The sequence below is a fragment of the Brevibacillus sp. NPDC003359 genome (genome assembly GCF_042878995.1).
Lineage (GTDB): Bacteria > Bacillota > Bacilli > Brevibacillales > Brevibacillaceae > Brevibacillus.
On sequence record NZ_JBIAOR010000005.1, the window covers coordinates 57,672 to 115,342 of the forward strand.

50 protein-coding genes and 1 riboswitch (2 of these 51 cut by a window edge) are annotated in these 57,671 nt (G+C 44.3%); of the genes, 2 read left to right on the forward strand and 48 right to left on the reverse strand.

Annotated features, from left to right (window positions below):
- From fliD to ACFYU8_RS16050, 12 genes are all read right to left on the reverse strand, one after another.
- Positions 1 to 1,413, reverse strand: the 5' portion of a protein-coding gene (gene fliD / locus ACFYU8_RS15995; protein WP_390300653.1) for a flagellar filament capping protein FliD. 75 nt of this gene lie to the left of the window's left edge; 1,413 of the gene's 1,488 nt are visible here — the first part of the coding sequence; it begins with the start codon at positions 1,411 to 1,413; its stop codon lies beyond the left edge, outside the window.
- 12 nt (positions 1,414 to 1,425) lie between these two features.
- The gene (gene flaG, locus ACFYU8_RS16000) at positions 1,426 to 1,785 is read right to left on the reverse strand and encodes a flagellar protein FlaG (protein ID WP_016742353.1); all 360 of its coding nucleotides are present in this window, start codon (positions 1,783 to 1,785) and stop codon (positions 1,426 to 1,428) included.
- Between the two features lie 69 nt (positions 1,786 to 1,854).
- Positions 1,855 to 2,550 carry an acylneuraminate cytidylyltransferase family protein gene (locus ACFYU8_RS16005; protein WP_390300656.1) on the reverse strand — a complete coding sequence of 232 codons (696 nt, stop codon included), beginning with the start codon at positions 2,548 to 2,550 and terminating at the stop codon, positions 1,855 to 1,857.
- Entirely contained in the window at positions 2,547 to 3,593 is a 1,047-nt protein-coding gene (locus ACFYU8_RS16010) for a nucleotidyltransferase family protein (protein ID WP_390300658.1), read from the reverse strand. Before ACFYU8_RS16010 ends, ACFYU8_RS16005 begins: the two co-directional genes overlap by 4 nt.
- A gap of 30 nt (positions 3,594 to 3,623) precedes the next feature.
- Positions 3,624 to 4,244, reverse strand: a complete 621-nt coding sequence (locus ACFYU8_RS16015; protein ID WP_390300660.1) for an acetyltransferase — start codon at positions 4,242 to 4,244, stop codon at positions 3,624 to 3,626.
- Positions 4,241 to 5,317 carry an N-acetylneuraminate synthase gene (gene neuB, locus ACFYU8_RS16020; protein WP_390300662.1) on the reverse strand — a complete coding sequence of 359 codons (1,077 nt, stop codon included), beginning with the start codon at positions 5,315 to 5,317 and terminating at the stop codon, positions 4,241 to 4,243. Before neuB ends, ACFYU8_RS16015 begins: the two co-directional genes overlap by 4 nt.
- Positions 5,318 to 5,319: 2 nt before the next feature.
- A complete protein-coding gene (gene neuC, locus ACFYU8_RS16025; protein WP_390300664.1) occupies positions 5,320 to 6,492 on the reverse strand; it encodes a UDP-N-acetylglucosamine 2-epimerase in 1,173 nt (390 codons plus the stop codon).
- Positions 6,479 to 7,666, reverse strand: a complete 1,188-nt coding sequence (locus tag ACFYU8_RS16030; protein ID WP_390300666.1) for a LegC family aminotransferase — start codon at positions 7,664 to 7,666, stop codon at positions 6,479 to 6,481. Before ACFYU8_RS16030 ends, neuC begins: the two co-directional genes overlap by 14 nt.
- Complete coding sequence (locus ACFYU8_RS16035; RefSeq protein WP_390300668.1) at positions 7,663 to 8,673, reverse strand: NAD-dependent 4,6-dehydratase LegB; 1,011 nt, start codon at positions 8,671 to 8,673, stop codon at positions 7,663 to 7,665. The genes ACFYU8_RS16030 and ACFYU8_RS16035 overlap by 4 nt, the downstream gene beginning before the upstream one ends.
- 25 nt (positions 8,674 to 8,698) lie before the next feature.
- On the reverse strand, positions 8,699 to 10,561 hold the full coding sequence (locus ACFYU8_RS16040) for a motility associated factor glycosyltransferase family protein (RefSeq protein WP_390300670.1): 1,863 nt from the start codon (positions 10,559 to 10,561) through the stop codon (positions 8,699 to 8,701).
- Complete coding sequence (locus tag ACFYU8_RS16045) at positions 10,548 to 11,114, reverse strand: hypothetical protein (protein ID WP_390300672.1); 567 nt, start codon at positions 11,112 to 11,114, stop codon at positions 10,548 to 10,550. Before ACFYU8_RS16045 ends, ACFYU8_RS16040 begins: the two co-directional genes overlap by 14 nt.
- Positions 11,115 to 11,245: 131 nt before the next feature.
- Positions 11,246 to 12,064, reverse strand: a complete 819-nt coding sequence (locus tag ACFYU8_RS16050; RefSeq protein ID WP_390300674.1) for a flagellin N-terminal helical domain-containing protein — start codon at positions 12,062 to 12,064, stop codon at positions 11,246 to 11,248.
- 231 nt (positions 12,065 to 12,295) lie between these two features.
- Between ACFYU8_RS16050 and fliB the strand changes: the two genes are divergently transcribed.
- Positions 12,296 to 13,540: a flagellin lysine-N-methylase gene (gene fliB, locus ACFYU8_RS16055; protein WP_390300676.1), complete on the forward strand. Its 1,245-nt coding sequence runs from the start codon at positions 12,296 to 12,298 to the stop codon at positions 13,538 to 13,540.
- Between the two features lie 74 nt (positions 13,541 to 13,614).
- On the opposite strand, the gene csrA is transcribed toward fliB, so the two are convergent.
- The 25 genes from csrA to ACFYU8_RS16180 all read right to left on the reverse strand — a co-directional run bounded on the left by csrA (position 13,615) and on the right by ACFYU8_RS16180 (position 44,538).
- Positions 13,615 to 13,860 (reverse strand): carbon storage regulator CsrA, encoded by a 246-nt coding sequence (gene csrA / locus ACFYU8_RS16060; protein WP_390300678.1) that lies wholly within the window; start codon positions 13,858 to 13,860, stop codon positions 13,615 to 13,617.
- 11 nt (positions 13,861 to 13,871) lie between these two features.
- Positions 13,872 to 14,288 carry a flagellar assembly protein FliW gene (gene fliW, locus ACFYU8_RS16065; RefSeq protein ID WP_390300680.1) on the reverse strand — a complete coding sequence of 139 codons (417 nt, stop codon included), beginning with the start codon at positions 14,286 to 14,288 and terminating at the stop codon, positions 13,872 to 13,874.
- A 13-nt stretch (positions 14,289 to 14,301) separates the two neighbouring features.
- Positions 14,302 to 14,880: a DUF6470 family protein gene (locus ACFYU8_RS16070; protein WP_390300682.1), complete on the reverse strand. Its 579-nt coding sequence runs from the start codon at positions 14,878 to 14,880 to the stop codon at positions 14,302 to 14,304.
- Positions 14,881 to 14,903: 23 nt separating this feature from the next.
- Positions 14,904 to 15,806, reverse strand: a complete 903-nt coding sequence (flgL, locus tag ACFYU8_RS16075) for a flagellar hook-associated protein FlgL (RefSeq protein ID WP_390300684.1) — start codon at positions 15,804 to 15,806, stop codon at positions 14,904 to 14,906.
- A gap of 16 nt (positions 15,807 to 15,822) precedes the next feature.
- Positions 15,823 to 17,310, reverse strand: a complete 1,488-nt coding sequence (gene flgK, locus ACFYU8_RS16080; protein WP_390300686.1) for a flagellar hook-associated protein FlgK — start codon at positions 17,308 to 17,310, stop codon at positions 15,823 to 15,825.
- A gap of 12 nt (positions 17,311 to 17,322) precedes the next feature.
- Positions 17,323 to 17,814 (reverse strand): flagellar protein FlgN, encoded by a 492-nt coding sequence (locus ACFYU8_RS16085; protein WP_390300688.1) that lies wholly within the window; start codon positions 17,812 to 17,814, stop codon positions 17,323 to 17,325.
- Between the two features lie 72 nt (positions 17,815 to 17,886).
- Positions 17,887 to 18,162, reverse strand: coding sequence for a flagellar biosynthesis anti-sigma factor FlgM (gene flgM, locus ACFYU8_RS16090; RefSeq protein WP_106838057.1), 276 nt, complete (start codon positions 18,160 to 18,162; stop codon positions 17,887 to 17,889).
- A gap of 110 nt (positions 18,163 to 18,272) precedes the next feature.
- On the reverse strand, positions 18,273 to 18,701 hold the full coding sequence (locus ACFYU8_RS16095; RefSeq protein WP_390300690.1) for a TIGR03826 family flagellar region protein: 429 nt from the start codon (positions 18,699 to 18,701) through the stop codon (positions 18,273 to 18,275).
- Between the two features lie 88 nt (positions 18,702 to 18,789).
- Positions 18,790 to 19,569 (reverse strand): ComF family protein, encoded by a 780-nt coding sequence (locus tag ACFYU8_RS16100; RefSeq protein WP_390300692.1) that lies wholly within the window; start codon positions 19,567 to 19,569, stop codon positions 18,790 to 18,792.
- On the reverse strand, positions 19,566 to 21,554 hold the full coding sequence (locus ACFYU8_RS16105; RefSeq protein WP_390300694.1) for an ATP-dependent helicase ComFA: 1,989 nt from the start codon (positions 21,552 to 21,554) through the stop codon (positions 19,566 to 19,568). Before ACFYU8_RS16105 ends, ACFYU8_RS16100 begins: the two co-directional genes overlap by 4 nt.
- Before the next feature lie 149 nt (positions 21,555 to 21,703).
- Positions 21,704 to 22,069, reverse strand: a complete 366-nt coding sequence (locus ACFYU8_RS16110; RefSeq protein WP_390301034.1) for a glycosyltransferase family A protein — start codon at positions 22,067 to 22,069, stop codon at positions 21,704 to 21,706.
- Between the two features lie 70 nt (positions 22,070 to 22,139).
- The gene (locus tag ACFYU8_RS16115) at positions 22,140 to 22,847 is read right to left on the reverse strand and encodes a response regulator (RefSeq protein ID WP_390300696.1); all 708 of its coding nucleotides are present in this window, start codon (positions 22,845 to 22,847) and stop codon (positions 22,140 to 22,142) included.
- 33 nt (positions 22,848 to 22,880) lie between these two features.
- Entirely contained in the window at positions 22,881 to 24,023 is a 1,143-nt protein-coding gene (locus ACFYU8_RS16120; RefSeq protein ID WP_106654716.1) for a sensor histidine kinase, read from the reverse strand.
- Complete coding sequence (locus ACFYU8_RS16125; RefSeq protein WP_390300698.1) at positions 24,020 to 25,036, reverse strand: polysaccharide deacetylase family protein; 1,017 nt, start codon at positions 25,034 to 25,036, stop codon at positions 24,020 to 24,022. The genes ACFYU8_RS16120 and ACFYU8_RS16125 overlap by 4 nt, the downstream gene beginning before the upstream one ends.
- A gap of 151 nt (positions 25,037 to 25,187) precedes the next feature.
- Complete coding sequence (metK, locus tag ACFYU8_RS16130; protein ID WP_390300700.1) at positions 25,188 to 26,393, reverse strand: methionine adenosyltransferase; 1,206 nt, start codon at positions 26,391 to 26,393, stop codon at positions 25,188 to 25,190.
- A 134-nt stretch (positions 26,394 to 26,527) separates the two neighbouring features.
- A riboswitch (SAM riboswitch) is annotated at positions 26,528 to 26,629 on the reverse strand.
- Positions 26,630 to 26,690: 61 nt separating this feature from the next.
- Positions 26,691 to 29,267, reverse strand: a complete 2,577-nt coding sequence (locus tag ACFYU8_RS16135) for a S8 family peptidase (RefSeq protein WP_390300702.1) — start codon at positions 29,265 to 29,267, stop codon at positions 26,691 to 26,693.
- Between the two features lie 179 nt (positions 29,268 to 29,446).
- Positions 29,447 to 30,442 carry an SLAP domain-containing protein gene (locus tag ACFYU8_RS16140; protein WP_390300704.1) on the reverse strand — a complete coding sequence of 332 codons (996 nt, stop codon included), beginning with the start codon at positions 30,440 to 30,442 and terminating at the stop codon, positions 29,447 to 29,449.
- Positions 30,443 to 30,483: 41 nt separating this feature from the next.
- Positions 30,484 to 31,431 carry an SLAP domain-containing protein gene (locus ACFYU8_RS16145; protein WP_390300706.1) on the reverse strand — a complete coding sequence of 316 codons (948 nt, stop codon included), beginning with the start codon at positions 31,429 to 31,431 and terminating at the stop codon, positions 30,484 to 30,486.
- Positions 31,432 to 31,521: 90 nt separating this feature from the next.
- Positions 31,522 to 32,469, reverse strand: a complete 948-nt coding sequence (locus tag ACFYU8_RS16150) for an accessory Sec system S-layer assembly protein (RefSeq protein ID WP_390300708.1) — start codon at positions 32,467 to 32,469, stop codon at positions 31,522 to 31,524.
- Positions 32,470 to 33,007: 538 nt separating this feature from the next.
- Positions 33,008 to 33,475: a hypothetical protein gene (locus ACFYU8_RS16155; RefSeq protein WP_390300710.1), complete on the reverse strand. Its 468-nt coding sequence runs from the start codon at positions 33,473 to 33,475 to the stop codon at positions 33,008 to 33,010.
- 60 nt (positions 33,476 to 33,535) lie between these two features.
- On the reverse strand, positions 33,536 to 34,495 hold the full coding sequence (locus ACFYU8_RS16160; RefSeq protein ID WP_390300712.1) for a hypothetical protein: 960 nt from the start codon (positions 34,493 to 34,495) through the stop codon (positions 33,536 to 33,538).
- A gap of 9 nt (positions 34,496 to 34,504) precedes the next feature.
- Positions 34,505 to 35,056 carry a hypothetical protein gene (locus ACFYU8_RS16165; RefSeq protein WP_390300714.1) on the reverse strand — a complete coding sequence of 184 codons (552 nt, stop codon included), beginning with the start codon at positions 35,054 to 35,056 and terminating at the stop codon, positions 34,505 to 34,507.
- 2,130 nt (positions 35,057 to 37,186) lie between these two features.
- Positions 37,187 to 39,598: a hypothetical protein gene (locus ACFYU8_RS16170; protein WP_390300716.1), complete on the reverse strand. Its 2,412-nt coding sequence runs from the start codon at positions 39,596 to 39,598 to the stop codon at positions 37,187 to 37,189.
- 118 nt (positions 39,599 to 39,716) lie between these two features.
- Positions 39,717 to 42,878: an S-layer homology domain-containing protein gene (locus ACFYU8_RS16175; RefSeq protein WP_390301037.1), complete on the reverse strand. Its 3,162-nt coding sequence runs from the start codon at positions 42,876 to 42,878 to the stop codon at positions 39,717 to 39,719.
- Positions 42,879 to 43,329: 451 nt separating this feature from the next.
- On the reverse strand, positions 43,330 to 44,538 hold the full coding sequence (locus ACFYU8_RS16180) for a TolC family protein (RefSeq protein WP_390300718.1): 1,209 nt from the start codon (positions 44,536 to 44,538) through the stop codon (positions 43,330 to 43,332).
- Between the two features lie 272 nt (positions 44,539 to 44,810).
- Here ACFYU8_RS16180 and ACFYU8_RS16185 point away from each other — a divergent pair, with 272 nt between their 5' ends.
- Positions 44,811 to 45,470, forward strand: coding sequence for a YigZ family protein (locus tag ACFYU8_RS16185; RefSeq protein ID WP_390300720.1), 660 nt, complete (start codon positions 44,811 to 44,813; stop codon positions 45,468 to 45,470).
- A gap of 76 nt (positions 45,471 to 45,546) precedes the next feature.
- Here the strand turns inward: ACFYU8_RS16185 and ACFYU8_RS16190 are convergent, their stop codons facing one another.
- From ACFYU8_RS16190 to ACFYU8_RS16240, 11 genes are all read right to left on the reverse strand, one after another.
- Positions 45,547 to 50,064: an S-layer homology domain-containing protein gene (locus tag ACFYU8_RS16190; protein ID WP_390300722.1), complete on the reverse strand. Its 4,518-nt coding sequence runs from the start codon at positions 50,062 to 50,064 to the stop codon at positions 45,547 to 45,549.
- Between the two features lie 174 nt (positions 50,065 to 50,238).
- On the reverse strand, positions 50,239 to 51,339 hold the full coding sequence (locus ACFYU8_RS16195; protein ID WP_390300724.1) for a glycosyltransferase family 4 protein: 1,101 nt from the start codon (positions 51,337 to 51,339) through the stop codon (positions 50,239 to 50,241).
- Positions 51,340 to 51,366: 27 nt separating this feature from the next.
- Positions 51,367 to 52,104: a WecB/TagA/CpsF family glycosyltransferase gene (locus tag ACFYU8_RS16200; protein ID WP_390300726.1), complete on the reverse strand. Its 738-nt coding sequence runs from the start codon at positions 52,102 to 52,104 to the stop codon at positions 51,367 to 51,369.
- 267 nt (positions 52,105 to 52,371) lie between these two features.
- The gene (fabZ, locus tag ACFYU8_RS16205) at positions 52,372 to 52,830 is read right to left on the reverse strand and encodes a 3-hydroxyacyl-ACP dehydratase FabZ (protein ID WP_106839739.1); all 459 of its coding nucleotides are present in this window, start codon (positions 52,828 to 52,830) and stop codon (positions 52,372 to 52,374) included.
- 164 nt (positions 52,831 to 52,994) lie between these two features.
- Positions 52,995 to 53,516, reverse strand: a complete 522-nt coding sequence (locus ACFYU8_RS16210) for a CDP-alcohol phosphatidyltransferase family protein (RefSeq protein ID WP_039960720.1) — start codon at positions 53,514 to 53,516, stop codon at positions 52,995 to 52,997.
- A gap of 127 nt (positions 53,517 to 53,643) precedes the next feature.
- Positions 53,644 to 53,901, reverse strand: a complete 258-nt coding sequence (locus tag ACFYU8_RS16215) for a DNA-directed RNA polymerase subunit beta (protein WP_390300729.1) — start codon at positions 53,899 to 53,901, stop codon at positions 53,644 to 53,646.
- Between the two features lie 33 nt (positions 53,902 to 53,934).
- Complete coding sequence (locus tag ACFYU8_RS16220; RefSeq protein WP_390300731.1) at positions 53,935 to 54,768, reverse strand: flagellar hook-basal body protein; 834 nt, start codon at positions 54,766 to 54,768, stop codon at positions 53,935 to 53,937.
- A gap of 15 nt (positions 54,769 to 54,783) precedes the next feature.
- Entirely contained in the window at positions 54,784 to 55,773 is a 990-nt protein-coding gene (locus tag ACFYU8_RS16225; RefSeq protein WP_390300733.1) for a flagellar hook-basal body protein, read from the reverse strand.
- Between the two features lie 7 nt (positions 55,774 to 55,780).
- Complete coding sequence (gene mreB / locus ACFYU8_RS16230; protein ID WP_390300735.1) at positions 55,781 to 56,797, reverse strand: rod shape-determining protein; 1,017 nt, start codon at positions 56,795 to 56,797, stop codon at positions 55,781 to 55,783.
- Between the two features lie 81 nt (positions 56,798 to 56,878).
- Entirely contained in the window at positions 56,879 to 57,163 is a 285-nt protein-coding gene (spoIIID, locus tag ACFYU8_RS16235) for a sporulation transcriptional regulator SpoIIID (RefSeq protein WP_003388385.1), read from the reverse strand.
- Positions 57,164 to 57,343: 180 nt separating this feature from the next.
- A protein-coding gene (locus ACFYU8_RS16240) for a peptidoglycan DD-metalloendopeptidase family protein (protein ID WP_390300737.1) crosses the window boundary here: on the reverse strand, positions 57,344 to 57,671 show its final stretch. The gene runs 407 nt beyond the window's last position; the window shows 328 of its 735 coding nt (coding positions 408-735); its start codon lies beyond the right edge, outside the window; its stop codon occupies positions 57,344 to 57,346.

Consider the following 57,671-nt stretch of genomic DNA (forward strand, 5'->3'; position numbering starts at 1 on the left):
GAATTGCTTCCAGTAGCGATCTTCGATTAGCTTTAGGCGATCTTCCCAGCGATCTATTTCTTCAGATGTTTGTTTAAGTTTTTTACCCAGGCTACTGTCATCATAACCGCTGCTAACGGATCCTGCCTCTTTGGTTACCTTGTCCATCACCTTACTCAGTTCACTATATAGCCGCTCAGCTACACCACTTTCTTTGTATTTGTCAGAAGTGGTTCCTGCACTGCTAAAGTTTGTAAACAGTTTCAAGACATCTTCACCGTTATTTCGGATTGATTCACGCAGTTTTGTCTCATTAATATACAGTTTTCCATTTTCCTGATAAGCACTCTTCCCACTTGGTGGGCCCGTAATTCCCATCTGAGAGAGTGATAATGATTTGTCCGCAGCTATTTGTACAGGTGTGCTGAGAGCTCGTCTAAGTTCATTTAAACCGCTTGACAGAATTGGATCACGCAAAAGAATTCCACTGCGCGCCATTGTTTCCATTTTTTCAGCCGTTTTTTCTGGTAAGGCATCTTTTTCTTCGTCTAGTAACGGTTGATACCCCTTATATTTAGGCTCTGATATTTTCTTATTGATTGTCTCAATAATGGCATTATACTTGTCTACAAAATCTTTAACTGTGTTAAATATTGAATCTTCGTCTGTTTTGGAACTAACCGTAATGGCTGCATTCACATTTGTCTGTTTTAGTGTAAAATCAATACCGTCATATTTAAATGTGTTTGTTGCAGATGTATACTCCACACCATTAATTTTGAATTTTGCTGGGACACCTGCAGTTCCTGATGTATAGGTTTTGTTAGCATCTAAGTTCAAGCTGTTATTTGTACTGACTACATCAAAATCCTTCCCATCTTCAGCTGTTAAAACGAGCTTTTTATCGAAAAAACTCGCTTTCACTCCTGATTTTGAGCTATTTATTTTGTTCACAATACTTTCAATAGAGTCAGTAGCACCTGCAAAAGTAAGAGGCACCTCTTCCATTGTGCCATCTCCATTTGTATCTTTCTTAATTGTTAATGTAAAGTCAGGGCCCCCAACTGCTGCTTTAGGGTCAGTAACGGTTGTCAAAAACTCAGCTCTTGCAGGTGTGCTAGCTTTAGCCAATGATTCTACTTCAACCGTATAAGAAGGTAACGAAGGAGTCCCAACCACCTTTGCCGAAGCAATACTGTCATTATCTGATGCAACCGCTTTTTTGCTGAAAGTGCTTGACATCCTGAGATTCTTCATTGTATTTTGCAAATCAGCAAAAAGGGAATTCATATCACGATAAGCATCCCGTTTCCACTCAACAGAATACTTATTTCGCTGTAATCGATTAACTGGCTCACGCTGTGCTTTCATTAAATCCTTAATCATTTTCTCCGTATCCATTCCGGATGCCATACCACTTAAACGTATACCCATAACTTTTACCTCCTATCGTTTCTCATCAACTAGTAACCCGATCATTTCGTGCATTTTCGCAACCATATCCATCATTTTTTTTGAAGGAATTTCACGCACGACTGTATTATCGATGTCACTTACAACTTGAACATAGTACTCATTTAACTGCTCATGTAATGTGAATTTGAGATGGGTTGTGCTGGATTGCATAAACTTGTTCAAACTCTCTACTTGCCGTTCCATATCACCCTTAGAAAACTGCTTCTCTGTATCAGAAAGGGTCTTTGTTTCATTCTGTTGCACTCCAAGTTGGTTTCCAGTTCCCCCTGCAACCTTCTCTACATATGGCATTTTTCCGTTACCAGCCATGTTACTCCCTTGGATACTCACAACCTTACCTCCCCTAATGGTTCCCTTTACCATAAGTATCGGAAAAAAACCTAGGACAGTTTACTTAGTTTATCGCGTCATTATTTCGTTCATGATGATTTCAGCAAAAGTAAAATCAAATGGTGTGTCAATATCAAATGAACGTTCTTTTGGCATTTCAAATCCTATCGTCTCTGCTTGTAAATATGTACGAGTTTGCTGCAACCATGTTGACCTTGCAACATATACAGCACCGTTAAGTACATAAACATCAGGTGCATCTTGCCGTCTTAATACAGGCTGCTCCGATTGAAGAACGGGCTGGAGTCCATTTGTTTCTGAAAGATGGTACATCCAGTACGGGGATTTATCTGTAAGGGAAACAGATACGCAAGCGTTTGCTCCTTGTTTTACACAATGCTCAAGACACGCATCAATGTCCTCTGCTATTCGCAGTGGTGAAGTTGGTTGAAGCAACATCGCATAGTCATAACCGGGAAGCATTTCCATAGCATGGAGGACAGGGTCTATGCCTGGAGTATGGTCTTGTGCGAACTGCGATGGTCTTAAGAAGGGAACCTCGCATCCCCATTCCCTTGCAACTTCTGCAATTTCTTCATCATCTGTCGAGACAATCACTCGATCAATGTATAATGATTTTTTCGCCTCTTCTATCGTCCAAGCGATCAACGGTTTGCCCGATAACTCTCGAATGTTTTTCCTAGGAACACCTTTGGATCCACCACGTGCAGGTATAATGGCAAGCACTTTGCTATCGTTGATCATCCAAAGACCTCCGCAAACTCCATATTTGCTCTCTCAAAGTCAGCCATTCTCCCAATATCCAGCCAATACTCCCGGATTGGAAATGCAATCGTTTGCTGTTGATTCTTCACTAGATGATCAAACAAGCTCGGCATGTCGAAGTATTGGTTATGCGGTATATTCTCAACTGCGTCTGGGCTTAGTACGTAAATACCCGCGTTGACAAAGAAGCGCTGAGTCGGTTTTTCTTCAATAGAAGTAAGCCGATATTGGTCCAACCTGACTACACCATAAGGAATTTGATGGTCATATTCCCTGACACACATCGTCGCTCGAGCTTGATACGTTTTATGAAAATCAAGCAGCTGTTCAAAATTCACCTTGGTTAATAGATCCCCATTCATGACAAAAAACGGTTCACTTGGTTTTTCCGGTAACAAGCTGAGTGCCCCGGCTGTACCCAATGATTCTTTTTCCTGCAAATATTGGATAGAGATACCCCAATTTGAACCATCTCCAAAATGCTCTTGAATCATCTCTGCTTTATATTTCACTGATATGTAAAAGCGATGAAAGCCTTGATCGATAAAACTTTGCAGAATGGTTTCCAGCAATGGCTTATTCCCTACTGGGAGCAATGGCTTCGGACAGTCATGTGTGAGCGGATGGAGCCTTGTTCCTAACCCTCCTGCCATCAAAACTACCCAGTTGTCTTTCTTTGTTGGACGCAATAATTCATTTAAAACTTCTACATGAACAATTTTTCCATCTTCATCTACAATAGGAATTTGATGAATCTTTTTGATCTTCATAAGTGCCAAAATGTTCTCACGTGTTTCGTAAGGAGAAACCACTGTTGGAAATGAATTCATAATGAGAGAAATCGGGTCTTGCAGAGCTCTTCCTTTTAGCAAGCCCCTGCGTATATCACCATCAGTTACTGTCCCTAGCAACCTATCGTTTTCATCTGCCACCAGCGCTATCTGCCTAGCACTTTTGTCGATAATTTCCAAAGTATGAAGAATAGGCATTTGTGGTGATACTAGCAGCTCTCTCCAGTCCATTATTCATCACACCTTTCTTGGAACTTATGCCTACATTTCTCTTGCGGGAACTCCCGAGACTTTTGTATCAGCTTGTACATGTTTTACAACGACGGCACCTGCTCCTACCAAACTGTTTCTGCCAATCGTCATTCCTTGAATAACAGCAGCACTCGTGCCTATATGTACATCATCTTCCACCGTGACACTTCCTGATAATACCACTCCGGGAGCGATATGTACGTGCCTACCTATCCTTGTGTCGTGTTCAATGACAGCTCGCGTATTGATAATTGAATTGCTGTCAATATGTGTATCAGGCTGGATAACTGCTCCTGCCATGACCTGCACTCCCTCTTCCAGTACCGCATGAGGTGAAACAATTGCGGATGGATGAATAACCTTGGAAAAGGAAAAGCCTTTCTCTTTCCAGAAAAGAAAAGCCTCTCGTTTTCGCGTGTTGTCCCCAACAGATCCTAATCCATTTACCAACAGCACATTCGACGGAGAGTAATTTTCTACCATCCGATCGTTCCCAATCCAAGGGATACCAAGAATCATGGACTTAGGTTGAGGATCTGTAAAACCTATTACTTCCACATCCTGAAATTTTAAAATCTCTATAACAACCTTGGCATGACCGCCGCCGCCCAATACGATTATTGGCATCATAATTGTATCACGTCATCTTCTTCGTAATCTCGTTCGGCTACTTTCCCGATCCACTCCCAGTACAACATGGGTGAAATTCCTGTCCCTGGGCGTTTGGAGGTTACATTTTCTGTTGTAAACTGGTCACCTTTCTTAATTGTTTTTCCAGCGACCAAGCTTTTACGTGCAACAGATTTGTTTTTTTGTTCCACTGGAGTAGCAAGCTTAATAGGCTTCCCTAAAGCCATTTCAACTTGGCGAATAGAATCAATCATCTGCTTTAATTCATCCGGCTCCAAGGACGCCATGTGATCGGGACCAGGTAAAGATCTATCAAGAGTAAAATGCTTTTCGATAACCCTGGCTCCACGGGCTACAGCCGCAATTGGAACAGAGATGCCACGCGTATGATCCGAAAATCCTACACATAATCCAAATGCAGCTGCTAGTGTATCCATCGCTCTTAAATTTACGTCCTCAAAAGGCGCGGGGTACTCTGTTGTACAATGAAGAAGCGTAACTTTTTCCCGCAACACTTGTTGTCCTTCCTCACTTGAATAAACCTCCATAAACCTAGAAAGAGAAGGCGTTTGATTATCCGCAACATAACCATAGGAAAGGACAGCCAATGCTTGCTCAATTTCGCCTAAGTTTGACATCCCTGTCGACAGGAATACAGGGAGATTTGACTGAGCGATCTTTAATAGTAAGGGAGCGTTAGTAATTTCACCTGAAGGAATTTTTAACTGGTCAACCTGGATATCATGAGCAAGTAAATCTACACTACCTACATCAAACGGGGTGGACAGGAATTTAATATTATTATTTCGGCAGCAGCGGACCAGTTCTTCATGCATCTCTCGACTCAATTCCAGCTTTTTAACCATCTCGAGCTGAGTCTCTTCATTATCTGTTCTTTTCTTCTGATAATCAGCTTTTTGTGCATGCCTACTGATAATATGTTCAGCCTTAAATGTCTGGAACTTCACCGCATCGGCTCCTGCTTCTACGGCCCGATAAACTAATTCCTTCGCCATGTCCAATGACCCATTATGATTGACTCCTGCTTCTGCGATGATAAATGTTCTGAACATGACTACACCTCCAAAGAAAGATCATAAAATCCTTTATTTAGTAATGATGACAGATTTACTTCTTTAAGAAACCCCTTTATCTTGCCAGATACTTCTCCTTCTCCATAGGGGGAGTTCATAAATGTAATATCTCTTCTAAATTCTGGAGAGAGCGCCTGTTTTATCGCATCGCAAATCGATTCTTTTGTCTCCATACAATTAATAACGGAGGAAGCTTGTATTCTTCCCTTTTGCCGATCTCCCATATTGACGGTTGGTTTTTTAAAATACGGAACTTCAAGTATCCCGCTAGAGGAATTTCCAATTACTACATCAACATGTTGTATGGCACTTAAATACCGCAGTTGGCCAAGCGACACAAAGGCTTTGCATGTGGAAGGACGTCTCTCAACGTACTCATCGATCATTCTGGAAATAAGACGCCCCTCCATGTCTGCGTTTGGTTTTGTAAAAATACACGTCGCATTGGGAAACTCATCGAGCGCATGAAACAATTCATTCATCGCTTTCTGAGATTGGCCTTGGTTCAACGTTACGGGATGGTAGGTCAAAAGAAAACTTGGATCTCTTAATGAAAGCTGCATCGCTTCCTCGAAAGATTTGCGATCCCTCAAATTCGTCTTTCTAATATTATCCAGGCCAATTGCGCCGACGGTATATACGCGGTCAGGTTGCTCTCCCATTTGAATGACTCGACGTCTATATATTTCCGTTGAAACAAAGTGTAAATGAGACATCTTGGTCACGGAATGCCTGATTGCTTCGTCAATGACACCTTCTGTGGTTTCTCCACCATGTAAATGGGCAAGCGGAATACGAGCTACCATTGCTGCCTGAGCAGCAGCAAAAATTTCAAATCGATCTCCTAAAACAACAATGATATCCGGCTTGAGTCTCTCAAAAGCCCCTACAAAACCGATCACTCCCAATCCAACGGAGGTTGCAACCCCCACAGAAGTGTCACTTGAGAGAAGCATTTCTACTTTTTCATCTATAACAAAGCCATCTTGCTCAATCACCTTGTACGTAAGCCCAAATTCAGGAGACAAATGCATCCCCGTAGCAACTATTTGGAGATGTAGATCCGGGTCATCCTGAATCTCACGCATTAACCAATAGAGAAGGCCGTATTCCGCTCGTGTTCCAGTAACGACACATATTTTACGATTCGACATACGCTGCCCCCAAATTTGAGCTGCTTGGGATATTCACGATACTAGATTCCAAATTCAGAGCTACAGTCAGATCCATTCGAGGTGCCTGCTCATACATAGGAAGGCTGCTCAATAGACGCCATACTGGCCTCGTCATCAACCCATGCTCGTTAGTCAATCTCAAGATATCATCACGCAGATGGCTCCATTCCTGCTTCAAACGGATCGCATTGAGCCAATAGTTGCTGGTACCGAAGTTAGGCTCGGTTATAAAAGAAACTCCTTCCACATCGGAGAACCTATCTTGATAGACATGTGCCAAAGCTCTTTTTCGAGCTAGAAAAATAGGCAGTTGCTCTAGTTGAGCACACCCCAGAGCAGCATTGATATTTGGCATCCGATAATTATAACCAATCTGGTCGTGGACAAATTCCCATGCGTGTGGCTGTTTCGCAGTTGTTGTCAAGTGCTTGGCCAATTGCCCCAACGACTCATCATTTGTTATGATTGCTCCTCCGCCACCCGTTGTCATGATTTTATTCCCATTAAAACTTAGGGCAGAGACTCGCCCCCAATTACCGGTATGGCGTCCTTTATAATACGAGCCTAATGATTCAGCTGCATCCTCAACTAGTTCTAAATGATATCTCTGGCAAATGTCTACTAATTTATCCAAATCAACTGGATGCCCAAACGTATGCATAGGTACAACTGCTTTTATTCTTCGGCCAGTTTGCTGGTTATAGCATGCATGGTCACGAATGACTGCAATCTCCTGAAGGTACTCATCCAGCTTCACCGGGTCCAAGCCAAGTGTTTCTTCAGAGCTATCAACAAAGTGAGGAATGGCGCCACAGTAGGCAACAGCATTGGCCGTTGCAATAAAAGACAAGGCGGGAATTATTACCTCATCATCCTGCTCTACCCCTACGAGTTTTAGACATATGTGTAGGGCAGCCGTACCGTTAACAACAGCAACGGCACGCTTTGTACCCGTCAACTCCTTGAGCATCTCCTCGAATTTATCCACATATTTCCCAACTGACGAAACCCATCCTGTATCCAAACATTCTTTTACATAAGCCCATTCATTTCCTTGAAAATTCGGCTCATGCAAAGCAATAAAATCTTTGTCAGGAGAAATAACTTCGTTTAAGATTGATACGATTTTTTCAGCTGAGACTGTCGTCTTCATAGATTGTATATCCCCGCTTTGTACTGACTTAAATGAGACGGATTTAAAAACCATTCAATTGTTTCAGCCAGGCCTCTTTTAAATCCCTCTGTCCCACTATAAGCAGGTTCCCAGCCAAGTAATTCTTTTGCTTTCGAATTGTCCGCCCACAAACGCTCTACTTCACTTTTTTCTGGACGAAGGCGTTTGTCTTCTGTCACTATCTCAATGTCTTGTCCCATCAATTCAGCGATAAATTCAGCAGTTTGTCCAATCGACACCTCATAATTGCTGCCTATATTGATCACTTCACCAACAGAACGATCCGATTGCGCCATCGTTATGAAACCACTGACTGTATCTTTTACGTAATTAAAGTCCCGTGTTGGATGAAGGGAACCCAGTTTGATTGTCTTTTGCCCAGCTGCTATTTGGGTAATAATCGTAGGAATCACGGCACGAGCAGATTGTCTTGGACCATAGGTATTGAATGGACGAATGATCGAAACAGGAAGACCGAATGAACTATAGAACGACAAAGCCATCTGATCAGCACCTATTTTACTGGCTGAATATGGTGATTGTCCTTGAAGTGGATGCTCTTCCGTTATGGGAACGAACTTTGCTGTGCCGTATACTTCACTGGTAGAGGTATGAATAACTTTTTCAACCTCCAACTCTCTCGCAGCCTGCATGATATTTAAGGTACCTTTTATATTGGTATCTACATATGTATCAGGTGAATGGTAGGAGTATGGTATAGCGATCAGGGCAGCCAAATGCATAACGACATCGCAATTATCCATCGCTTTCTTAACACCGTGAGGATCGCGAATATCACCCGAGAAAATCTCTACTTGGGATACAATCTCCTGAGGAGAATGGTCCAACCATCCCCATGAGTTGAAAGAATTATAGTTGACAAACGCCCTCACATCGTGCCCTTCCTGAACAAGCCGCTCTGTTAAATGCGATCCGATAAATCCGTCAGAGCCTGTGACCAATATTTTCTTCCCTTTAAGGTTCATCACAACTACCACCATTCTTATAAAACTATTTTTTCTCAGCGAAGATGCGGTCACTTGTTTCTTTCAAAACTTCTTTCATAGCGGCAAGATCATCCAAGCAGCTTTCCATGTACTTCGCAAACTGATTCACAACTTTTTCTGCTTTATCAATAGGCTCCGTGTGATACCGTACTTCCTCGAACAACTTCATGACTATTGCGAATCCCAGACTGTTCATTCTTTGAATAACGAATATATTAAAGTGATTTTGCTGCAACCGATCAAATAGTTTATCAAATTTGTTAAATGCCTTTTCCAGCAATAGTACATTTTTCGTAGCAGTTAATGCTCTCATCTCATCCAATAGTTCTTCAAAACGTCTGAATATTTTCCCCAACTCTTGACATGACTCATTTAGATTGCGGTATTGCTGTTTAAGGTAGGTTTCATCAATATCAAGACTTTCCAGTTTATCTACCCATGCCTTATGAATGGCCCCATGTCCTCTCAATTTGTTGAAGATCAAGTCCTCGAGCGACATGAATGTAGTTCCATCAATGTGGGCTCCACCCTTTGTTGCGTTCCATATCGTAATTGGTTGAATAGAAGCAATAAACTCCTCCATCTCCAATCTCATTTCTGTATGGCCACGACTGCTCAATATCATGTTCCCGTAAACATCCTTAACTGAAGAAGCGGTCTCTTTTTGCTCTTCAGTCGTCTTCGAATCAATGTAGGAAATTCCGGAAGCATAATAATCTTCCCCTCGATATCCGAAATTTTGCCCCACCAGAATAATGGGTGAGCACCCAATCTGATGTAATACGCTCATCGCAATGCTCGAAATGGTCCTTAATCGTTCCGCTGTCAACAGTTGTTCTTCGCGTTTGGACTTTATTAACAAATCTACAATAGAGTCATGACGAACAAAAAAATGAATGAGTTTACCTGGATATTTTTCTACGGTCTCATAGCCAATCGTCGAACCAAAGATCAATGGGACGTCCGTAATGTTCGAATCAATGATTTTCTCAAAAACCTTGGCATTCATTACACTACCATCATAAGAAAAGGCTGCATCCGGATAAATTCCATTTGAAATTAGCGCGTTAATGGCAGAACCAACTGAAAATATGTAGGCTAAGCCCTCTTCCTTGATTTTTCTTAAATTTTCATATTCGTCATTTAAAGAAGGACCGGCTGCTACAATAATCGCAGGTTTATCTCTAAATAATTCATTATGTCCATGTAAAATGTTTGGCGCCTCTAACATGTAAGGGAGATTCTCGAGTCCATTGACCGCTTCCCTTTTTGAAAAAATCAAACGAGTGGAGATGATTTCTTTATTTTCATAAACGGACTCCCGAAATACTTCAACAAACTTTCGGGTCGATTCTGGATAAATTCGATCATAGCTATTCAGTATAACAATCTTAACTTCCTTATCCAAAAAATGAGTGAACTTGCGGAGATTTTCTTTCAAGTCATCACTAGTGGTTTCTGTCATCATATTTACTAATTGTTTGCCCGGTTGCCATTTGTTTAAATCGAAAACGGATAAAAACTTTGTGAGAATAGAATGATTTGGTTCATAAATCGAAAAGCTAAGGGAAGGGTGAAGCTTTACTAACTCTTGAATATGATAACCTAAGCCAACCCCATAAAACAAAACATGCTGACTGGGGTCAAGTTCCTGAATCGAACTGACAAATCTCTCCGCTTCCCCTAACGGATCATATTTACTGTGGATATAGTTCCACCCCGATTCAACATGGACTGCAACTGTACTTACCTGCTTCCTTGTCTCCTCAAGACGTACAAGTGAGTCATTGGCTTTTTTGTCGGTTATCTGCTGCCATACTTGGGGAAAGTACGTTTTCAGTAACTGTATATTTTCAGTTAATATCAAATGCCTTCCCTCCATCTATTGCCGATAATGTTTCGATTGCCTTTTCAAAACGAGGGATGATTTCAAATTGAATAATATCACCGATTTGACCAGCGTCTTGTTGAGATACGGCTAGCTCAAGATTACGAATCTCTTCCCGGCAGTCCAAAAATGCCTTGCTATCTGTATATTCGGCCACCTTACTAATCCATTCCATACTCTCAATCAATTTACCAAAATCCTTCCATGCACTTTCGGAAGGACCGTCATAAAAATCTTGATAAAGAGTCTCTACTAACGGCAAGGAGTTTTGCAAATACTCTTCTACAGAATGCAATGTCTCCCGTCTCCATTGTTCCTGTGTCAGGAGAAACGCTACAATTGTTTCGATAGTTTCTCCTCTATCTGCAACGAGTTGAGCTAAATCATCATAAAATTCTTCTCCATTGACCTCAAATCCGCAAAACACCAGCGAATGATCTCTAAGCGCTTGATCAACAATATTTAAAATCGTTTCAATCATTACAGAATTATTTTCTATGATATATTCTTGTCCAGCCGCAATCAGTTTCATGATTTGCACCTCCGTATTGTTCATTACTAGTATCGGCTAATCAATTTCCCCCGTTTATATGATAAACATGGAAATTAAAAAAAGCATGGGCATCCTTACGGATTTCCATGCTTTTTTTATTCAATCTTTGATTAACGGAGAAGTTGCAGAACGCCTTGTGGCAATTGGTTAGCTTGAGCCAGCATAGCTTGGGAAGCTTGAGTCAAGATATTGTTCTTCGTGAACGCCATTTGCTCTTTCGCCATATCTACATCGCGGATACGGGACTCAGCCGCAGTCAGGTTTTCAGAAGTAACGTTCAGGTTGTTGATAGTGTTTTCCAAACGGTTTTGGTTAGCACCCAAGTAAGAACGAGCAGCAGATACTTTGTTAATTACTGCGTCAATGCTACCCAGTACAGTAGAAGCTTTAGCTGCAGTGTCCAGTCCCCATGCCTTAATAGCAGTATCAACTGCACCAATAGAGAATTTATCTTTTGCCAAAGTCAATTTTTGACCTGCTTCTTGACCGATTTGGATATCAACAGATTTAGAACCATTCAACAAAGTAATTCCGTTGAACTTGGTGTTGTCTTTAATGTTAGTAACCTCTTTGGTCAGTTCTTTCAACTCTTCATCCAGACGAGCACGGTCAGCACCGTCATCGTAAGTTCCGTTAGCGGATTGTGTAGCCAGTTCTTTGATACGAACGAGCATGTTGTTCACAGTTTGCAGTGCACCCTCAGCTACTTGGATCAGGGAAATACCGTCTTGGGAGTTACGGGAAGCTTGCTCCATACCACGGATTTGTGCACGCATACGCTCAGAGATGGAGAGACCAGCAGCATCGTCAGCAGCACGGTTGATACGGTAGCCAGAAGACAATTTCTCAACGTTTTTAGACAGGTTGCCACCGTTTACACCCAGTTGACGGTGAGTATTCATAGCAGACATATTGTGTTGGATAATCATGTACAATTCCTCCTTGAGTTTGACAGTCACGTCCCTGTGACTGTTGGTTAATAGGTAGGGCTTACTGCAACCGCGCGCTTGCAGCTTGCCCTTACAATATTTATATCGGAAGTATCCTTGATTCGTTTTAGTACTTTTTACTCTCTTTTTTAGTTTTTTTCTCGAAATCTTATGAACATAACTAGAAATACCGATTTATATAAAAGCAGCGAATAAAAGGAGGACTCCAACATGCCTCAATCCAACTCAATTATCCTCATCCCTTCCTATATGGATCAGTTTCAATGCATTGGTTCTTCCTGCGAAGATACCTGTTGCGCTGGATGGAGCGTAACCATAGACAAAGCAACCTACAAAAAATATAAAAAAGTAAAAGATCCTGCTCTCGCAAAAAAGTTAGATAAAGTTGTAACAAGAAACAAGAAAGATTCAACAGATAACAACTATGCATTAATGACGATGACTGAGTGTGAAAGCTGTCCTATGCTCTCGGTTGAGAACCTTTGCGAGATCCAGTTAAGAATAGGCGAAGATTACCTCTCAACAACGTGCGCTTCATACCCTCGTGTAACAAATACAGTAAACCGCAACTATGAAATGTCAGCGAACTTATCCTGTCCTGAGGCAGCAAGACTGGCTTTACTTAACCCAAATCCAATGGAATTTTTCGAAGTAAAGCTGGAAAAAAAACATAAAAATCAGTTCTTTGCACAGCTAGAACCTAATAACTATACCAATAAACAAATAATATCTTACTTTTGGGACTTGCGTATTTTTTCTATTGGTCTCATACAAAACCGAAATTACGATATCACGGATAGGCTTTTAATTATGGGGTTGTTTTATCAAAATTTACAGGACCTCGTTTCAGCTGGAAATATAGCCGAAACCCCTCAGTTGATCGAAAACTACAGAAAGCTTATTGAAGCAGGCACATTACGGCAATCCCTAGCTCAAATTCCTATTGAGGTATCTGCACAAATTCGATTATTAAAAGAACTAATCGATGTTCGTATTAATGTAGGAGGAACTAACAGTCGCTATCTTAACAGCTTTGAAACATTCTTGGCAGGAATAAATTATACGGATACGGATGACATTGAAACAATTGCCTCACGATATCAACATGCTCACGATATGTACTATAAGCCTTTCATGGAAGATCATTTTTACATTCTAGAAAACTATCTAGTTAATCAAATGTATAAAAACCTCTTCCCCTTCTACGGAAACAGCTTAAGCCTCATGGATAATTATGTTATCCTAGCTCTTCATTACAGTTTGATCAAGATGCATTTGATCGGGATCGCTGGCTTCCACAAATCCGATTTAAATTTGAATCATATACTTACGTTGATTCAATCTTTAGCAAAAACAAACGAGCATAACCCAAGGTATCTTCAATTCGCCTTCGATTATCTAAAGAAAAAGGAATTCACGTCCATCGCCGGGATGGCGATATTCCTAAAAAACTAGAAAAAAAGAGTTGTCGAAAACACATTCGACAACTCTTTTTGCAAATAATCTTGTCACTCTAATCGTGTTATAACTTATTTATCACTTTCATGATGATTGTTTTGAAAAAACTGCTTCACCGCTACCCAATCTCTCTGATTCTGCGTCGCCAGTCGATTTTCTTCCTGAATCGCATCAAAAATTTCTTTCCGATACACTTCCAAATTACGCGGTGCATCGATGCCTATTTTAACCTGATCTCCATCAACTGATATAACCTTGATTTCGATGGTGTCTCCTATCATGATCGATTCGTTTTTCTTTCGAGAAAGGACCAGCATATAAACACCACCTACTTTTGATCGACAGCTTGTTGTTTAAACAACGGCTGACGAATGGAATATGTATCTTCCTGCAGAATCACTTGTCTGCCCATACGATTGCTCAGATTCACCACGATCGGGGCCTTTAGGTTCACTGTTGCCTCATTGTTTCCACGAAGCGTAACAATGGAGAACACCCCTAACTGGGATTCTTCGTCTACATGCAGGACATTTTTGGCTACATCTGAAAGCTCAAATTTGTACTCGGGGAAAAAGGAAAAAGGATCAATTACCCAAAAGCCTACTTCCTTCTCTTCCGTAGACTGAATGATAAAAAAAGGACTTTCCTCTTCCTGTAACAATTGAAAAAATTGCAAATGGGAGAACCCAGGAATGCCATCCTCGAAAAATAGCTTGCCCATTTCAACCTCTTGCTTTGCGTTCATGTTTTCCCCTCACTCACATCGTTTGATCCAGTTGACCGCCAACCACATCTATTTTCAGACTATTATATTGTATCATATACGGCTCTACCTTGCCCGGCGTATAGGACAACTCAGGTGATCGTAATACTGGATCCATAGTCATCCCGTTATGCTGTACATTTATAACAACCGGTTTGAATTCCGCGCTTATATTTACACCATCATCTGTCGAGGCCGCTGGGGGAGCATATCCTCCCTCCAGCACACGCAATCCTTTTTCTTGGCCAATTGCAGCAATTGCGTTTTCCTTCGTATAAATCCGCATGAGACGATCGCCCTCTTGACTTTTCTCTGCGATCGCCTGCATAGCCTTCTGTTTGCCATAAGCAGCACTACTATCACTAAACTGCATCGAAGTCATAATGCCAATATTAGCACGGGCCTGACTAGAATCGATCTGCAATTTCGTACGGGCTTGTTCTATGGAAAGAGTAGCAGGAGTCTGTCGCAAATTCATTTCTGCTTTTGGCTGCTTGATTTCTTGAACAGGCTTATTTATGTTTAATCCTAGTTGAGCAAACGTGCTTTCCATTCGGATTTTGGGAATTTGCATCGGCTATTCACCCTCATCTTTCCCTAGCGAAGGAAATCCAACAAAGTTGGCTGAATAATACGGGCACCAGAACCTAAAGCTGCATTGTGAACACTTTCCTGTGTTTTTAATTCTGTCATGACTTTCGCCATATCCGCATCTTCATTTTTTGACATCAGGCCGGTAATATTTACGTCCTGACTTTTTAAACGTTCCTCAATAAGCTCGACACGGTTTACACTTGCCCCAAGAGAAGCCCGCTCGGCCAATAATTTATCAAACTGCTGATCAATTCCCGTGATAAATTGCGAGGCACTTCTACCATTGCTTAACTCAGTAATAATATTATCTAACACCTTAAACATATTGTTCGCATTGTCAGGATGGTTAAATAAGTTTTGTGCGTTAATGTTTGAAGTTACAAAAACATTCTGGCTCACTTCCAAATTAATTGGAGAGCTGTTTGTACTGACGAAGTCACCTTTTCCCCCATTTGCAGTGGGATCATAAGGAGCTATGTTTGTATCTGTACCAGCAAAGATATACTTACCATTAATTTGCTGATTGGCTAGTGTACCTAAGTGAGTTTTCAATTCCTTAACTTCTGAAGCCATTGTGTTCAGGTCAGCGGGTGAAATGGCACCATCACCGGAATAAACAAGAAGCTCTTTGATCCGCTTCATAACGTTTCCGACTTCATCCATCGTACTATCTGTCATATCCATCCAGGATTGTGCTTCGTCAACGTTTCTTATATACTGATCATTCTCCATCAACGAGGAACGATAAAACATCCCCCGTGCTGCCACTACCGGATCATCAGATGGTTTGGCAATTTTGCTTCCAGATGAAAGCTGGTGCTGCAGATTATCCATAGTGCGCATGGAATTATGCAAATTCCGTAGCATATTACTATTTAACATGTTCTGCGTTACACGTACCGCCATGATTGAATCCCTCCTACTAGAGGCCCACTCGGCCCATACCGTTGATGACTTTATCTAAAATCTCGTCCATGCTTGTCATGACGCGTGCAGATGCACTGTACGCATGTTGGTATTTCACCATTTCCGCCATTTCATCGTCGATGGATACACCTGATACAGATTGTCGCTGGTTATCTACAGTACCGACAAGCATTTCGGAGTTAAGTCGGTTACGTTCAGCTTCTTGAGCATCCACGCCCAACTGACTGATCGTATAGCGATAGTAGTTATCCAAAGTTGAACTCTCCGCTAAATCATTTGGGCCAGCACCTGCTTGGAGCACTTTGAATTTAATAGAAGCAATAGCTAATGCATTCTCATTATTTCCTACTGGAGTACTTCCAGTTTCAGGTTTTGCCACAGCAATCGCATCCAAGCTCTTCATAATTTCCGGATTTATGACAATCCCAGATGCGCTTGTTGGATAATTTTTGGATGCTGGATTAGCAGCCAGTGAATTCGCATCTACAAAGAATGGAAGATCCTGTACAGTCCCATTGTTAATATCACTCAAGCTTCGTCCTGCCCGATGCAGATCGTTAATTTCCTTCGTCAGATTCACAGCCAAAACATCCAGGCGTTTCAGCATATTCGGCACGATCTGATCACGAGATTGGAGGGTTCCTGCCATGTAGCCGGTTGTCGGCACAAACGCCGCTCCGCCCAGCGTCATGTCACTCATGCCCGTAGCTGGGTTTTGTACAGTAGCTACTGGTTGAGAAGTAATCCCTGTAACAAAATCTCGACCTTCAATCGTAACATTGACCATTCCCGCTGTCGATTGCGACGCACGAATCTCAACCAGCTTAGAGAGCTTGTCCAAAAGCACGTCACGTTGGTCATACAAGTCGTTTGGCTCATACCCATGTGGTACAACGTTTGCAATCTGATTGTTCAAACTGGCAATCTGTTGGCCCAAGGAGTTGATCTCCATCGCTTTTACATTTACCACGTTGTTAAGATCAGTTCGTACTTCCTTTATATGATTGGTTAGCGTATTAAACGTATCCGCTACTGCCTTGCTTCGTTCCCGAACAACTGCGCGAGCCGATGTATCCGTCGGGTCTTTGGCCAAGTCTTGCCATGCTTGCCACATCTGGTCCATAACCTTTTGCAAGCCAGTATCGGAAGGTTCATTCATGATCCCTTCTAATTTCTCCAACGTTTCCAAACGACCATCCCAGTAGCCTTGGCGCTTGTATTCGTTCCGATACTGAATATCCAAAAACTCTTCCCGCAACCGCTGAATACTAGTCGCTTGCACACCCGTTCCAAGCAACCCCGGCTCAATACTCGCTTGCATCCCCACATAAGGCAAACCATTCGTAGCCTGCATATTCACGCGCTGGCGACTGTACCCTTCCGTATTCGCATTGGAGATATTATGTCCCGTTGTATTTAGCGCGGACTGTTGAGCGAACAGACCGCGTTTGCTGACTTCAATTCCATGAAAAGTAGAGCGCATTTCGACACCTCTTTACGCTTTTTTGTTGAAAAAAGTTCGATTAGCCTGACGATACGTATCCGAGGTCGGCTTTCCGTAGATGAAGTCGTCCTCGGGTGTATCCGTGATCAGATCGAGCGTCATGTTTACAAAAGAAAGGGATTGCTCCAGTAACTGCTGATTCAGGTCGTTAGCATCGCGCAGTTCGGTCACAATCCGGCTTAGCTCATTACGACAGGAAGTGAGTCGCATCTTCTCTTCCGCACTGGTCGTCAACTTGATCAATTCAGCCAGTGTGCCTTCTTGCAGCGCAAAGCCCTTCTGTGCTGTCAGTTCTTTTACTACTTGCTGGCGGGCTGCTTCAGCTTCTGTGACGCCCTTGATCAGTTTTTGCTCCTGGCGTGTAATGGCTACCAGTTCATCCACACTCCCTTTTACCAGCACTTCTTTCTTCTGCGAGGCTAAGGTGTACAAGGCTTTGTGCAACTGGATCAAGTTGTCGAGCAGATCGTAGAGTCTATTCATTCCTTGCTTCTCCTCATCTTCCATCGAAAACTATTCAAAGAGGCTGTTTAATAAGCCATCTTTCGATCTGTATTACAGCTTTTTCCAAAAGGACAGGAGCTTATCAGCGATCCGCTCACTTGAGACGTGATATTTTCCTTCTTCCACTTGTTTCTTCAACTGCTCCACTTTTTCCCGACGTTGTGGAGAGTTGACATCTTCTACTTGCCTTTGCATTTCCAACGCTTCTGTGGAAATGTTCACTTCATCCTTGCCCATCGGGATTTTGCCGCTTTTGCCTACTTGGTTATTGCCTGTCTTGTTGTAAGCATTGATCATCCCGACACGGTTAGGTTCATTAATCCGCATCTGATTACCATCCTCTCATACCACCGGGTTTTTCATAGAAAAAACCGATGACACCTCTTAGTAGTATCATCGGCAATTTCATGATGTACGATTAGTTTTTTTGCACAAAACTATTCGTCACTATTCTGCTTTCTTCGATAAGCTGCCTTAGCCAGATCGGCGCGTTGGAACTCCTCCAATCGCTGCTCTACCTCGGTTTGTTGCGTGATTTCATGCTTCAAGCCTTTTAGACAAGATTCGCAAATGTTGCCTGCTCGAATCAAAAAACCGCAGCGCTCACATGGATAACCAAGATTTGGACTTCCGGCAACCGAAATGCGCCCTTCCTTGATAAACTTCGTGATTTGCCTCACGCTTACACCAGTAGCTTCGCTCACTTGATGAATATTCGTTCCGCGATTTTCACGCTTGCGTAAAAACTGGGCGCATGCCTCATATTCTTGTTCCACTTCTTTAATGCATTTGGGGCAAATGTCACGGACTGCTTGTACAAATACAGCATCACACCGCGAGCAGTTTGCCAACTTGCCCATAGACATATCGGACAACCCCTTTTCCGTTCAGAAAGTTCATACGGTTCCCACATCCGTTATATGCCTACATCATAGCTTAATTTTTCCGAACTGGCTATCGGTATATTGTCAAGGAATATATTTCACAGCCTTGCCCCAGATGTTCTCTGATTATCCTCGCACAAGAGCGCAGCGTCGAACCAGTCGTATAAATATCATCAATGAGCAAGATTTTAGAGGCACACGGCATGGTCTTGCCATCCCATGCAAATGCTTCACGCATGCTTTCTTGACGGGATACACGCCCTTTCTGCTTGCTTAACTTCGGCGTGTCCTTCGTTCGAAGAAGCAACGGTCTCACCGAAATTTTGGTTGCTGCTCCTAAATGGCGAGCCAGTAAATCAACCTGATTGAAGCCGCGTTCACGCAGCCGTTGTGGATGTAAGGGTACAGTCGTGATGCAGGTAATCCCGATAGACCTGTAAAAACGTTGAACCGTAATCGCGAGAAGCGTTCCGTAGTAGGAAGCTAACCGCTCGTCACCACGGTACTTGAACAACCCTAGCAAATCCTTCTCTCCCTCTTCATAGCGAAGCAAACTCCGATTTGCCACCAAAATCTGTCCATCTTCTCTATGAACACAATCCCTGCATAGCCCTTCGTTGCCGATACAAGTCTGATACTCCATATCCCGCCCGCACCGCTGGCAAATATCATGCCCAATCAACGGCAAAGCATCAAGGCAGACTCCACACAACACAATCCCTTTTAACATCCGGTAGATGACCGGATAGCTAGTCTGATCTGATAGCTGTCGCGCTTTTTCACGAACTGCCGTTTCCTTTTGGAGAGCAGCGATACGCCCACCACAACGGACACACGTCCCACCGATCATGAAAGGCCTCTTTTTTCTGAGAGCCTTTGAGCTAAGTTGTTCATCTGTGAAATCTGTCTGACGGCCCGCTTCGGAGACGTAGCGCGTTCTGCTTGCAAAAATAGAACGCTACCTGTCGTATCATCAACAGACCTTCCTACTCGGCCTGCTATCTGTACTAATGACGCCTCGTCAAATACAGGTGCCTCCGCACCTACCACTACTACGTCACTCTTTGGTATGGTCACACCCCGCTCCAGAATCGTTGTCGTCACCATGACTGTATAACGTTTTTCTCGAAATGCGAGGACCTTCTCCTCCCGCATAGGGTCTGCCGCGTGGACACCAGCCATCTCCCCTGCGCGAGCAGGAAGCCACTTTTGGAGGTACGATAGCACCCTGTCAATTTCATCAACGCGCGGGACAAACACAAAAACTTGCCGGTCTTCATTCAGAGAGGTACTCACCGCTTCTATAAACGGTGCCACGACACGATTCTTCTGAACGCGCTTATGTAAGCCTTGTACGGTGAGAATCTTGGGAACAGGAAGCGCAGCACCATGATAGCGCCCAGGCAACAGAACATGCCTATCAGAGAATAGCGGTATCACGCCAGACGAGCCTACGGTTGGGCGTCCTTTTCTAACGAGCCGCTTTTGCAAATATCCCGGAGGTGTCGCGCTTAAATAGAGGAGCTTCCCATCCTTTTTCACCGCTCTGGATAAAGCGCGATACAAAATCGGATCATTATGATAAGGGAAAGCATCGGCCTCATCGAGAACCACCAGCAAAAATCGCCTATGGTAGCGCATGACCTGATGCGTGGTTGCAATCGTGATGTCACTCTCTTCCCACTTCTCCGAGCTCGAACCGTGGACGGCAATCACTTTAGCCCCAGGAAAGACTCGCTGAATACGCGGAGCCAGCTCCAACACGACATCTTTTCGAGGGGTCGCAATCAAAACGCGACCGCCAGCAGCGAGTGCCTCTGTAACAGAAGGGAATAACAACTCCGTTTTACCCGCTCCACAAACTGCCCAGATCAAAAACTCCGTGAGCCCTAGTCTCGGATTGGCTACAAAGCAACGCGCTCGTTCAGCTGCCCGCGATTGATCTGCCGAATACTGCCCCGCCCACTCCAATCTCGCCACGTTCTGCAAGTGGTCTGCGCTACAGATAAGGGATGCCCCTGCGTCCATTAAAAAATACGGCGTGCAACATTTACTCCTCCCCATCCCTAAACAAGCTGTACAATAAGCGCAGCCTTGCTCACACGTATGACAATAAGTAAACTCCACCTTCACTCCTGCACTTCCGCAGCGTTCACAGACCAACTCCAGCCGCTTGCGCCACCATCCTTTCGTAACCGCAAGACGAATGCCAGGTCGCCATTCCGCTTTGTTTGCAAGCACGAATGAATGCAAAATGGCAGACAAATCCTGCACGTCTACCCCTCGCTTTTTCAGCAAAGTCTCTATTTCGTCCCAAAGGAGCGCACGCCCGTCCAAAATCTCGCTTAAAGCAGCTTCTTGTGGTTTTTCGTGAGATGAGTTCCTTCGAAGAAGTTCGCGACCACCCAAAGAGCCCAATCCAGTTTCTCGAAATTCCCATACCTCTTTACTACCTCGATACGAAACTTCCACACTCTCCTCGACTGGCTCCCAAGAAAACCACCCCTGCTCCCGGCGGTCCTGTACGTTCACTGCTTCCCGTCCATATAAGCTGCTCACTTCGCACACACTACTTACCGCCAGTGCTCTCAACTCTTTTACATATCCATCAGTCAGCTTCCGTTCTTTACCGACTTGTTCCATCAAATACCCGTTCACCTTCGCACGCAAGGAAAAAGCCAGAGCAAGCGACGACGTTTTCCCGATGACATGTAGGACACATCCTTCTCGCTCCTGCCAAAAAGATCGATCTACAGAAAAGCTCGGCGTAACATAAGTCTGCACCTGTGGTATTGATCCGCCGCAAGCCTTGATATATAGCAAATACTCACGCATACGCTCACTCCTCTGCCTTCTTGCCCTTAGTGTGCAAAAAGACAGACAGGTCCGGCAAATAAATTTCGAAACCCGAATCAGGCCGCAGAAAAATAAAAAAGCCGCCGATCTATTGTCGACAGCTCGCAAGATTTACCCTGAACAAACTTTTAGGCTCCCTCTTTTTTCTCCCGCAGATCAATGACGATGGTTCCAGCCATCATTTCCTCCTGTACGTCACCCAAACAATGGCTGTACGGATAACGATTCAAGACGGCTGTCATCTGTTTTGTATCATCGTCAGATCCATCATCTATCAAGGTAATTCGGATAGGTCTGCCACTCCAATACGAACGAAACAGCAGACTCCTCACTACACGTTCCAGCACCTGTTCCGAATTGCGCACCAGTAACCGATAATGCTCATGCGGGAGCTCGCTCGCGCTATCCGTTCGATTAGTCCAGCGCTCCGCGATCATTACCAGCAAAGAGGAGCAGCCAAATGCTGCCAAAAGCCATACAATCAGCTCTTCCATCACGGTCATACCTCCTCCTATACCAAGGTATGCCGCACGGCTTGAACAGAGTGCAAATAGGAAGCGCTTCCTACAGTTTCACCCAGCCGTTTTTAATGGAGATGACAACAGCCTGTGTCCGGTCTTGGACATTGAGCTTTTGCAAAATGCTACTAACGTGATTTTTAACCGTCTTTTCACTAATAAACAAGAATTCCCCGATGGCACGATTGCTTTTCCCTTCCGCCATCAGTTGCAATACTTCCCGCTCGCGACGGGTAAGCGATTCGATCACTTTTGGATCGATGGCTTGCGATTCATCTACGGAGAAGCTACGTTCTGCCGTCCCTTCCTGCTCGCTCAGACGACGGAATTCTTCAATCAGCTTGCCCGTCACCTTTGGATGTATGTATGCACCGCCGCACGCCACTACACGTACAGCGTCAACGAGGTCTGACGTTCCCATTTCCTTCAGCAAGTAGCCAGATGCTCCAGCGCGGAGGGTACGATACACATACCCCTCATCATCATGAATCGAGAGCATAATCACACGAGTAGAAGGGCTTACAGAAATCACATTTTCTGCAGCAGAGACGCCATTTATGTTTGGCATGTTAATATCCATCAACAAGACGTCCGGCTTGTGCTCTTCCGCCAATACAGTGGCTTCTCCTCCGTCCGCACCTTCCCCGACCACCTTGAAATCTTCTTCCATTTCCAATATCCGTTTTACGCCTTCGCGAAACAATTGATGGTCATCCACAATCACGATGCGGAGTTCTTGCTGTCTCTTATCCATGGTTCATCCCCCAGTACTTATTTACGTATCATGTCACAATTTTATCGGTATTTGGAATATGACCTTGGTTCCCTCTCCCGGAGCGGATTGCAGCTCGACACTGCCTTCTAAGAGCTGTACACGCTCACGCATTCCCAAGAGTCCAAAAGAGTTGCCATTCGCCATGCGTTTTTCCAGATCGAATCCGACCCCATCGTCTTTAACGACAAGACTTAACGAATCTTGTACAAATTCCAGCTTCACTTGAACCGTCGAAGCGCCTGCGTGCTTCTCCACATTGTTCAGACATTCCTGAACCAAACGGAAGATCGCAGCCTTTACTGAACTGCGCAAAGGAGGCTCCACACCAAATACTACCAGATCAATGGAAGACTGAATACGCTCTTCGCACGTTTGAATATATTTTTGCAAGGTAGGTACTAGCCCTAAGTCATCTAATGCCATTGGACGCAAATCAAAAATAATGCGTCGAACATCTGCCAAGCTCAAGCGTACCATTTCCTTCAGCTCGTGCAGTTCCATTTGCGCTTCCAAAATGCGCTCGTTCTTCAACATACGCTCTACAATTTCCGAGCGCAGCACGACATTCGCCATCGATTGAGCTGGACCGTCGTGAATCTCGCGTGCCACACGCTTGCGCTCTTCTTCTTGAGCCTGGATTACCTTTAGGCCCATCAGCTGATGCTGCTTAGCCGATTCCAGCGCCTCGCCTATCTTACTTAAGTCACCTGTTAAGTAACCAAGCACGACGCCCATTTGAGAAACCAACTTCTCCGCACGGACAATGGTTTCTTCCAAGGTACGCAGTTGACGCTCCAAATCATTTCTTCTGCGCTTCAAATTATTTTCTCGCTCGCGGTAAATGGACAGTTCTACCTGGATACGGCTCGCCTCTTCATAAGCAACCCGGATATCTTCCTCCGTGTACATATGAAAATTACGACTGACCAATACGAGCTTGTTGCGCGATTTGCGATACGCGAGTTCGAGCGCATCGACTTTTTGAATCACTTTGGAAATTTCTTGCCGAAGCTCATGTAAATCAAACTTCAACGAGTTGCCATGCTGTCTGGCGTTTTCAGCTATATCAAATATTTGGGTTTTACTCGTTTCTACAGTTTCAATCGTTCGCTTGATCACCCCGTCCAGCACGCTGATGTCTATCGCTTTGTTCATGATTGCTCTCCTTCAAACTCATTTTTAGCTTTCGTGAACAACTGTTGGAGGTGCTCTTCTTCTACATCTCGCAGTCCCATGTCATTGCGTGGAATGGCAAACGGATCTGTTCCTTGTTTTACGAATCCACGATTGGATGTAAATACATAGCGGTAGCCAGCTTGACGAGCTGTCTCCAGTACGATTGGACTTGTGAAGCCAAACGGCAACGAGATAGCCTCGACCTCTTGTTTCATCCATTCGCTTAAACCGACGCGAGATATACTGAAATCCACATAGAGGCGGTCCTTGTACTCTTTCTCGTCCTCTAAACGCTGCAAGTCCTTCAAATAGACCGGAGCTGTCTCTGGGCCAAGATCGCCCCACTCATTTCGTTCTTCCTCTTCATGCAGACTATACGTGTGGGACCCGATCGTAACCAGTCCCGTATGAATCATTTCGTTAACCTGTTGACGCGTAAGTGGTGGCGTCATATTCTCCCGTTTTCGGTCAGCTACATCTCTTAAGCGCCCCGCAATCGCGAAGTTCACCGAAGGGTAGCCGTATGTACGTAAGATCGGAAATGCTTCTGTGTAGTAACTCTCATACCCATCGTCAAACGTAATCAAAACAGCATTCTCAGTCGGTAAGGTACCCGTCTCCATAAATCGAAGGAACTCCTCCAACGAAATCGGATTCAGGTCGTTATCATGCAAAAATTTCATATGTCGGGCAAATTGATCAGGAGCTATGACATACCGCTGATTCGATTGATCCGTGACATGATGGTATGTCAAAACCACAACCTGATTGTTATACCACTTTTTCGTTTGAACCGCTGCTTCTTCAGTTGGTGTGACGTTTGGCTCAGCATTTTTTGTCTCACTTATGCTTATAGACGTATCTACTTGGGGAAAAGGTTGCACTTCTTGTTTATTCTTTTTTTCCAGAAAAGATTCGCCTAACAACCCAATAGCCACTGCAAAAAACAAAAAAGTAAGAAACACGATCAGGAAGAGCCTTCTGTTCGGCAAAAAAACCCCTCCTCTACTTCCTCACTAGGAGATTCGACACAGTCCTACAAATTCCTGTGCAACAATTGACCCAATAATTGGATGACTTTGCTCCTAAAATGAAAAAGAGCCCAGTAGCAACACCAGGCTCTTTTTATGTCATTCATGAATATTACAGTTGAGCAGCCTCTTGCTTCAGAATTTCTGCCTTGTCTGTTTGCTCCCAAGGAACATTCAGGTCATTGCGTCCGAAGTGGCCATATGCAGCTGTTTGTTTGTAGATAGGACGACGCAGGTCAAGCTGCTTGATGATACCAGCTGGACGCAGGTCAAAGTGTTCGCGAACCAATTGCACCAGAGCTTCTTCGGAAATGGTACCAGTACCGAATGTATCTACTGCGATGGAAACTGGTTGTGCTACACCAATAGCGTAAGCAACTTGCACTTCGCATTTGTCTGCGAGGCCAGCAGCCACGATGTTTTTCGCTACATAACGAGCTGCGTAAGCACCGGAACGGTCAACTTTAGTTGGATCTTTACCGGAGAACGCACCGCCGCCATGACGAGCATAACCGCCGTAAGTATCTACGATGATTTTGCGGCCAGTCAAGCCAGCATCCCCTTGTGGTCCGCCAATTACGAAACGGCCAGTTGGGTTGATGAAGTATTTAGTCTCAGCGTCCAACAATTCAGCTGGAACAACTGGTTTGATTACGTGTTCAACCAGATCTTGCTTGATTTGCTCCAAAGTCGTTTCAGGAGCGTGTTGGGTAGAAATAACGATCGTGTCGATACGAACTGGTTTGTCGCCATCGTACTCAACGGTCACTTGTGTTTTTCCGTCAGGACGGAGGTAAGCAAGTGTTCCGTTTTTACGTACTTCAGTCAGACGACGAGCCAATTGGTGAGACATGCTGATCGGAAGTGGCATCAGCTCAGGTGTTTCATTGCAAGCAAAACCAAACATCAAACCTTGGTCACCAGCACCAATTGCTTCGATCTCAGCGTCAGTCATTTTGCCTTCGCGTGCTTCCAATGCTTGGTCTACACCAAGTGCAATGTCAGCGGACTGCTCGCCAATTGCAGTAATAACACCGCAAGTGTCAGCGTCAAAACCGAATTTCGCACGGTCATAACCGATTTCACGAATGGTTTCACGAACGAGCTTTTGGATGTCCACATACGTGTTTGTAGTGATTTCACCTGCTACGAGAACCAAACCAGTAGTTACGGAAGTTTCGCAAGCTACGCGAGCGTTTGGATCTTTGGACAGGATCGCATCCAAAATGGAGTCAGAAATTTGGTCACAAATTTTATCCGGATGTCCTTCGGTTACAGATTCGGATGTAAACAGACGACGACCTTTTTGCAAAGCCATGAGAAAATACCTCCTTTGACCTCATACAAATAGTGTGGTAGCCGAGTTAGGATTTTATCTACGTAAACGCAAATAAAAAACCTTTTCCATCTTTTTAGGAGGAAAAGGTTTGAGCGTTTTTTGCTTCCTTCATCCTCTTATCGGCCAGAACAGATGTCCGTTCTGCTGGTTAGCACCGCTCAAGATCGGTTGCCGAGCTTCATAGGGCCAGTCCCTCCGCCTGCTCTGGATAAGAGTATCCATTACGGTTAATAGAATAATTGTTTTTTTCAGAGATGTCAATAGGAAAAATTTTACTTATAGTTGGTAAGATTTAGAAATTACGACAACAACCTCGGCGCGAGTTGCCCTTCCGTTCGGTTTAAAGGAAGAACCGTACCCACTTAGCCAATTTCTAGATGTCAAAGCCTCAATGGCCGGAGAAGCCCAATGGCTTGTCGGCACATCCTGATAATTCGTGGTACCGCGGTTATACAGCAAAACATTACGTGCCCGCGCGATCATTACCGCCATCTCTGCACGCGATATCGGCTGATCCGGCTTCATTTCATTCTTCGGGTACCCTTTCAAAATACCTAATTGATAGGCTACACCTAGATTGTTATACGCCCAGTGCCTTTTTGGCATATCCCGGAAGGTCGTTTTTCCTGTATAGGTAGTCGCTACCTTGGAACCGGTCGCACGCATCGATTTAAGCAGCATCGTCGCAAACTCTGCTCGGGTCACAGCCTGATTGGGCTTGAACGTCGCGTCATTGAACCCATTTACGATACCATGAGAATTCAGTCTGACGATCTCCGAGCGCGCCCAGTGATCCGAAATATCGCGATAGCCCGCTATCAATTTCTGTTGCGTCACCGTGAGTCGGTACGATTCATATTTGAACGCAGTACCGCTATTGAGGCGCACATAATATTTTCCTGGTTGCAAACGCAAACCGATAATATCGTTTCCTCGGTTAGACAGCTCCGCTACCTCATTCGTCGAAGCAATTGCATAGTTCATGTTTCGATCGCTATAGAGCGCGAAACGAAAACCGCTATCGACAGGAATGTACGGCGCTCGGAACGTCACATACGATTCACTATTCACAGTAAATTGGAACCAGTCGGAATCAGTAGCCGTTGGCATTGTGCCTGACATCACTGTCCCACCGCTTAGCGGAGACGCTTGTTGATAGGTGTCATTCGGCTCATTAAAATCTTTTTTTACGGGCGTGTATCCCAGATCCAGCTGATATTCGCCATTCACCGCATTGCGATTGTACTCACTCACACGAATGTAATACTTGCCCGGCGAAACTTCTTTTTTGACACGCTCTGTCGGATTGTCTTTCGTTCCATTATCGTAGTTAGGGTCCCAGACAACCGTATTTTTCCCAGGCTCTTGTTTACCAATACCCAGCAACAGATCGACACGCTTGTTATCAGGGCTAACAGAGACATCCAAATGTCCGTATTCACGAACATAGTAGGAGAACCAATCCTGATCCCCTTCATCGTGAAAATTACCTGTTACACTGATTTGGTTACCTACGAGCGGCCTTGCCGTCTCTTGTGTATCGTTCGGTTCGTTACGGTCCGGATTGATGGTAAACTTGCTCGTCAACAGGTAGGTAAACGCATTGTTGACCCCTCCGTTACGCATTAAGCGGATATTCATAGTTCCCGCCTTGACAGGGACTGTAAATGTATCCCCATTCCCGAAGTACTGCGTAATCGGCGGACGATTCTCTGGGTAAAAGGTAGCTGCCATCGCTGAAGAAATACCGGAAGTCACTGACGCTGTAAAGCTGACCTTCCCATCGTAAGGGATGTCCATCTTCAACCAGTCTATCGTGTCTTTTGGCCCTAAATTCCCACGTATCTGTGACTCGATCGGAAACGCTTTGGCTGAATACGTCTGATTATTCGGCTCTAAAAAGTCGTATGATAGAGCCGATCGAACGGCCTTGTCGACATTTAGCAAACCGTAGCCCGTTTTCCGGTCCCATCCCTTTTCCCCCAAATCAGTAGCTGTTTGATAAAGCAATTGCCTCACATCTAATGGGCTGAGTTTGGGATAACGGGCGAGTATGAGCGCTGCTGCGCCAGCTACTTGAGGCGCTGCTGCTGAAGTTCCGCTAAAAGAACCGTATTTTCCCCCGAGCTTGGTCGTATAGACATTGAAACCAGGCGCTACCAGGTTCAGCTCAGGCCCTGTATTGCTCTGGTAAATCACTTCATTGTTACCCCTTACAGCGCCTACAGCAATCACCGTGGGATATGCTGCTGGATATGCTACACGGCTGCTCTCATTGCCACTTGCGGCAATAAGAACAGCTCCGCTTCTTTCCGCTCGTTGAACAGCACTCGCCAATTCCTTGGAGTAGGCCATACTGCTGAGAGACATCATGATGACTTTGGCACCACGATCCAAAGCAGTATTGATACCCTTAGCAAGAGTCTGCACCGTAGTATCTCCATTTTTGGCCAAGACTTTAATCGGCAAAATCTTGGCATTCCACAAGACACCGGATACACCAATACTGTTATTCCCGCTAGCAGCCAGTACACCAGTTACTTCTGTTCCATGTCCGTTATCGTCCTGGGCAGACCTCCCGGGATTCACAAGATTCACACCAGGCAGAAGGTTGTCCTTCAAATCAGGATGCTTGTAATCGGCACCGGAGTCCAGCACTGCGATGATAATCTGTTCATTACTATTTACGACTGACCAAGCTTGATGAGCTCTAATCTGACTCAAATGAAGCTGGTTACTTAAATAGTAGTCATTCGATGCAGGTGGTGCTGCAGCATAGATCGTTTGGTTGTTTGCCATCACTAGCGCGACACTTAACGCAGTCGCTACTGACATGTTCACTGATTTTTTCATGCAAAACAGTCCTTCCTTCTCTCCCCTGCACAATAAGCAGTCTAAAAGGAATTCAGGTATTTATCTTCTCGTCCTAGCATAGCGGATGAAAAGGCAGACACGCAACCCTGATCACCCAATATTTGGAATGTTATAACAGTACAAAACCCTTTTCACCATGGGCAAAAAGGGTTTTCTCCTTACTGTAACAAACCTTTATTGTCTTCCACTTCAGGTGCTACCTGAGCTTTTTCTTTTTTTCTTTGCTGTGCTTTCGGAATAAAAGCAGTCAGTTCCGCCAGATTTACCTCTTCCTTTTTGATGGAGGAGAACGGAATATCAAATGCCCATACACGATGGCTGTTTGCTTCTACCTTCATGTTTTCCAAGGTAAAGTGTACACGCGCTACTGAATCGCCATCCTTATCATGAACGATAATCGGCACTTCAGTAAACTCCAGACGTTTTCCCAGACCGTTACGGAAAACAACGATGACTTTCAGGCCGTTATCTTCACCCGGCTTGATATCGAGGACTTGCAAGTCTACTTCGCCCTCTGCAATCGGAGCTTTCTCTGCAGCCTGCTGCAAATATTGCTTGGACTCATCTGCACTCAGACCCAAATTATAATTTTGATTCTCTTCTACTTCGTTCTTTTTCGGCTTGATATAGCTCAGCTTCAGAGGAACCTCTTTTTCAGGAATACGGTCGAACTCATCCCAGCGGAACATGAATTCCATCGGACGGCTGGACATTTCCATCACTGGACCAGATGTGATCAGATCAAAAGTCTTTCTTGCGACTTCCTCTCCATCCTCCGTCACCAAAGACAGTGGAAGCTTTTGAAACAAAATACTGCGATCAGTCGCATTGCGAACGTAGGTCAGAACCAAGTAACCATCATTCGTAACCTGTGTAAAGAAAGGAATGATACCTACCTCGTTACGAACAACCGGAGGCATTTCATCATGCGCGTATTGCAAGAGTTCATGCTCAGCTTCGTCCAATTGATCATCCCACGGACCGTTCAGCACCAAAAACAATTCCTTCGATTCCACACGGTTCGCAGATTGCTGCGGATTCTCCAATCCGGATACACCCAAATAAAACTCTTTATGAAGATTCTCATGAATATCTTCGCGTACTTGCTCCAAGCTCTCCTTGGAACCAAACCAATTTTCCAATAACCAACTCATAAGTTAACCTCCTCTTTCCCACACCTCAAAAGTATTACGTTCTATTCTACCTCAAGCGTCCATCTTTTCAGGTCGGCATCAGGCTTTTTCACTAAATTTGGCGGGAATACAATCAGCCACGGACGGCTGTAACCCGGCTTCACATTAATACTACTTGCGTCCAGCACACCTGTTGCTACCAGATCACCATTTGCATCAGCAATCGTCAGCTTGAGTTCATCTGGACGGTAATCATGTGCCATCCCATTGCGGAAGAGCATCGCTGCTACCAAATGTCCTTCCTTTGTCATTCCGATATCAAAACCAGTAACCTGTACCGTATTAATCGGAATCAATGGCAAGGACTGCGTCAACGCTTCCAGACGATCCTTTTGGCGATCGGTCATGCGCTTTTCCATTTCTGGATCGAGCTCCAGATTACGAGGCCACACATGCGAATTTCTACCAGCCTTCATAACCACTTTCCAACGGTTAAAGGTGAAATTATCATGCAGATAGCTCTCTTCCGGGAACAATACCTCCCACGGACGGCTGGTATGCGGCGGAATTGCGTCCATATCTGACAAATCCACCTTGATCCGTGCAAACGCGTTATCATCGAGATAAATCGCTAATCCAACGTTTTTGATCCGCACTGGCTTATTCGTGGAATTGCGGAAGAACATAGCGACAGTCAGGCCGTTTGGCTGCGGAATCATACTGAATCCAGTTACGCTAACCATGCCTTTACGCATATCAGGCAGTTCTTCTTGCAAAAAGCGAAGCGTGTACTTTTTCTCGGAATCCAGTTCACTTTCCCAAATCGGGCTCAGAGACAATTCCGTACGAATCTTTTCAGCTCCACCTACAGAAGCTTCCTGTTGCTCATTGCCTTCCATTTCTACCTCGGTGTTTTTCATCTCAGCGACATCAATGGCAGACTCTTCTTGAATATCTTTTTTCAAATCTTGCTGATCCTTACCTAATAAATTCTTCATAAAGGAAAACATAGGCTACCTCCTCACACGTCCGGACACGAACGAAGCTCTCTTATCATGATAAACTTTTTTGACCAGCCTATGCAAATTCGCTCTCTTGCATCAGGCTCCTTGGGGAACGTTTACTTTCCAACGGGACAAGTCCAGCTCTTCCTTTAGAATGCTCTCTGGCGGGAAAATAAACAGCCACGGCTTACTTGTATTTGCATTTACAGTCAGGCTCCCGAGTTCAAACAGGCCTTCTGCCACTTTATCCCCACTTGCATCATAGAGCGCCAGTGGTAACTTTTCGAAGGACAGCGACTGCACAGAGCCATTGCGAATCAAAAGCATCGCATTCAGAGCACCACTTTCGGTTCTACGAATCTGCACACTTTGTATATTTACTTCTCCCTCTTTTAGAGCGGGGAGGTTCTTCGCTAATTCAATTAAGGACGTTTTTTGTTCATCAGTGAGCGCCTTAATCCAGGATTCCTCCAGCTCCAGCTGCTGTGGAAGAACCATCTTCTTCTGCGCCATCTCAAAGGCGATCTTCCAATTCACGAGAAGAACTTCTACCTGTAAAAAGTGCTCTCTGGCAAATACAAACGACCACGGCCTTGCAGAACGCGGCGGAATTTCTCCGAGCTCGCTCAAATCAAAGGATTGGCGGGTAAACAGCTCCTGATCCCCAAACAGTACTACCAGTGTCATCTCATTTAGGCTGATTGGACGGTCTGTGCTGTTTCGTACGAATGCTACCACTTCAATCCCGTCGTCATGCGGAACAAGTGAAGTCCCTGCCAAGGAGATATTCCCAGGCTGCAACGGCTCCAGCTCCTGAGCCATAAAGGAGAGCGAGTATTTCTCTTGTGCCCCCAACTCCTTCTCCCACAATTCATGCAGCGAGAGTGTTGTGATGACGCCAGTTGATTCCTCTTGTACCTGTTTCGCTTCCTGATGAGACTGTTCGGTATCAGCAGCGGAAAGGATCGATTCCTCCTGCACCTGCTCCCGCACCTCATTGGTTGTCGGTTTGTTCCCCATTAAATTCTTCAAGAAGGATAACATATCGTCGCTCCCAACTTTTCTCTACATCTATATATAGTAACATTCGTCATCCACTATAGCATAGTGACATCCTTTTGCAACATAGAAAACTTGGCATTCCAATCAGAAAACAAAAGGCTTTTGCAACCTTTTCACCGCATGATTCGTACTATAGTTATGTTAGGATACCCGTACGCAACAGGGGATGTCAAGGAATGGAAGGATGGGCGGTGGGACAAAAAAGACCGTTTCTTAGGCGGTCTATACCGTTCAGACAACATTCAGCGTTCATCATGTCTCATTCGCATATTAATGAAGAAATTTTTTTAGGCTATCGAGACGTGGAGGATTTCATGTATAACATTTCCATAATGAGTTAAAGTTTACAACGTTGTTTATTATTGATAAAATGTAAGTGTCTAAACAAATAACTTGGGGAATTGCTTTTTGGCCAACTGTCTTGTGCAGTTGGTTCTTTTTTGCTTTAAAAAATAAGAGCCTATCACGAATGCGATAGGCCCCGCCAATGCTTTCCGTTTCGGACTTTTGCGCCCGCCATCTATTGAGGTGGAATATTTACATCAATACGCTTAGTGGTACTCGCATTCCCCGCTGTGAACGTGATTTTCACGTGCTCGCAAAGTTTAGTATTGGTGGTATTTTGTTGAACTAGCCTAATTTTTCCAGCGTCATCCAGCTGCAAATAATGCGCAGGTTTGTTTCCTCCACCCATCCCCTCAACTTTTACAACATCTATTCCTACAGCAGGATTCTTTTGCGTTCCTTCTATTAAACTGATGATTTTATCCGTCACATCTTCTCCTGCCTTGCTCGTACTCTCGATTAACGCACTCTTGTAGTACTTATCACTTTCTTCCATGAGAATTTCTCGGTCACTCTTTCCACCATCTTGAGCTTTTGGCAGAATATCTACGTCTATTCGTAAGATCTGGCTCGCAGTACCTGCTGTAAGCATGATTTTTACATGTTCGTACAGAGTCGTATTCGTGGTATTCTGTTGAATCAAATATATTCTTCCTGATTGATCCGCTCGCAAATATTGTGCAGGTTTGTTTGCTCCACCCATTCATTCGATTTGATAAATTTGTACCTGAACATTTGGATTTTTGCTCATGCCATTTTTCAGGTGGATAATTTGATCAGTGACATCTACTCCGGCTCCTGTCATTGCAGAAATCGAAGTGACTCTGTTGTATTTATTTACTTCGTCCTGGACGATTTGGTAATCGCTTGGTCCTCCAGTATCGCCATTGGGCTGGATGGTGACCACTACTCTCATCGGGGTAATAATCCCCTCCACCAAGAACCACACACTAACTCGTTCTTGTACCGGCTCCACCGTGCTGTTTGGTTTTATCAGAATCACTTTTCCAGATGGATCGACTTGCAAATATTCGACCAGATTGTTAGGAGAGATCGGCTCTATTCTTCTCGGCTTGATCTGAACAACCGGATTTTTCACCTGACCTTCCATCAATCGAATGATTTGGTCCGTAATATCCTCACCGGCCTTTGCCGAGTTTGGAATTGTGGCAGTGCGGTAGTACTTGAAGGTTTCCTCTTCGCCTATTTGGATTTTGATTGTTTCCTGAATTGAATCATCAAGCGCCTTCTGCACTGCTAGATCGGAAAGCGGTCTCTCTTTCACGCTGTAGATCATAAATAAATAGGTTTCCTGCTTGTATTCATCTGTGAATCCTGGGAAAGCTTGGCCAAAGTTTAACCCCAATACCAGATCGGATAATGCTTCACGCATTTGGGTAGTGGCTGCGTGCGTTTCCTCTCTTGTCGGATTGTCACTGATTTTAATAGCGTTGATCCGATCAATTGCTCCAGACATTGCTCCATCTTGGATTGCTGGCTGAATGGTTACTTCTACACTTTGCCCCGTACTTGTCTCGTCTACTGTGAACCACACACTGACTCGTTCTTGCACAGGACTGCCCGTCGTGTTTACTTTCACGAGTTTTACTCTGCCATCTTGGTCTACCTGCAAATATTCCACCGGGCGATCGCTGCCCTTCATTGGTAGAACTTATTTCGCTGTAACCATCACGAGCGGGTTCTTCTCTTTGCCATCGATAAGGCGAATGATTAGGTCGGTAATATCATCCCCTGCTTTTACTGTGTCAGGGATCGTCGCTGTTTGTTCATACATGGGCATTTCTTCGTCGGCTGTTCGGAGATTAATTGTTTCCTGTATGCAATAGTCGAGACCAGCTTGGACATCTTTTTGGTCGAGAAACGGTTTGTACTTTACCAGATACACCATACGTGAGTAGGTATCTTGCTTGTATTCTTCGGTGAATCCATCAAAAGAATCAGAAAACTTGAGTTCTAAGATTGGATCGGATAATGCCGCACGCATTTGAGAAATCGCTGCCTGCTCCTCTTCCCTTGTCGGGTTGTCACTGATTTTGATCGTGTTGATCCGATCGATTGCTTCGGATAATGTTCCCGTTTGAGCAAGGGCTGCTAATGATCCTCTTGGTGAGAAAGGTAAGATCAGTGCCAGCGCTACAAACGTTAGGAAAAACTTTGACATGATTGACTTGAAGCGATTGCCTCGGGTTTTTTCGCTCATCATATGCGCCTCCATATATTTATAATCACAACGATGCGAATAATAGGAATAATCAATATTTTTGTATAGGTATATTTTCCTAGATTAAAATAAAAAGCTTATCGTGTCGCTTCGATAAGCTTCTAATTCTATAGTATTGGACATTTCATTGAGAGATTTGTCCTTCTTATATTTTTACCAGTTTTATTTTGCTATTTTTTCAAAACATCAACTTCCAAAGGTTAAACTACACTTCCACATTGCGTGGATTTCCATTACTTAACAATCAGTTACATCTCATATTCCTTTTTTATACAAACGTTGGATAATATGGACACCACGGAAAACTGGTAGGACGTGATTTGCTGGAATTGGTGAACAATTAGAAAGTATCGTAAGGGTTAGTGCTATTTATTCTTTGCAGTGAATGTTCTTATTTTGAGATCGTAGAAAGGGGCTAGTCCTCATGTGACTGATCTTTCTTCTGAGCTCACTAATTGAATTAGAGGACCCATAGCAACACAAATAAACTGAGCGAAGCTGAAGTCACTTTATCCACACACTAGTTGATCCGATGCATTTGTCATAAGCAAGATTTTGTAACAAAAATACAAAGTACTACATAGCGAGTTACTTATCTTCATTCTGATCCGCAGACGATTAGATTGATTAGACACTCCCTGTTACGTATTAGTAACTCAAACAGGGTGGAGATATACTGATCAAACTGATTCGAAGGCGTATGCCCGCTCTAATCGCTTCAGAATACCCTTCTGTAACTTACAGAGGGTTTTCACCAGACTTCGTGTCTGAAGCCCCTCTCTATATCTTTTGCTTTTATGTACGTTATTAGCTCGCGAAGATTGCTGCTATAGTTACGTAGTAGGCCATTGCATATTCGCTCGACAACACCCTGACAGTCTTGTCGTCTCGCCGCTCCTCTTGTTTGCCTTACTCAGGAAAAGCTCCCCAGAAGCCCTCATTTTCCCCTGTCTAGACCGACTACGGACAGGTCAAGAGAGTTGTCTCCTTTCTCGATCTCGACCATGTAATGGTAGTTGTCCAGCGTGAACGCATATTTCAAGCCACGTAACCTCTTTATCCAGAACCTCTATAAGTGGCACCAGAAAAACACCTGTGCAGCTCTGGTTGTCTGGATATGTGCGTGACCACAAAAAATGTATGAACCAATTTTCGATTATTACGGCAGGAGGCAAAGAATTTCTTAGCTGCCGGTCGAAAGTTAATGGGGAGGGAATATCGTGCCTTTAGATTTGAGAGTTGACACGGGAGATTTAAATTTGTTGGCAAATAAATTTGGTATCTGGAGTGTTTAAAAGATCGTTTGCGCTAGTGAGCGTAGAACGATTCATCCCAAGAATTTTGCGCGAGATTGCAAGGGCAGCAGTTGTTCTTGGGGGCATCTATCTGCTTGGACTCTGGTTATGCTAAAAATGTGCTGACGAAAAAAGACCGCTGGCCTTCCAGTGGTATTAATATTTTTGGGGACTAACTGCATTCTTTATATTCTTCTGTGAGCATTACATATAAAACGGTGCAGACTCTTGTTAAGTAGCATGGAAACTTGTTTAGCAAACAAAAGCACTCAACTTTTTACAGTAAGATCATATAAAGTTTTACAGTAAGTTTTGTCCTCAAAAATGGTTACAAATCAACTGAAAGAACATTACATGAAATGGTATAGAGTAGCAGCAATAACGAAAACAGTACAGATCCACACACAACCCTCAGATAGGTGAGCAGCACTCGTGAACAATACTGGTTACACAGTTAAAGAACATGAATAAAGCGTAGCGGATAATTTGAAAAAGTATAGGGATAGGAGCTTAGTTGGATTCATTATTCTATACATGTGAGTAGAACCCAAAATCCTTGGAGTAAGTATCAATATTAAGAAAAAGGTCTACCTCCTTCAAGGTAGCCTCATGTCACCTTCATACGCTCTATACGATCATATGAAGTAATGTACCTGTACCTGTAACTGTAAGAATATCATCCCTATTCTAAATATAAGTAATATCCATATTTGTACAGTATGAACATAGCATAAAGAAAAGAGCCTACCTCTAAAAAGGTAGGCTCTTTTTCTACTTCTTTTGCTCTAGACGAGCATAAGAAGCAAAGTTTTGATTACTACTTAACAGTTTTTACAACATCCAGTTTCAATGTGTTACCAGCTGCATCAGCACCAGTCAATGTACCAGTTGCTTTGGTAGCAACTTTTACAGAGCTAATTGCAGCAGAGTTCAGGTTAACTGGACCTTCAGTTGCAACGGCGCCTGTTACCTTAATATCGGTTCCACTTGCGAAATTACCATCGCCATCTACATCGATGTACAAGAACTCATCACCATTTGCTGGAGTACCGTCTGGATCTGCAACTTTACCAGTTACGGTAATTACATATTTACCAGCATCAGCACCAACAGCATCTACAAATGTAAGCTCGCTAGCTGCGATTACTTTTCCGTTCACAGTTACATCAAAATCTCCAACAATGGCAGCAGTAGCCAAAGTTTCACCAAAACCTACGGTAACTGTACCGTTAGTATTTAGAGTAGCAGTATCCAATACAGGAGCTTTGCTATCTGTTACATTTACAGAACCTGTGAATGGAACAATAGTTGCACCAGCTGTATTTTTAACATTTGTGATACGAAGAATAGCAGCCGAATCAGTTTTAGCAATTGCTTCTTCAGGAATAGTAATAGTTGCTACTTCCAATGCAGGAGCACCCAGTGTGATTACAGTACCTTCAGGCAATGGCAATCCATTCAGTGTGTAATTATTTACATCAGTTGCAGATCCTGCATCTGCTCCACCTTTCACAGCTACACCGTAATTAACAGTAATTACGTTAGTTGTATTGGAAGGTGTACCTCCAAGAGCAGCTTGAGTGATTTTAAACTCACCAGTTTGTGCAGTTCCAAAATCTACAACTTTAGTAACTGCTACAGAATTATTTGCTGTTTGTGCAATATCTTTCACAAAACCAGCATGGATGTAAACAGTGTATTTTCCAGAAGTAACTGGTGCGACAACTGGAATTTCAACTGTTTTTGCTCCTTTTAGAACAGCGGCAGTGTTTGCTCCAAAGAATCCTGTTGTAACATCAGCACCGTTAGGTCCGATTACAGTAATTCCAGTGGTAGCATAACCAGTAGGAGCAGCAGCCAAGCCTTCGCTAAGCTCAACAACTACTTTTTCCACGTTACCTGTTGCTGCATTTTTCGTAAAGGTAACATCTTTAACAGTTGGTGCAGTAACATCTTTGGAAATAGTTACATTTTTAAATTGTGTAGGAATCTTGTTACCAAGAGAATCTGTTACTGCATCATTAATAGATACAGTCAATGTACGAGAAGCTTTGTTTGTATAAAGACCTGCTGGCAGGTTAACCAAAAACTTTTTACCAGTAGTATCTTCTGGATCTGGAGCAATACTAACACCCAAGTCATCTAGCATTTCATCTTTAACTTTAACATTGGATGTTGTAATAGTTGCAGCATCCATAGCTTTGTCAAAGGTCAGAACAAGTTGATCATCGCTATTTGTAGCAACATTGATGTTAGGAGCTACAACATCTGTTGTTACAGTAAAGGTTTTTGTATCATAAGAAGTTACGTTACCTGCATTATCAGTAAGATTAATAACTTCCAAAGTATGAGTTTTGTTTACTTCAAGACTCAACCCGGAAATTGTTGCAGATTTTTTATCAGCAGATTGAGTGTACGTTTTAGTTGCACCATTCACTTTGAATGTAGCAGATACAACAGGCTCACTAAATGTTACAGTGAGGGAAGTAGCAGCGGTACCATTAGTAACCGATTTAACTTCAAGTGCAGTTGGAGCTACTTTGTCTTCAAACTTAATCGACTTAGCGAAAGTTGGGAACACATCAGTAGTACCTTTTGCTTTCACGCCACTGATTGTAATTGTGAAAGTTGTCTCGGTTGTAATAGGAGTACCAAGTGTCAGAACTACTTTTTTACCATCCACTTTGATAGAAGCTGGGTTGGCACCAATTGTTGATCCAACAACTTCACTAAATTTGAAGTTAGAAGGAGCAGTAGTTGCATCTACTTCTTTTCCAAATACAACTTCAACTTCGTTAGAGTTAATTGCACTTACGGATTCAACTTTCAGTTCACCTGGAGTGTCATCGCCATCAACTTTAGCTTTAGCATCTACAGTTTCAGTAGAAGTGCCATCTGGCTTAACTACATTGTACAGGTCAACGAAGTCGGATTTTTTCAAAGGTTCCGCAAAAGCACCTGTGGCACCATTAGGATGATTCAGGATCTCGGAGAAGAAAGCACCTTTTCCGTTGATGTGTACGAACACGAGGTTGTCAGATCCAACGCGCAGATCTTTTGCGTATTGAGCTTTTGCTTCTTTAGTCAGGTTCAACAAAGTTGTTGTGGAGTAAAACTTTTTAACATCTCCACCAACATAAACACCAGCTTGTGGTGCTGCATATGCAGAAGCTGCCATGCTAGCTACTACTGCAGTAGAAAGAACTGAAAGTGCTACTTTTTTATTCACGTACTACCCCTCCGTATGTTTGATAGGAAGTTCTCTTTTTAATAGGGTATGTAGTACAGAAGGGGGAAAATCCCCCTCTATACTACCCTGTAGATATAGTTACTATTGAAGAGTAATCTTACGCTTCGTTGTAAGTTACAGTAGCTTCGTCAGTCTTACCATTTGTGCCGGTAACTTTCAGGGTGCTGCTGTTAACTTTACCTTCAGCGATAGCTTCTACATAGATCTCGCCATCTTTGATGGACAGTATGAGATCTTCTTGAGGCAGTTTAGAACCATTTACGTAGAGTTCAACTTTCTCGATATCGGATTCTTTAACACCCGAATTCAATTTAGCTGTAACAGCCAGCGTTTTCATGCCTGCACCAGCTTCTACGTATTTACCAGTCAGTTTGGAAGCAATTGCATCCCAATCACCTGGGTTTGTTGGCTCAGATGGCTCTTGCTTCAAGAATGCTTCTGCTTCATCTTCCAGGTCGTCTTTACGAACTGTCTTCGCGTCGGAAACGATCAGAACGTAGTCGTATTTAGTACCGGAGATATCAGCGCTGTCGATCATTACAACATAGTCGCCTTCGTTAACGCCATCTGTGCCGCCCAGGTCATCGAACAGATCGAAGTAAACTGTAGCAGATTTGATGCTAGCTTTCTTCTTGTTGTTGTCAGCATCTTTGTAAGTGATGGTGTCTTTGCTTACATTATCAACCAAACCAACAACCAATTTGTCGATGCTTGCTTTTTTCATGCCTTTTTCGTCAGTTACTTCTGCGAGCATGCCTTTAGCGTTTTTGTTAACTACTTCAACTACATCGTCAACGATAACTTCGTCGTTGGAATCCAATGTGAATGCGATGAAGTCGTTACGACGGATGTCGTCATCTTTCAGATCGGCTTGATCGCCATCGAGTTTGTATTCTTTCTCAACAACTTTGTCGCCATCTTTAACCCATACTTTGATGGTGTCTTTACCGCCGGAGCGACCGAAGTCGATCACTTGACCGTAGATAGAGTCGCCGCCCAAACCGTCACCGTCAACAACGAAGATAGCTTCTACTTCGTCTTTATCGTTTACAGTGTAGATTACGGACAGGTCGTTTTCGTCAGCAATGTCTTTGAACTTCGCAGTTTTAGCGTTTTTCAGTTCTGCACGTTTGCCGTTCGTTTCCAACTCACCAGTCATGTTGAAGACAGCTGTTTTGCTAGTAACTTCGTAGTCGCCAACCATATCGTCGTCTTCATCTGCGAGGTCATCCCAAGCTTTGCCGGATTCTTGCTCAACCTTTACAGGTTTCAAGAATTCAACTTTAGATGGTTTGCCATCTGAATCAAGAGTTACTTGTACGAGCAGAGTGTCTTTGTCTTTGCTAGGTACCAGGATGTTTTCCAGATCCCACTCGGACTTGCCATCTCTGGAGTAGTTTTTGCCATCGAAGTCATAGATGTTTTTAGCTTCGAGGGAAACAGTTACTTTTTTACCTTTTTGAGTCAACACAGTGAAATCCCAAGTGTCTTTGCTTGTGTTGAAAGTAGCTGCACGAGTGATGATTGCTTTTTGTTTGCGATCGTCGATAGCATCCTTAGTTTCGATGTGACGAACACGACCAGAAGCATCCAGGTACAGTTTTACTGTTTCGTCGTCCAAGCTGTCAACCAGATCCCAGTGGTCTTTGTCGATGTCTTGAACATCTTTGTTACCGTCATCGGAGAAAGTAGCACCTTCGTAAATGCGGTATGTTTTGTCGCCGACAGTCAGGCGGTAGTCGTTGTTGTTACGGCTAACAACTTTGTCTACTTTACCTTCTACTACTGTGTCAGTAGCGAATACCAGCAGTTTGTCTTCGTCGCCATCAGCGTAGTATACGCTGTAAACCATGCCTTCTTTCAGATCGCTGAATTTAGCTGGTTTACCATTGAGGAATACCAAGAAGTCTTTACCTTCTTCTTTGTCTTCCAAATCGTTGAACTTGTCGTTATCACGGTTCGTGATTTTCTTCTTATCAGCATCGATTTTGGAGATAACTTCGGAACCGTATTTAACGCCTTCGTCTTCTTTGTTGATGGATTGGTCGTCAATAACGTGGATGTAAGCAATCTCGTTATTGTTGTCCAGAACAACTTTTGCACCGAAAGTGAATCCGCCATCAGCGTTGTCCTTGATGATTTCTTTCAAACCATCAACTGCATCGTTGAAGCGAGTGAAGTTGTAAGTTACTTGGGAGTTTTTGTTGAAGCGGTATGTTTTGCCGCTAGCATCCAGCTCCAATTTCAGATCAGCCAGATCAGAGTTGCTCAGATCTTTTGGATCTTCGAAAGTTTTACCTTTCAGAGTGAATTCGCTCACGCGGTCCATGATAACTTCTTCGTCTGTGGAACCTTCCATCCAAACGATTACGTTTTGACGGTCGTCTTTGATCCACACTTGTACGTGTTGGCCAGCGAAATCGTTAGCGTTGATACCGTCAGCTACTTTGTAAGTAGTGTTGCCGATACCAGCGTCTTTACCGTTCAAAGTAACTTCGTTAGCTTTGATTTTGCCCAGACCGATAGCTGGTACGTTAGTTACCAATGGCAAGTCACCGCTGTCGTTGCCAGACTCTTGAGCCCACTCCATGTCACGAACAGTAACTTTCAGGTATTTAGTCAGAAGAGTTCCTTTCGTGATTTCATGACGGATGTCAGTACCGTATCCAACTTGCTCCATCAGGTCTACGCGAAGAGCGTTGTCGAGCATTTTGAAGATATCGCCACGAGTTGCTGCATTGTTAGGAGTAGTGATGCTTCTAGCAATGTTCAGCTCGGAAGCTTTGGAGATCATGCTGTTAGGCCATACACCCTTAACTGCTGGCTCATAACCCAGTGCACGAACGACCATAGTTACTGCTTCAGCATAAGTAACTTGGTTTTGTGGTTTGAAAGATTTGTCCGGGAAACCTTTTACGATTTCTTCGCCGGAAGCTACGTTTACGAAACCAGCAAACCAATCAGTAGATTTTACATCTGTGTAAGAGTTGCTGAATTGTGCCAATTTCGCACCTTGCTCCAGTCCGCGAGCGCGAACAACCAGAGTAGCGAACTCTGCACGAGTGATAGTTTTGTCTACACCGTATTCGCCGTTGCCATAACCTGCTACCAGGCCAAGAGCTTCCAAACGTTTTACGGTTTTTTCCATTTCAGCGTCCATTTTAGGAGCTGTAGTTGCTGCTTCCTCTGCTGCGAAAGCCATTGGAGCAACAGTAAGTGCGAGTGCACTAGCCAATACACTGTTAACGACCTTTTTCATAACCTTGTGTTCTCCTCCTCTAGTATAAACAAATTGTTCTTGGGGAATATTTGTTGTTAATCTATCTTTCTTTTTAAAGCCCGAATCCTGCAAGCGCGTGTCACCTCCTTTCGCAGGAAAGCCTCGCTTTTTGTGTTAAAAATCTCTAGTATATTCAGTATTGTGTAAAATGCAACAATCACTAGTGTAACACAACTGCTAGAATTCGTGAATCTTTTTTACACAATTCCCCGTTTTTCGTGTGACATCCTATTAAACGCCTGAGCGAATCAAAAGTTGCGGCGCCTTCGAAAAAAAATTCAAGTTTTTTTCGTGGTTCGTTATTCACCTGTCCATTATGTACGAAGTGACATCCGCCACACTCCGTATTATAGGGGACATATGGCGGGCTGTCACGACTGAACCTTTTTCCAGTTTGGTTCAAAAGCTTACAAATCTTGCTTCAATCGAGTTAATTTCCTAATGCATTTTCAAAGTTTACGACAGCCAAATTGTAAGTCAGGATCGCTTTTTGGTACTCGTTCTCACGAGTAGACAATGCTTCTTCCGATTGAATGACTTCCAAAGTCGTCGCGAGTCCATTTTCAAAGCGCAAATTTTTCAAGCGATAGCTCTCAGCTGCAGAATCTTTTGATGCTTTTTGGAAGTCAATTGCCTCGCGAGCTGCGTTTAGATTGAGGTATGCCTGTGCAACATCTTTCGAAACGGTACGTTTTGCCTCATCAATGGCAAGGTTCGATTTCTCGACGTTGTTGCGAGCTTGTTGACCAGAAAGAGTTGACGCCGCTGTATACTCGGCGATCAGCTTCACATTCAATTCTGCCAGCTTGAGCTCTTCTTCTGCTTTGGTAATCTCCAAACGTTTAGAGAGGGCCTGCTTCTCCGCCTCTTTCATGGTGATTGAGATTGGAGCCATTTGTTTATTGGCAGAGACGACTTTCCATTCTTTTTGCAGATCAACGCCAAGGAAATCGTTCAGATCCATCACGGCAATTTCCAAATTGTTTTCCGCAGTCGTCAATTGAGCTTTTGCACCTGCTACGCCCATTTCTGCTTCAAGAACGTCTGTCTTCGCGTTGGTTCCAACATCAAATGCAGCCTTGGCTACTTTCAGTTGTGCTTCTGCACGAGCCAAGCTTTGTTTTTTCAAGTTCAGGTCATCCTGAGCAAAAATCAGCTTGTAATAGGCATCTTGTGCGCCAAGCTTGATTTTTCCTTCTGTAGTCTTAACAGCAAGGACATTCAGCTTTTTGGTCATTTCACTTTGGGCGCTTCTCACATACTTTGCTTGCGCTGCATCCAAGGATTCCAGCATATCTGCTGTCATTTGTGCCGTGCTTCTATAGGTGATCGAGTTGTTAATATCTGCATTTTTCGCATCCAGACGAGCATTTTGCAATGCGACGTTGGTTTTCAAAGCTTGTTCAATCGCATTATCCAATGTCAACTCTTCTGCTGCGGCAGTATCAGGCGTTGCTGTATTATCTTTGCCAGCCTCAGCTGCTACTTTATCGGTAGATGCTTGTACAGTCGTAGGTGCCTTCGCTTGATCGGAGCCTGTATTCGCAGATGCCGTCAAGGTTCCTGCGCCAAGTGCTGTTGTTAATAATGCCGCCAAACTGATAGACATCCATTTCTTTTTCGAATATGGAAAATTCACTGAATTCCACTCCTTCATTTTATATTGAGCATAAAATTATTAACCACATTAAATATGTGGTTTGTCCCAAGATCACTATATCACAGAGTTATCCTTCTCACACGCAAAATTATGCCATACCAGCATTTTCATATGGGAATCATAAGTAGCTCCTCCCTTTCCTTTTTTATTCCAGAAGCACCATATAGAGTACTACGATTATGTGTCAAAAACATTTCAGTGTTCGCCAACATTTCTTTGTCATGCTATCCTTTTCTTGAGGTGATTGTACGATGCTTACACAATACAAAACCATCGCTGGCTACGGTGAGGACTATATCGTTATTGAGCGCTCCCGTTTTATCGGATATGCCCAGCGGGTTACCACTGAGGAAGAAGCGACAGCGTTTATCGCGATGATCAAAAAGAAGCACTGGGATGCTACCCATAACTGTTCTGCTTTTGTCATCGGCGAAAACGATCAGATTCAGCGCTCGAGCGATGACGGGGAGCCTAGCGGTACGGCAGGCAAGCCGATCCTGGAATGCATCAAGAAAAACGGCGTGAAGGACACGGTCGTTGTTGTCACTCGCTATTTCGGCGGAATCAAGCTGGGGGCTGGAGGACTCGTTCGGGCTTATACAGCTGGAACGGTCACTGCATTGAAGGCTGCGAGGATCGTGGTGCATACGCTGCATCAGACCATCTCTGTCAGTGTGGACTATACGTGGTGGGGCAAGGTGGAAAACGAGCTGCGTCTAGGTGAACAGCGTGTGAGTGGTACGGATTTTACAGACAAGGTGACCGCACATGTGCTGATCCCTGAGGGTGAGCAGGATGAGTTTGTCGCACGGATGGTTGATTTGACGAATGGACAAGCTCAGATCGGTCTCGGGGAGAAGGAGTATGTGGAGGTTCCTGTAGACGCGGTTGGCGATGTGGAAGAAGAGTAATTTTGGGATAAAAAAAGCTGAAGAGGCGATGACCTCTTCAGCTTTTCTTCTATTATATATAGCGAAATATCTCGGCTTACTGCTTAGGCAGTTTTTTGAGTTGGACCATGACACGAATAGTGATGACAGCCATCTCAGCACGAGTCAGGTTGTTAGTTGGTTTGAAGCTGTAGGTTGACTTTTTCTCACCTGGATTATTTATTTCGCCGTTCATCAGCTTCGCCTTGCTGACAGCAAGTACGGATGGAGCTGCATAGTAGCTTACGTCTTTGGCATCTGAGAACATTTTGTTCAATGCCAGCTTGGAAGCATCGAGTGTGCCCAATTTGAGATTAAGCGCACGTGAGATCATGATTGCAGCTTCTTCGCGAGTAAGATTTTCATCTGGGCGGAAGTACCCTGGTTGTTTTCCACGAATAATCCCAGCGCGAGCAGCCGTCTCGATGTATTTGTACTGATAATCCCACGAATCGCGATTCGGACGAACATCGGTAAAGGTTGGTTCTAACGGATCACGCTCGTTGCTATCTCGATATGGTCCAGCGTTAATTGGCAGATCCATCGCTTTGACCAGCATGGTTGCAAATTCGCCGCGAGTCATGTCACGGTTAGCCCCAAAGCTACTTCCACTGTATGCTGGCATGATTCCTTTGGCGTACAGCGTCTCAATTGCATCACGAGCGAAATCATGTCGAATGACATCATCGTATGTTTCTCTCGTTTTCATGACCATGTAATAACCAAAACCAGCAAACGGCACCGTAACAGTCTTTTTGCTTGTACTCACTACGCCACCAATATTTTTCCATTCATCCCCATTGTGGTAGTAAACCGTCAGGATGTTATTCGCTGCGTTTACGATGGATGGATCGTATTTAATGGTAAGTGTACCGCGAAGGCTAGGAACCAGATTGTCTTGCCAACGGCTCTTGAAGTCTTCTGCATCGCCTTCGTCGAAGTATGGATCGCGTCCACCCGGTGCTTCTGTGTCACCTGCATCGACATAGTACAGTGGACTTGCATAGTTAAAGTTAGCTTCCAGTACCAGTCGTTCTTCCAAATTATCCTCGTCGATGCTTATTTGTCCTGTTGTACGGTCTGCCATACCGAAATATAGAGGTACATCGACAAAAATATCACCGTTAGGATTCTTTACTTCTTGACCAGCACGGCTGTCATCTGGTGATAGCAATACGGTACCTTTCGGGAACTTCAGTTCAAACTGCTTATCAAACACACTGAAAGTGGTTTTCTTTCCTAATACATCACGATATTCTGCACCATTTACAGTTGAGCTCGCATTGTAGATTTTGATTTCGTCTTTATAGGTGCTATCGCCTACTACAACCGAGAATTTGATCGTGTTTAGACCTTTTTTAAGTGGAACGGTAGATGTAAAGACATAGTAAGTCTCAGGGATTGTTTTCCCTTGATCGTCATCGTAATAGAAGTCAGGGTTGCTTGTATTGGTTACTTTTGCTTCTGTTTTGCCGAACAGTACTTTGTCCGCATTTTCCGCAAACACTTTCACCACTGCACTGTTGCTATTTACGATGATGTGCGGATCGGATTCTTTCGCTTTTATCGGGGACAAGACTTCCCAGCTGGAATACTTCTGATCGATGTTGATGTCATAGCGAATGACAGTACCATTGTCATCTTCTGCTACGATGGTGTAGACCGTTGTTCCACCCTTTTTCAATGTCAGTGGGAAGAGGGCCAGTTTCTGTTCCTGTTCCTTGGCATCAGTCACGGCATCTTGTACTTCTTCAACAAGATCTCCATATTTCTTCGTGCTCATCTTTCCTTCAAATCGGGAACGAGACTGTGAATCAATGTTGTGCTCATCGAACAAGTCTTCCAAATCGTTATTCAACGCCGCTTCGAGGCGCGCTTTTACGTATTCCTGGTTCGTCGTATCTTGTTCCCAATCTCCACTCTTGTAACGGAAATCATTGATACGTTTCCCGTTCTTTTCGATGTAAACATGTGTTGCGTCATTTACTGTAAAGCTCAAGTTGGTCAAGAAGTTAGCGCCCGTTTTATAGGATGCATCTCCAGCTTTCTTGGTCAACTCTTCGGTTTTACCATTCGATATAATTTCCATCTTCACATTTTCTACAGATGGTGTTTTGGATGTGTTGTAGGAAACGTTATAGGTGAAAACTGTTTTTGGATCGTCTTTCAAGGTAATTTTCAGGACGTTGTTGCCTTTTTTGTAACTGAGCTCACCTTTCTTGATAAGGAACGTACCCTTGTTTGTTTCAATATCAGAAACTGTGATGGCCGCGCCGTTCAACGTTGCCTCAATGTTTTCTTTCTTCAAAACGTAGTTGTACACTTTCCCATCGAGATTTCGGATGTCATTCTCACTCTTTACTTGATATCCATCTTCAAAGCTGCGCACCTGACCAGTTGCATCTACATAGGTGATTTGAGCAAATGGGGTAATGCGAATGTCCAGTGTATAAGCAACAGATAGCGAATTTAGATTTTCTACATAGTTAATGACCAGTTTCCCTTGACCCTGTGGTAGCTTTTTTAGGGTAAGTGTAAATTCATCTTTCGCTGGCGTTGTTGCTGATGTAATTACATAGTCGTCAGAAGTTAACGCTTGCCCGTTATACGAGATTTTCACTTTAGTGAGATCTGTAATATTTTGTGTAACTACCTTCAATTCCAACGGTGAAGTAACAATGATATTTGTAGCCGTTGGAGACAATACTTGTGCGTTTGCCAAATTAATCACTTGTGAAATGTTCGGCTTCGATTCATCCAAGTATTTGAATTCGTACTCGTAGTTCGCGACATTAATAAAGCCGGATGGAGACGTTACGGTATTATCTGAAGCCTTTGACAGGTATTGATAGCTCAAGGATAACTTATACGTTTTACCGTCCTCAAAGATTCCTGCAGGTACCTTCGCCATAGTTACCGCATATTCCGTAAATCCGCTTTGCGGGTTGCCGATCTTCTTGAAGCCTTCCCCCTCAGCAAGCTTGTACTCATATTTCTTACTGCCATCAGAAATCGTGATCTTGAATTCCTGGAACAGCTGCTCATTTGCAATATCTACAAACTTCAACAGTGCCGAGCCATCCAACGCCATCTCTTTGGATGAAGTTGGACCTGATATCGTCGCTTGCTGGTTAGGCAGAAGTGCTACTCCACCTAACGTTACTTTGTAAAACTGATCAGAGCTTCCGGATGATGTTGTCGTTACCAAAAGCTTTCGGACAAAAGTCCCTACCTCTTTGTTTTGGTTAAAGACCCTGATTTCCAAAGTATTTTCGCCAAGCTGGGATGGTACACTCAATCCAAAGGAACCCGTACGGTTCACCTGTGTTTTGACTACATCACCTGTACGCAGGTTTTTCACTTCAACGGTATCCGCATTGAGTGCTTTCCCATCCATATTCAAATTCAGACGGTTGAGCGAAGGAACCGTGATATAAGTCGGACTTGTAGTGACATTCGGATCGTTCAGAGGTGTATCATTTACTTTCAAATCACTGACGAGCGGTGTGTTGTTGTATTGAACATAGAACTGGTAGTGCTCTTTGGTTACATTTCCTACCTTTTCGTAGAAAGCGATCTGATTCAGACCTGGCTTCAAGCCGATATTGCTAAATGTAAATGTGCTGCCACTAATGGACGGCGCAGTATTCGCTAAGTCTTGGATGGTCTGACCATTGTTCGTAATCAGCTTCAACCGCAAGCTACTTCCCGTTACCCCACTGCCATACGTACCCACAAGGGTAATCGTGGAGTCACCATAAATCACTGGAGTATAGGCTGTCGTTCCTCCAGAGAAGTTCGTAATGGAAATCGGGCTGTTCTGCGAGTTATACTCGTAATAAACAATTGCACGCTCTCCTGTATTCGGTGCAAACAACTGAATTGCATTCAATCCAGGAGATAGATCGATATCTGGCAAGATACCTCCAGAAGAACCAGTTACAGTTCTAACGGTTACGCCGTTTACTTGAACCTCGACAGCCCGTGTTTTATCTAATTTATCCGAAGCAGTATATGCGTATTTCAAATTCGTTACTGTTCGATTTGTTACCTTTATAGGGTCACTTTGATGTATACCCTTTCCCTCATTATCAAATTTTAGCAGACCTGCTCCTGGAACAGCAGGTTTGGGTGTGTACTGAAAGAAAATCTCTGCTGTATCATTCGTTACATTGACCGTTGCTTTGGGCCTCACTGTAACTTTGGTCACTGCTCCACTGCTGTTCAAATAAAAGTCTGGCAATGTAATTTTGCCGCCTGTGAACAATTGATTATTCGGAAACGCGACATTATCAATCAGTACGTCTACACCTTGACCATTTTTGGTGATATCGGTGTGAGTAAGCTCGACTCCATGTACCAGTTTGCTTAGGGTCTTGATCGGCGTGAGATAACTTTTACCATCGCCATTATCACTAGCTGGTGTCACAACATATTCAGGTGGTGTCTGGAAACCTGTCCAGTTGGAACCCAGCGCCGCAGAAGCCGGCACTGCTGGCAACATAACTGTAACAATCAGCATCATCGCCAGGCACATGACCAGCCAACGACGGAATTGTTGATAGGACTTATTCATATTTTCACCTCTCCGTTTGTTTTTAAAGCCTCTTATGTGTCCCACACTTGTAATGGGACAATGTAATTCTCCCTATCTTTATCGGACAATTCCCTTCTTCACTTAAGTGTTTACCCCTAAATTTTGGCGAAAAAAAGCCCTAGCACCAAAAGGATGCTAGGCTTCTGTGTATTTCTAATTCGTCCGACGCTGTTCCTCGGTCTGTTTAATTTTGATCCGTCGATACGCATTGATCAGTGGACGGTGACGACGGCTAACGAGTCCAACAATCTCCGTTCCAAGATGGATGACAATCAGCAGCGCGACCATGACGATGATAGTGGTCCACTTCGTCGTCTTCGTCAGCAGAATCGCCATCGTCCCGAAGAAAATGCTGATGGAGTAAATCGTGAGTACAGTCGAACGATGCGACAGACCCATGTTCAGCAAACAGTGATGCAAATGCCCTTTGTCTGGGCTCGAAATCGGCTTTTTGTTCACGATGCGGCGCACGATGGCGAAGAACGTATCCCAAAGCGGCACACCCAGCACGACGATCGGGATGATAAAGGAAACGAACAACGCTTCTTTAAAGCCCATAATCGACAGTGCAGCCAGGTTGAAGCCCAGGAAAAGCGAGCCGGTGTCGCCCATGAACAGACGAGCCGGATGAAAGTTAAAGTAGAGAAAGCCCAGGATCGCTCCGAGGAGCACGAAACAGTAAGTCGCTACCTTGTAATCGTCCATCAACAAGGCCATGACACCCATTGTCCCTGCGGCAATCGCTGACACACCTGCCGACAGGCCATCGAGACCGTCAATCAAGTTCACCGCATTCGTTACCCCGACAATCCAAAACATCGTGATCGGAATCGCGAGCCAGAAGAGCCAGCCACTACTGAAATCAATGCTTCCGCTATACGGCAGATTCACGACACCGATTTTCAAGCCAAAAGGAACGACGACAATCACTGTTGCGACTAGCTGTCCGAGCAGCTTCCACTTCGGCGAGAGCTGGTATTTATCATCGAGCATGCCGACGACCATAACGATCGTGCTTCCGATGAAAATTCCCAGCATTTCCGATATGCTTGTATACGGGACAAATAGGAAGAACGCAACCAGATAACCCATATAAATAGCCAAGCCACCCATACGTGGCATGATTCGCGTGTGTACCTTGCGCTGATTCGGGGCATCCACTGCTCCTACTTTTACAGCCAGGTTTTTTACATACGGTGTTGCAATAAACGCTATGATCAGCGAAGTCAGAAATCCGAGGATTAGTGTAGACATCGACTGTTCTCCTCTCTACGGATGCATCTAGGAACGGCTACTCCATTTTTCTTTCAGTACGGTTAGAACAAACCGGGGAATAGCCAGTTGACGCTTCCAGCGAGAAGGCTCGGAAGCAAGTCGATAAAACCATTCCAAATGCAATTTTTGCCAGATCTCAGGAGCGCGCTTCACTTTCCCGGAAATGACGTCAAAACTTCCGCCTACCCCCATCATCAGGGAGGCATTTAACTGATCGCGATACTTCGCCATCCATTCATCTTGTCTGGGCGCACCCAGTGCGGCGAACAGAAGCTGCGGTTTCGCTTCGGCAATTTCTTGTACAATTTGAGTTTCTTCCTCTGGACGAAAATAGCCATCCCGGCATCCGACGATTCGGGCGTTCGGATAACGAGCACTCAGTTTGTCTTTTGCCGAATGAATAACATCCGGCTTGGCGCCGAGTAAAAACACGCCCCACTGATGTTGATCGGCTTTCGCCATGAATGCTTCCAGAAGCTCTACACCGGTAACGCGCTCATAAATCGGCTGATTCGTCCATTTGGCGGCGTATACGATTCCGATTCCATCTGGAACGACATAGGCTTGTTCTACAATAGAACGGAAAGCGCGATTCTCTCTCGCAACCATGACGATTTCCGGATTGGCGGTTACCACGTGGGTCTTTTGACCGCTTTGTATGCGCTCTGTTATATGATCGACAGTCTCACGGAAACCGCGAGTCGTAAATGGCACATCTAATATGGTTGCGACCTGTTTGGTCATTTCTTCACCTTCAAGTGCTTGTTATTAAATGAATGTTTAAAAAGTCGACTTTTCAGCACCGAGAAAATGGCGAGAACCTGAAGAAGGAGGAGCGGAGTGTAGGGGACCTACATGAGCACCGGACTTCGATGGTGAACGTCAGTTTCGATGTCGAATAAGCATTCATAACTACTTCGTGATCAAAAGACGACTTTTTAAACTACCTATTCAATGCATGGAGTCGCCCATTAGCCATTCTACCCGAAAAGAAAGGCACATTCAAGATGATCATGAATGTGCCTTATTTCCTGCTGTTAGGGCAAACATCAATCCACCCTCTGCTACTACTTTCCCATTTACCAGTGCTTTTCCATGTCCTTTGCCGACGGTACCGCGCACACGAGTAAGCTCAACCTCAAGCACCAACGTATCTCCCGGCTTCACTTGATCTTTGAAACGGAATTCATCAATACCTGCGAACAGTCCAATTTTTCCTTGATGTTCCTCCATGCTGAGCATCGCTACTGCTCCAACCTGTGCCAAAGCTTCCACAATAAGGACACCTGGCATAACTGGATAACCCGGAAAATGACCTTGGAAAAATGGTTCATTTACTGTTACATTTTTAATCCCTACCGCTTTTTTGCCTAGCTCCAGCTCTTCAATTCTGTCGATCAACAAAAACGGGTAACGGTGCGGTATGATTTCCTGAATTTGCATAATATCCAAAGGCGCTTTGATTTCCATTATGTATCGCTCCATTTCCATACTTATCTAGACTTGTCTATGCATGAATTCCCTTTGACCAACGAAACAATATACATAACTCCCGCGACGTCTAAACGGACAAGCCGGGTTAAGATAAAAGGGGCACTTCCTCCCCAAAGAGCGGGAAGTGCTCTTTTTCATCCTTACACGCGGTTCAATAGTCGAGCCTTTGCCAGATAAATCGCGCTCACGATAAATGAGAACGCTATAACTGACCAAAGTATCGCTTCACTGTACTCATAGCGATACATAACCAGTGGGATGACAACGTACAAAAGAACGGTTGTCAGCTTGCCGTAGGCGTTTGCCGGGACGGTTTTTTTCCCGCGGAAGTGATAAACAGCTCCTGCTACTATCATTGCCAGATCGCGCACAAAGAAAAACAAGGCGGCCCATATACTGATTCGATCAGTCAAAAATAATGAGGCGATGACCGCCAGCATCATTAACTTATCTGCCAGAGGATCTAACATCATTCCGATGGTGGTCACAAGCTTATGCTTCCGCGCGATGTACCCGTCAGCAATATCGGTCACTCCCGCCAAAATTAAAATGCCTAAAGCAATTTCAACATGATACGGAAACTCCGAAAAAAAGACATACAGGTACAAAGGGATGAGCACGATGCGAAAGATCGTAAGCAAATTAGGAAGATTCACGGACATCCCTCCGTATTCCAATCGTCACTTCCTTTTTCAACCACTCGCCCTATTATACTCTGTGGACAAACACCACAACAAGTCCTCGAAAAAATAGGAGCCCCAACCATAGGTTCGGGCTTGTCCTGCTTCGTTATTTCGTTTCTTCAAACATTAAATCCCACATATGTTTGTAGGTTCCCAGATCGAATACGTCAGACATCGGCTTTTTGCCAACCACACCGTATCCGATCATCAGACCAATGACCAGTGAGAAAAACAGCAGGAGTGGGACCAGCACCATCTTGACAACTCTCAGTCGCCAATTCTTGCCGCTCCGTTCCCGCTCTTTTCCTTTTGACTTAACCTCTTCGGTCTGACGCGGGAAACGTTTGCTCTTCCCTTGTTCCATGCTCCTCTCCTCCGTCATGTTGATTGATATCGGTTATCTGCTTCTCAGTTGGTTGGCAATGCCCATCATTTCATCACTGATGCCGATTGCGCGTGAGTTCAACTGATACGCACGCTGAATGTTCACCAGTTGGGACATTTCCTCTGTCATGCTGACATTGGATGATTCGAGAGCACCTTGGCGCAATGATACACCATTATCATATGCACTGGTGTATTTACTTTGTGGTCCTGCTCGGAAAGCCAATTCTGCATCAAACAGATTCTCACCGACTTGCTTTAGCTGATCAGGGTTTTCTACATTCCATACACCAATTTTTACAGGTGCTGGCATTCCATCCGCACTAAAAGTACCATCTGGAGAAATCTCAATGTTTTTTACTGGCTCCGGGAATACAATATTCGTACCACTATCATCTGTCAAAATATGCCCCGAACTGGTGTGCAATACATATCCATTATCATCAGCATCAAAACTGAGCTTAAAAGAGCCATTACGAGTAAATCGGCTTTCTTCATCAACGGTAATGTTATTCGCATCTTTGATTTTACGAGTGACCAAAAAATAGCCATCGCCTTCAATCAAAACATCTGTTGGCTCATCTGTCTGCTTGAGACTGCCTTGACCGAGATCCAGCTTGGTCATGGCAAGATGCGCTCCACTACCAACTCTTATCCCCACTGGTGTATTACGATTTTGGTTGTCCGCTGCCGGCTGCTCGTTCATTGAGTCTGTGAGAAGCTCGGAAAACGATGCGACCCTGCGCTTGTACCCAATCGTATCAATGTTCGACAGGTTGTTGGCTGTATTGTCCAACGCTTGCTGAATACCGCGCATAGCTGATGTGGAAATATTAAGCGACTGCATCCTTCCTACCTCCTATTATCCATTAACCCGACCAATTTCATTAGCAGCCTTGTCCAGCGTACCGTCAATCGTGGTAATCACCCGTTGGTTCGCTTCATAGGCGCGAAGCACACTCATCATACTCGTCATGGTTTGACCTGGGTCTACATTCGAGCGTTCACGCCAGCCCTGTTGTGTACCGAAACGTCCCACGACCATAGGGGTATTGTATGTACCTGCTGCTATCGCAGCCTGATCGTTGGCTTCAGCCAAGTCAATACCTTCTACCGCTATGTCGCCTTCAAATCGGAAAACATTCGTTCCTTCACGTACAAGCTTCAACGGATCGGTTACCACCGCAAGTCCCAATCTAGCATGAGTAGGAAGCGCCGTATACTCTTCTGCTTTTGTAATTGGATCAATGGTAACTTGCATCAATTCGCCATGCTCGGTAAATTTCAGGTTTTGCCCGACATTGGTACCGAGTGCGGGATCATGATTGATACGAATTGCCTGATTAGAACTATCCAGCACATAATACCCTTCCGCTGTCACCAGATAACCTTCCGCATTCACGCTCCAGTTACCATTTCTCGTATAGCGGATATCTTCTTGCTGTACTGGCGTTGCTAAATTTGCTTGTTCAATCCGCGCCACACTGTAAAACAACCGCCGCTCATTGCCATTCTGATCTGGCTGAATATTGTCCATCAACGCAAGATCATACGGATTGCGTGTCTCTTCAATATCCCCCTGCGCAAAATTCGGAAGCGCCTCCGACATGTATACCCCTGTGTTCAAACGCCCGATAATGGCAGGCTGTCCAGGCATAGTAGGGATGCCCGGAACATCCAGTCCCTCATGATCATTCATGCGTGAGAGCAATTGCTCCGGAAATGCACGCATGACACCCACGTCCTGTTTGAACCCGGGTGTATTGATATTTGCTAAATTGTTCGCCAGCGATTCTTGCCTGTTCTGCAATGCTAGCATGCCAGATGCAGACGTATACAAGCCTCTGATCACTTAAATCTTACCCCCTGAATAATCGCTTATTCGAGTGAGCCGGCATCTTGTCCAAATAGTCCAGCATCATTCCTGTTCCTTTTGCAACGCACATCATTGGCTCTTCCGCTACCAGCACAGGAACCTTCAGCTCCTCTGCCAGAATCTCGTCAATACCGTGCAATAATGCGCCGCCACCGGTCAGGAAAACACCCTTATCAATTATATCGGCAGAAAGCTCCGGAGGTGTTCGTTCTAAAACAGATTTTGAGGCTTGTACAATCGCACTCACCGACTCAGCCAGGGCTTCCTGGACTTCCGTGGAGCGAATGGTAATCGTTTGCGGCAAGCCGCTTACCATGTCTCGACCACGAATGTCCATTTCGTCCTGGCGTCCGCCGGATACGGTTCCAATCTGAACCTTGATATCTTCAGCCGTACGCTCACCAATCAGCAATTTGTATTTATTTTTTATGTAACGCATAATAGCCACATCGAATGTATCGCCTGCTATTTTAATGGAGGAAGACGTGACAATATCGCCCATCGACAATACCGCTACATCGGTCGTTCCCCCACCGATATCCACTACCATATTTCCGGACGGCTGAAAAATGTCCATTCCTGCCCCAACTGCGGCAACTTTCGGTTCTTCTTCGATAAATACTTCTCTTGCTCCACCGCTGCGCTCAGCTGCTTCGCGAATTGCTTTTTGCTCAACAGACGTGATGTTGGTCGGGCAGCAAATCAAAATGCGCGGACGGGCGAACATGCTCTTTCCACCAATTTTGTTCAAGAAGTGCTTCAGCATAGCCTCTGTGATTTCAAAATCCGCGATAACCCCTTCTCGCAAAGGTCGGATCGCTACGATATTTCCTGGGGTGCGGCCTACCATGCGATAGGCTTCATGTCCCACGGCCAAAACTTTTCTGGTTTTACTATCTATTGCCACGACAGATGGTTCGTCTAGGACAATTCCCTTGCCTTTTACAAAAACCAAGACATTGGCCGTCCCCAAGTCGATTCCGATATCTTTGCCAAACATGATAGGTCCTCCCTGATTACCAGTTACATTTCTACCTAATATCATAGGCTCTTCTACGTGAGAGGACAAGGAAATTCTTTCTTACACACTCTCCTCCTGTTCTACTCGTACTTTTTTACTACGCCGTTTGTACTTGATCTTGGTTGCTTCGCCTCCCCGAAGATGTCTGATGGCTTTGTGATATTCCAAAATTTCCTTAACCTGGTTCGCCAACTCCGGATTTATCTCAGGCAGCCGCTCAGTCAAGTCCTTGTGCACTGTACTTTTCGAAACACCGAATTCTTTAGCGATCATCCGAACCGTATTTCTTGTCTCTACAATATATCGGCCGATTTTGATGGTCCGCTCTTTGATGTAGTCGTGCACATTACTCGCCTCCTTGTATCTACATTGTCTGATACAATATATGGGTGCGTAGGGACACATATTCTACGTTTCCAAGCCTGACAAGCCAGCACGGCCGCATCTTTTTTCAACAGTTTGTACCACACGCAAAAAAACACCCGCAATTGTTGTATTTTGCAGGTGTTTTTCTAAATTCATTGGTTATTGATTTTTTACTTCCGTGTCAGCCTGAATCAAGTATTGCTCTGGATTGACAGGCTGGTTATTGATCCGAACTTCGAAGTGAAGATGTGCACCAGCGTCTTTTTCAAAGGTGTTGCGCCCAGCAGACCCGATTACTTGCCCTTGTGTTACTTCATCGCCCGGTTTGACAGTTACGCTTTCCAGACTTTGATAGACGGTAATCATTTTGTCTGCGTGCTCAATCTCAATCTCGTTGCCGACAAGCGGATCGTTCACCACTTTTACTACTTTACCCGCAAGAGCTGCGATGACATCAAAGCCCTTTCCATCCGTGGATACGAGGTCA

Excerpts from the sequence above, each read along its gene's own strand:
- ACFYU8_RS16160 (WP_390300712.1), bottom strand. The coding sequence starts at position 34,495 with ATGAAGGGCAGCGATCGCCCGGTGGAATATTTGCAGGTAGACCAAGAT.
- ACFYU8_RS16210 (WP_039960720.1), bottom strand. The coding sequence starts at position 53,516 with ATGTCCGTGAATCTTCCTAATTTGCTTACGATCTTTCGCATCGTGCTC.
- ACFYU8_RS16190 (WP_390300722.1), bottom strand. The coding sequence starts at position 50,064 with ATGAATAAGTCCTATCAACAATTCCGTCGTTGGCTGGTCATGTGCCTG.
- ACFYU8_RS16140 (WP_390300704.1), bottom strand. The coding sequence starts at position 30,442 with ATGAGTTGGTTATTGGAAAATTGGTTTGGTTCCAAGGAGAGCTTGGAG.
- flgK (WP_390300686.1), bottom strand. The coding sequence starts at position 17,310 with ATGCGCTCTACTTTTCATGGAATTGAAGTCAGCAAACGCGGTCTGTTC.
- ACFYU8_RS16105 (WP_390300694.1), bottom strand. The coding sequence starts at position 21,554 with ATGCGTGAGTATTTGCTATATATCAAGGCTTGCGGCGGATCAATACCA.
- flgM (WP_106838057.1), bottom strand. The coding sequence starts at position 18,162 with ATGCGGATTAATGAACCTAACCGTGTCGGGATGATCAATGCTTACAAC.
- ACFYU8_RS16005 (WP_390300656.1), bottom strand. The coding sequence starts at position 2,550 with ATGATCAACGATAGCAAAGTGCTTGCCATTATACCTGCACGTGGTGGA.
- csrA (WP_390300678.1), bottom strand. The coding sequence starts at position 13,860 with ATGCTGGTCCTTTCTCGAAAGAAAAACGAATCGATCATGATAGGAGAC.
- fliW (WP_390300680.1), bottom strand. The coding sequence starts at position 14,288 with ATGAACGCAAAGCAAGAGGTTGAAATGGGCAAGCTATTTTTCGAGGAT.
- metK (WP_390300700.1), bottom strand. The coding sequence starts at position 26,393 with ATGGCTTTGCAAAAAGGTCGTCGTCTGTTTACATCCGAATCTGTAACC.
- ACFYU8_RS16010 (WP_390300658.1), bottom strand. The coding sequence starts at position 3,593 with ATGGACTGGAGAGAGCTGCTAGTATCACCACAAATGCCTATTCTTCAT.
- ACFYU8_RS16185 (WP_390300720.1), top strand. The coding sequence starts at position 44,811 with ATGCTTACACAATACAAAACCATCGCTGGCTACGGTGAGGACTATATC.
- ACFYU8_RS16035 (WP_390300668.1), bottom strand. The coding sequence starts at position 8,673 with ATGAACCTTAAAGGGAAGAAAATATTGGTCACAGGCTCTGACGGATTT.
- ACFYU8_RS16045 (WP_390300672.1), bottom strand. The coding sequence starts at position 11,114 with ATGAAACTGATTGCGGCTGGACAAGAATATATCATAGAAAATAATTCT.
- fliB (WP_390300676.1), top strand. The coding sequence starts at position 12,296 with ATGCCTCAATCCAACTCAATTATCCTCATCCCTTCCTATATGGATCAG.
- neuB (WP_390300662.1), bottom strand. The coding sequence starts at position 5,317 with ATGTTCAGAACATTTATCATCGCAGAAGCAGGAGTCAATCATAATGGG.
- ACFYU8_RS16085 (WP_390300688.1), bottom strand. The coding sequence starts at position 17,814 with ATGAATAGACTCTACGATCTGCTCGACAACTTGATCCAGTTGCACAAA.
- flgL (WP_390300684.1), bottom strand. The coding sequence starts at position 15,806 with ATGGCGGTACGTGTAACGCAGAACATGTTAAATAGTAATATGCTACGG.
- ACFYU8_RS16145 (WP_390300706.1), bottom strand. The coding sequence starts at position 31,431 with ATGTTTTCCTTTATGAAGAATTTATTAGGTAAGGATCAGCAAGATTTG.
- ACFYU8_RS16110 (WP_390301034.1), bottom strand. The coding sequence starts at position 22,069 with ATGGAAGAGCTGATTGTATGGCTTTTGGCAGCATTTGGCTGCTCCTCT.
- ACFYU8_RS16220 (WP_390300731.1), bottom strand. The coding sequence starts at position 54,768 with ATGCAGTCGCTTAATATTTCCACATCAGCTATGCGCGGTATTCAGCAA.
- ACFYU8_RS16150 (WP_390300708.1), bottom strand. The coding sequence starts at position 32,469 with ATGTTATCCTTCTTGAAGAATTTAATGGGGAACAAACCGACAACCAAT.
- ACFYU8_RS16165 (WP_390300714.1), bottom strand. The coding sequence starts at position 35,056 with ATGATGAGCGAAAAAACCCGAGGCAATCGCTTCAAGTCAATCATGTCA.
- ACFYU8_RS16115 (WP_390300696.1), bottom strand. The coding sequence starts at position 22,847 with ATGGATAAGAGACAGCAAGAACTCCGCATCGTGATTGTGGATGACCAT.
- mreB (WP_390300735.1), bottom strand. The coding sequence starts at position 56,797 with ATGTTTGGCAAAGATATCGGAATCGACTTGGGGACGGCCAATGTCTTG.
- ACFYU8_RS16135 (WP_390300702.1), bottom strand. The coding sequence starts at position 29,267 with ATGAAAAAATCAGTGAACATGTCAGTAGCGACTGCGTTAAGTGTCGCG.
- ACFYU8_RS16120 (WP_106654716.1), bottom strand. The coding sequence starts at position 24,023 with ATGAACAAAGCGATAGACATCAGCGTGCTGGACGGGGTGATCAAGCGA.
- ACFYU8_RS16070 (WP_390300682.1), bottom strand. The coding sequence starts at position 14,880 with ATGCAAATTCCCAAAATCCGAATGGAAAGCACGTTTGCTCAACTAGGA.
- ACFYU8_RS16095 (WP_390300690.1), bottom strand. The coding sequence starts at position 18,701 with ATGTCTATGGGCAAGTTGGCAAACTGCTCGCGGTGTGATGCTGTATTT.
- ACFYU8_RS16195 (WP_390300724.1), bottom strand. The coding sequence starts at position 51,339 with ATGTCTACACTAATCCTCGGATTTCTGACTTCGCTGATCATAGCGTTT.
- ACFYU8_RS16050 (WP_390300674.1), bottom strand. The coding sequence starts at position 12,064 with ATGATTATCCAACACAATATGTCTGCTATGAATACTCACCGTCAACTG.
- neuC (WP_390300664.1), bottom strand. The coding sequence starts at position 6,492 with ATGTCGAATCGTAAAATATGTGTCGTTACTGGAACACGAGCGGAATAC.
- ACFYU8_RS16100 (WP_390300692.1), bottom strand. The coding sequence starts at position 19,569 with ATGATCGGTGGGACGTGTGTCCGTTGTGGTGGGCGTATCGCTGCTCTC.
- ACFYU8_RS16200 (WP_390300726.1), bottom strand. The coding sequence starts at position 52,104 with ATGACCAAACAGGTCGCAACCATATTAGATGTGCCATTTACGACTCGC.
- ACFYU8_RS16015 (WP_390300660.1), bottom strand. The coding sequence starts at position 4,244 with ATGATGCCAATAATCGTATTGGGCGGCGGCGGTCATGCCAAGGTTGTT.
- ACFYU8_RS16175 (WP_390301037.1), bottom strand. The coding sequence starts at position 42,878 with ATGAAAAAGGTCGTTAACAGTGTATTGGCTAGTGCACTCGCACTTACT.
- ACFYU8_RS16215 (WP_390300729.1), bottom strand. The coding sequence starts at position 53,901 with ATGGAACAAGGGAAGAGCAAACGTTTCCCGCGTCAGACCGAAGAGGTT.
- ACFYU8_RS16030 (WP_390300666.1), bottom strand. The coding sequence starts at position 7,666 with ATGAAGACGACAGTCTCAGCTGAAAAAATCGTATCAATCTTAAACGAA.
- fabZ (WP_106839739.1), bottom strand. The coding sequence starts at position 52,830 with ATGGAAATCAAAGCGCCTTTGGATATTATGCAAATTCAGGAAATCATA.